Consider the following 44,838-nt stretch of genomic DNA (forward strand, 5'->3'; position numbering starts at 1 on the left):
CGCATGGCGCGCAGCAGCGCCGCCGCGCCCGCACGGTCGCCGGTCTGCACGGCCTGCTCGCCGCGTTCGCCCGCGAGCACCGGCCAGAGGTGCCCCGACCCGGTGTTCGGCCCCGGCCAGGGCGCTCCGGTCGGCGCGCAGTTCGTCGGGTCGGGCTCGTAGCAGTCGCCGTAGCCGTCTTCGCTGCCCGCCGCGGAAGTCCCGTAGCGGTACCAGCCCGGCCCGGCCGGCGTGTCCCGCTTGATGACCCGGTCCACGACGCCCAGCGACGCGGTGACGTCCGGGTCGTTCGCCGGCAGCACGCCGAGGCGCGTCAGCTCGAGGAACCCGGCGTCGACGACCGCGCGCTGGTCGGCGTCGACCGAGCCGTTGCCGAGGTTGTAGATCCACTCGGAGTTCGGATCGCCGTTCTTGGGCAGCCGCAGGAAGTACCGGCCGCCGTACGGGCCGGTGGACGTCACCGTCCAGCCCTTGATGCTGCGCTGGAAGTGGTCCGCGGTCGCCCGGTAGACGCGGGCGCGCGCCGGGTCGCCGTTGCGGTCGGCGATCACGCCGGCGGCGACGAGCCCGGCGATCTCGGCGGCGATCGTCGAGGGGGAGTAACCGCCTTGTTCCTCCCAGCGCTCGGAGCCGAACGCCGGGCCGTGCGCAACGACGAAGTCCGCGGCCGCGCGGATGTGTTCGGTGTAGAGCGTGCGGTCCCGGTCGAGCCCGGCCTGCAACGCCATCAGGATCGGGTACGCGCTCTCGTCGAGCTGGTCACCGCCGGAGTCGGGCGCCTTCTTCCCGTTGAGCATGGAGTTGCGCGGGAAGCGGCCGTCGGGCTGCTGCTGACGGCTGAACAACCACCGCACGCTGGCCCGCGCGGTCTCGCGGTCACCCGCGGCGAGCAGGCCCGAGAAGCTTTCGTAGAGGTCGCGGGCGAAGATCTCGCGGTAGGACCCGAAGTAGACGGGCTTGCCGCCGGGCGCGTCGCCCGCCGAGACCGCCTGCCCCCACGGGCTGCCGAGCGAGGCGACGACCGCGCCGGGGAACGTCTTGTCCTCACTGGCCTTCAGCACGTTGACCGACTGGTAGTAGGAGTCGGGGTCCTTGCCCCGCAGGGGGATCAGCCCGTTGTCGTAGTCGCGCCAGCCGCGCGCGTAGTCGCGGTAGCTCTGGTCAAACGGCGTGCGCAGGCTCGCGCCGGCGGTCTGGACGGCCGCGCGCGCGTCCGGGCCGAAACCCAGCGCCAGCACGGCCGGGCGGCGCGGCTGCAGGTCCAGCTGCGCGGTCTGCACGACGTTGCCGTTCACGGCCGACGACGCCGGGTCGGTGAGCCGGTGGTCGCGGTCGAGCTGGGCCAGCCCGTCGCCCGCGGTGCCGGCGAAGCCACTGGAGGTGCTGAGGAACCGGCGGTCGGCGCGCAGCGCGGCGGCCAGCGGGGTGCCGTAGTCGCGGGCCGGTGCGCTCGACACCGTGTTCGGGTCGGCGCTGACCAGCGCGCTCGTCGCCGCGTCGACGGTCGCGGTGTCGCCGCCGCCGTTCGCCGGGCCACCACCGCCGTTGCCGTTGATGCTCGCGTCGAACCGCACGTACACCTTGAGGTCGCGGCCGGATCCCTGAAGCGGGTCCAGGCGCGTCCGGATGAGCACGCCGGTCCGCGCCGGGTCGGCCAGGTAGTCGGTGACCAGCCGGTACCGGCCGTTGCGCGCGGTCGACGTCACCTCGCAGGCCATCCCGCCCGCGCTGGTGCGGACGGTGTAGGTCATGTCCCGCGCCTGCAGGTCGGTGAACGTGCGGCCGTCGGTGACGGCGAACTGCAGCGTCTCGACGTTCGTGTTGTCGATCACCGGCGCGTAGACGTCGGACAGCACCCCGCCCGCCACCGTGAACCACGCCTTGCTCGCCGTGTTCCGCGCGGTACCGAGGCAGTCCTTGCGGGCCAGGCCGAAGTGCGAGAGAGCACCCGGTCCCGGGGCCGGTGCGGCGACCGCCGCCGGCGCGGGAAGGAGGGCGGCGGCCAGCACCGCGCAGAGCACCACGGACGACGTCGACCGAGTCATCCGCACATCCGATCACGCCGGCCCGCGGCGCACCAGAGCCGAACGCAGCAGGGAAAGCCGTTACCCGTGATTGAGAAATCCGACCGGTGGGTAGCAAACCCACAGTCCCCCGAGGAGGTGAACGTGGAAGAGCACGGAGCGGACGGCTGGCGGTACCGCGGCACGATTTCGCCACGGACCCTGCCGAGCTTGCGGCGGCACCTCGTGTCGTGGCTGCGCAGACGCGCCGGTGACGAGGTCGGCCGGCAGGCCGACGACGTCGTCCTGGCCTGCTGGGAAGCGATGGCGAACGTGCTGGACCACGCCTACCGCGGCCGGCCAGGCCTGATCGACATCCGGGCGAGGATCGACGAGGAAGTGCTGATCGTCACCGTCGCCGACCAGGGCCGCTGGGCCACGATCGCGGAGCGGTCCGACGGCGGCCGCGGCCTGCGGCTGATCCAGGCCCTGGTCGACGGTCTGGACCTCCGGTCGACCGACGACGGCACGGTGATCACACTGACCTGGCCGTTCCCGGCCCGCCGCACGGCCTGAGCCTCAGCCGGCCGACAGGCTTTCGACGAACCGGGCCGCGATGTCCCGGAGCTTCACGTTGGTGTGCTGGGACTCCGCGACCAGGCGTTTCATGGCGTCGTCGGCGGTGATCCCGTGCACGGCCATGAGAATGCCCTTGGCCTGCTCGATCACCGCCCGCGAGCTCATCGCCGTCTCGAGGTCGGCGGCGCGCTGCCGGGCCCGGTGGTAGCGGCGGGTGGTGCGCAGCCCGAACGAGACGATCGTGGTGTACAGCCGCAGTATCCGCGAGTCGGTCTCGGCGAAGCCGTGGTCGCCGTAGCCGAAGAGGTTGAGCGCGCCGGAGAGGTTGTCGTCCACGCGCAGCGGCGCGGCGAGGTAGCTGCCCACACCGAGGCCGCGCGCGTGTTCGGTGAACTCGGGCCACAGCGTCCCGGCCGTGGCCAGCGGCAGCCGGACGATCTCGCCGGTCCGGGCCGCCCGCAGGCACGGCCCCTCGCCCGCCGCGTACTGGACGCGGTCGATCTCGACGGCGCGTTCGTCGGTGGAGGCGGCGGTTTCCGGCTCGCCGTCGCGGATCGCGGTGATGCTGGCCATGTCGGCCCCGGGCACGGCCCGGACGGCTTCGGCGCAGACGGCGTCGAGGATCTCCGCCTCGGAGGGTTCGGTCTCCAGGGCCCCCGTGAGGCCCGCCATCGCCGCGGTCAGCTCGTCGAGGTCGTCGGACGGGATCGGGTCACCGGTCACTTCGCTCACCTCCGTCCGGTTCCTGCGCGCACAGTACCCGCGGACCGCGTGGCGCCGGCGATCCAGGAGGGAGCGGTGGCACCGGCCCGTCGCTCGCTGCTGAACGTCGTGGGTTGGGCGCCGGGGCCACCTGGCGACGACCGGAGCACAACCCACCCGGCGACCGTCGCTGCGATGCGCTTACCCGGTGGCGGGACGGCCAACCCCTCAGCGGATCATCACTTTCGTGACCTGGGTGAGGCCGGAGACGCGCAGGACGCGGTCGAGCAGGCGGGGCGCGGTCAGGCGCAGGTCGTGGGACGAGGCTCGGTCGAACAGGACCGCGATACCCGCGCTGTCGACGTAGGTCACCCCGGTCAGGTCGACGGCCAGGGCGGTCGCGGCCGCCAGCTCGCGGTCCAGGGCCGAGCCGAACTCGCCCGCGTTGCTCATGTCGATCTCGCCGGTCACGGTCAGGATCCGGTCCCCGTCGTCACCCGCGGCGGCGACCAGCGTGAGTGCCGTCGTCACGAACCGATTCTCCATTCCAGCGTGACGGTGGTGCCGGCGGTGTCGTGCCGGACCGTGACCGCGTCGGACAGGGCCTCCATCATCGGCATCCCGCGGCCGCGCAGGACGTGGTTGTCCGGGGGTGGCCGCTTCCAGCGGCCGCGGTCGGTCACCGTGATGACCACGCGCGAACCCGCGAAGCGGGCCGAGAGGTGCGCGTCCCCCGAGTCCTCGGCGTAGGCGTGCTCGACGGCGTTCGCGCAGGCCTCGCCCGCGGCGACGAGCACGTCCTGCGCGAGGTCCTCCCCGAGCGAAGCGGTGCCCAGCCAGGCGCGCAGCCAGTGGCGCGTCGAGGCGAGGCTGTCCGGGTGCGCCGGGAAGTCCAGCTCCAGCGGCGGCACGGACCGGCGGTAGAGCAGCAGCGCGACGTCGTCCTCGTACCCGTCCGCCGGCCGGAGCCGGCCCATCAGCGTGGCCGCCACGTCCGCGAGGTCGGCTTCCCGCGCGCCGTGGGCGACCGAGGTGGCCCGGTCGATGCCGTCGTCCAGCGACTCGCGGCGGCGCTCGACGAGACCGTCGGTGTAGAGCATCAGCAGCGAGCCGATCGGGACGACCGCCGTCGCTTCCGGGCGCGCGTCCGGGATGCGGACCGCGAGCGGCACGCTGCTGCCCGCGTCGAGGAACTCCGACGAGCCGTCGTCGTGCACCAGCGTGGCCGGCGGGTGCCCGGCGCTGCTGTAGGTGAGCGCGCCGGTGGCGGGGTCGAGGATCCCGCAGAAGACGGTGGTGCACAGGGCACCCGGCAGCCGGTCGGCGAACCGGTCGAGCGTGGTCAGGGTGTGCGCCGGGCCGTTGGCTTCCAGCAGCAGCGCGCGGCAGGCACTGCGCAGCTGGCCCATCACCGCGGCCGCGGCGAGTCCCCGGCCGACGCAGTCGCCGACGACGATGCCGATCCGGTCGCCGGCCAGGGGGACGACGTCGTACCAGTCGCCGCCGACCTCCAGCGGCGGGTTGGCCGGCTCGTAGCGCACCGCGAAGCCGTCGGGCAGCAGGGCCGGGCCGAGGATCGAGCGCTGCAGGGCGATGGCGACCTCGCGCTGCCGGTCGTCGCGGTGGGCCCGGCGCAGCGCGTGTGCCAGCGTCCCGGCCAGCAGCGCCAGCAGCGTCCGGTCCTCGGTGCCGAGCGGGCGGCGCGGGTCCGGCTCCACCCAGAGCGTGAGGGGGCCGCCGGGGTGGTCGAGGGTCGCGCCGGCCCCGCCCTCGGCCGGCGTCGCGTGCAACGCCGGGAGCGCGCGTACCTCGTCGAGCTTGCTGCGCAGCGGCGCAGTGAGGTCCGTCCACCGCCGGTCGCCGGGGTCGGTGGACACGAGTTCGGGCTCGCCGTCGCGCGGCCAGGTCACCGCGAGCACGCGCTCGGCCTGCCACAGCTCGCGCAGCAGGTCCAGCGCGGTGCGGAGCACGTCCGGCACGCCGCTGACCCCGGCGAGGCGCTGGTTCATCGCGGCGAGCGCGTTTTCCCGCTGCACGCCGTAGCGCTCCGCGGTGACGTCGCGGACCGTGCCGACGAGCCGGCGGCGGCCCTCGTCGTCGTGCAGCTCGTTGTAGGCGATCGCGGCCCACACCCGGTGCCCGTCGCGGTGCCGCAGTGGCAGCACGAAGCTGCCCGCCGGCTCGGTCCGCGACCGCTCCAGCGCGTCGGCGACCTGCCGGAACGCGCTCGGATCTTCGTCCCGGCCCGGTGTCCAGGGGAACGGCGGCGCGTAGGGCAGGCCCTCGGCGCCGAAGCCGAGCAGGTCGGTGCACGCGGCGTTGAGCTCCACGACCCGCCCCTCGGCGTCGCAGACGAAGAAGCCCTCCTGCAGGGACTCGATCATCGCCGCGCGCCACCGCGAGTGCTGCGTCCGCAGCCGGGCCAGCCGGATGGACGCGCGGACGCGGGCGAGCAGCTCCTGCGCGGAGAACGGCTTCACGAGGTAGTCGTCGGCCCCGGCGGCCAGCCCGTCCACGGCGGCCTCGTGCCCGGCGCGGGCGGACAGCAGCACCACGGGCACGGCGGCGGTGCGCGGGTCGCGCCGCAGCTCGGCGAGCAGGCCGAGGCCGTCCAGCCGCGGCATCATCACGTCGCTGATGATCAGGTCGGGCGGATCGGCGGACGCGGCGTCGAACGCCTCCACGCCGTCGCGCACCGCGGTCACCGCGTAGTCCTCGCGCAGCAGCCGGGCGAGGTAGTCGCGCATGTCGGCGTTGTCGTCGGCGACCAGCACGCGGGCGCCGGTGACCGGGGAGGGCACGACGTCGGGGACGGGGTCGCCGTCCGGCAGCCAGCGCAGGGCCTCCTGCACGTACGGCTCGGCGATCCCGGCGGCGATCCCGTCCGCCGACGGCTCCGGGGCGAGGTGTTCGGCCGGCAGGTGCCCGGTGCCCAGCGGCAGCCGGACCCGGAACGTCGTGCCCTCGCCGGGCGTGCTCTCGGCGGTGACGGTGCCGCCGTGCATGCCGACGAGCTCGCGCACCAGGGCCAGGCCGATCCCGCTGCCCTCGTTCGAGCGCGCCCGCGCCGACGGGATCCGGTGGAACCGCTCGAACAGCCGGGGCAGCTCGGCGGCGTCGATGCCGATCCCGGTGTCGGCCACGGTGACCACGGCGTGCCCGCCGTCGACGGCGGTGGCCACCCGGATCGAGCCGTCGAAGGTGAACTTGACCGCGTTGGACAGCAGGTTGAGGACGACCTTCTCCCACATCCCGCGGTCGACGTGCAGCGGCTCGGCCAAGGGGACGCAGGCGACCTCGAACGCCAGCCCGGCCCGTTCGACGGCGGCGCGGAAGACGCTCGCCAGCTCCGCGGTGAACGCGGCGAGGTCCACCGGTTCGAACCGCGCCTGCATCCGGCCCGCCTCGATCCGGGAGAAGTCGAGCAGGTTGTTCACCAGCCGGCCCAGCCGCAGCGCGTTGCGGTGGATGACGGCGATCTCCTCGCGGACGCGCTCGTCCGCGTCGCCGAGCGTCCGGTCCAGCTCGGCGACGGGACCGAGGATCAGGGTGAGCGGGGTCCGGAACTCGTGGCTGATGTTGGCGAAGAACGTGGTCTTCGCCGCGTCCAGCGCGGTCAGGTCCTCGGCGCGCCGCTGCTGGGCCCGGTAGGCGAGCGCGCCGTTGACCAGCGCCGCGGTCTGCTGGGCGACCAGCCCGAGGAACGTCCGGTAGGACTCGTCGAGCGCGCGCCCGGCGCTGGCCGCGAGCACGATCACCCCGGCAGCCTCGGCGGGTCCGGGCAGCGGCAGGACGACCGCCTCGGCGGGCGGGGTGGACCAGGTGCCCGACGGCAGCTCGCCGAAGGCCGTCAGGTCGGACACGGTGCGCGGAACGCCCTCGGCGAGCACCTCGCCGAGCGGCCAGCCGTCCGCGTGCCCGGCCCCGCCGGGTGTGACGGCCGCGAGGGTGAGCTCGCCCTCGTCTTCGCGGACGTGGATCGCGGCGTAGGGGACGTCGGCGCCGGCCCGGCCGAGCACGTCGGCGACCAGCTCGCAGGCTTCGCCGACGGTGCGGGCGATGCCGGCCTGGGCGCCGAGCTCGCGCAGCGTGGCCAGCCGGCGTTCGCCGATCACGCGCTCGGTCGTGTCGGTGACCGCGGTGAACACGGCCCGCACGGTGCCTTCGTCGTCGTGGACCGGGCTGTAGGAGTAGGTCCAGTAGGTCTCTTCCCAGTAGCCGTGCCGGTTCATCGGCAGCAGCAGGTCCTCCGACCAGGTCGCCTCGCCGGTGGTCATCACGCTTTCCAGCATCGGGCCGATGATGTGCCAGATCTCGGCCCAGACGCGCGCGCCCGGCTTGTCCAGCGCCGGGTGCTTGGTGCCGAGCAGCGGCAGGTAGGCGTCGTTGTAGAGGAACCGCAGATCCGGTCCCCACCAGACGATCATGGGGAAGCGCGAGGTGAGGCAGATCCGCACGGCCGTCGTCAGGCTGACCGGCCAGTCCGCCGGTTCCCCCAGCGGGGACGACGCCCAGTCGAACTCCCGCATCCGGGCCGCCATCCGGCTGGTTCCCGGGAAGACGGCGCGCTGGCCGGATTCCTCGCCGACGCTCATCACACTCCCGGTTGACGCGGCCCCGGGTGAGCCTACCCGCGTGCGCGCGGCGCCGCCGCGCGTGCTCAGCCCCGGGAGAGCCAGGTCATCGTGACCGTCGTGCCGTCTTCGCGGTGCACCTGCGCGCTGTGGTCGGCGAGGCTGTCGATCAGCAGCAGGCCGCGGCCCCGCAGCCCGTTCGTCGCGGCCGGGGCGCGCCAGGCGCCGTAGTCGGTGACCGTGACCGTCAAACGCCCGTCCTGCGCTTCGGCCCGGACCTCCACCTGGCCTGCTTCGCCGTCGCGGTAGGCGTGTTCGGCGGAGTTGGCCATCGCTTCGTAGCCCGCGAGGACGACGTCCTCTTGGCGTTCTTCGCTCAGGCCGAGCGTGCCCAGCCAGTCCGCCAGCGCGCCGCGCAGCTCCGGCAGCCGGTCCGCATCGGCGACCGTGCGCCGGTGGAACGTCGCCGGGGGCGCGGGCGCGCCCGGGGGGAGGGGATCCGTCATGCTCCGTCCTCTCCGCGGTTGCGCACGTGGATCAGCGCGATGTCGTCGTCGTGCCGGCCGTGGGTCAGCTCGTCGACGAGCTTGTCCCACGCCGGGCCGAGGTCGGCCGAGGCCAGTAGCCCCGGGATGCCCGCCAGGAGCCATTCCACACCCAGGGTGAGGTCCCGGGTGCGGCTTTCGACCAGACCGTCGGTGTAGAGCACCAGATCCGCACCGGGCGGGAACGCGGTGCTGCGCTGGGGGAACTCGGCGCCGACGCCCAGCGGCTGCGCGAGCGCCTCGCCGATTTCCTCGGGCTCGGCGTCCGGGCGGACGAGGATCGCCGGCAGGTGGCCGGCGTTCGCGTAGGTCAGCGTCCCGTCGTCCGCGCGGTGGACCGCGTAGAAGCACGTGACGAAGCTTTCGCCGAACAACCCGCCGGTCAGCGCGGAGACGTTGCGCAGCACCTCCGACGGCGGCAGCTCGAGCAGCGCGTAGCAGCGGATGGCGGTGCGGACCTGGCCCATCACGGTCGCGGCCGTGACGCCGTGGCCGACGACGTCGCCGATGACGAACGCGGTCGCGCCGGACGGGAGCCGGATGACGTCGAACCAGTCGCCGCCCACCTTGCTCCCGGTCGCCGCGGGCAGGTACCGGGTGAGCACGTCGAGGCCGGGCGTCGCCGGCACGACCGGAAGCATGCTGCGCGACAGCTCGGAAGCGAGGTTGCGCTCGCGCTCGTACAGGCGGGCGTTGTCCAGCGCGATGGCCGAATAGGCGGCGATGCCCTCGGCGAGGTACTCGTGCCGCGCGGTGAACCGGTCCGGCTCCGGGTGGCCGAAGAAGAACCCGCCGAGCACCTCGCCGGTGGTCGGGCTGAGCACCGAGACGGCGAGGTAGCTGCACACGGGCAGGTGCCCCTCCGGCATCCCCTGGTACGGCGCGTTCTTGCCGAACCGCGGGTCCTGCGTGATGTCGGCGCTGCGGACGGTGCCGGCGCCGTCGAAGGTCGGCGCGAACACCTCGGTGTTGCGCGGCATGGGGAAGCGCTCGAACGCCTCGCGCGGCACGCCCGAAATCGTGTACAGCGTGTACGACTCGCCGAACTCGTCGACCAGGTTGTAGAAGAACGCCCCGAACCCGGCGCCGGTCGCCTGGGTGGCCGCGTCGGTCGCGTCCTGCACGATCCGGTCGATGTCGAGGTGCGCGGTCAGCTCGCGGCCGGTGGAGTGCAGGGCGTCGAGCACGGCGGCTTCGCTCCGCAGCCGCCGCACGGCGCCCGCCAGGTGGGCGGTCGCGGCGTCGACGGCCTCGGCGACGGCCGACGGTGTCCCGCCGACCCGCTCGGTGGTGTGGACGAGGGCGCCGCGCCCGTCACCGGCGACGGCGATCGCGGCGGTGATCTCGCGCCCCGGCACCAGGTCCGCCAGGAGCGCCCGGTCGGTCACCGCGACCGTGACGTGGTCGCCGAGCACGGCGCGCGCTTCGGCGGGTTCGAGGGGACGGACGCCGGTGGCGACGGGAGCTCCGGAGCCGTCGACGAACGCCCGGCGCACGGCGCCGAGCAGGTCGTCGAACCCCGGGGTCGTCATCCGGTGGCCAGCGCCTCGGACAGCGAGGGGTAGATCACGAGCTCGTCGGTCAGCCGGGTCAGTTGCAGCGGCCGCAGGGTGATCCGGCCGGTGGCCACCACCCGCAACGGCGCGGACGCCGTCCGCCCGCGGTGCGCCCGCACGAGCTCCGCCATGCCGGCCGAGGCCAGGAACGTGACCCCGGTCAAGTCGATGACGAGGACCGCGGGCTCCAGGCGCGCGGCGCGCTCGGCCAGCTGCCGCAGCTTCGGCGCCAGCGCGAGGTCGAGCGCACCGCCGACCCGGAGGACGGCGGTCCCGTTCCGGTTTTCCAGCGCCACCGTGCCCGCTGAGCTCGCGGCGTCACCGAGGGATTTCCCGGTCGCGTCCGTTTCGGCCATGACGACATCCTGCCTGTTCAGGGTCGGCTCGCAAAGCGGAAGGGGTGTTGACACGGCGGCGGCCGCCGGGGACGGGCATGATTGATCCCGGTTGAGCAGACAGCCTTCGTGATCACGCGTGCCCGCCGGATACCCCGGTGGCACTGCGAAGGCGAGGAGAAGAACACGATGACGGAGCACACCCACACTGAGGGCTCAGCCACCGCTGTGCCATTCGGCGAGTTCAGGATCGCCCGAACGGAGCAGGAGGGAGCGATCGTCGTCGAGGTCGCCGGCGACGTCGACACGACCACGGCGCCGGCTCTCGTGCAGGCCGCGGACGAGGCACTGGCCTCGGCACCGCCGCTGCTGGTGGTCGACCTGACCCGGGTGGAGTTCCTCGCCTCGCCCGGCCTGACGGCGTTGCTGACCATCCACCGCAACGCCGGGTCCGCCACCGTGGTGCGGATCGTGGCCTCCGGCCGGGCGACGTTGCGCCCGATCCAGCTGACCGGCCTCGAGGACAGCCTTTCCCTGTTCCCGACCCGGGAAGCGGCGCTGACCGCCTCCTGACCCCCGTGCGGTCCCGGCCGGCTCAGTCGCCGGCCGGGACGACCTGGCGCCGGATGGCCAGCAGGGCGACGTCGTCCTGGGCCGGCCGGTTGCCGATCATCGCGGCCATCACCTGGGCGCAGACCCGGTCGGGGTCACCGGCGCGCAGGGTCTGCGCGAGCTGCCGCATCCCGGCGTCCACCGGCCGGTCCCGGCGCTCGACCAGGCCGTCGGTGTAGAAGGCGAGGATGCCGCCCGGCGTCAGGCCGACCACCGTCGTGCGCCGCCGGGGCTGCCCGATGGTCAGCCCGATCGGGGGATCCGGCGGCACGTCCAGCAGCCGCCCCGCTTCCCCCGGTTCGGCCTGCACGGGCGGCAGGTGGCCGGCGAGGGACAGGGCCATGGTCTCGCGGCCCGGTTCGACGATCCCGTAGGCGACGGTGGCCATCGCGCCGTGCTCGAAGTGGTTGGCCTTGCGGTCGAGCTTGGCGAGGACGTCGGCCGGGCTCTCGCAGTCGAGGGCGTAGGCGCGCAGGGCACTGCGCAGCCGTCCCATGATCACGGCGGCCTCGAGGCCGTGGCCCGAGACGTCCCCCATCACGACGCCGACGCGGTCGCCGGGGAGGGAGAACAGGTCGTACCAGTCGCCGCCGAGGCCGGCCTCCGCGCCGGGCACGTACCGGGCGCCGAACGCGAGGCCGTCGATGTCGGGCAGGCGGTTCGGCAGCAGGCTGCGCTGCAGCGCCATGGTGGCGGTGCGGTTCTCTTCGAGCGTTTCGACCTGGATCGCCAGGGCCAGGCGGTCCGCCAGCAGCTGCATGGTGCCGATTTCGGCAGCGCTGAACCGCCGGCGCGCGACGGAGCCGATGTGCAGCACCCCGACGAGCTCGGTGCCGGCGACCATCGGCACCCCCAGCATGGAGTGCAGCCCACGTTCCCAGAGCAGGGAGTTCACGACGGTGGTTTCGTCGACGTGGTCGAGGACGACGGGCGTGCGCTCGAGCGCCACCCGGCCGGCGAAGCCGCTGCCGACCGGCACCCGCACGCCCTGGTGGACCTCCTCTTCGATGCCGGCCGCCGCGAACGCCACCAGCTGACGGCCACTGGGCTGGTACCGCAGCACGGTCGCGGTGTCGACACCCAGGACTTCGCACAGGCGCTGCAGGGTCTCGGCGAGCAAGCCGGCCAGACCGAGGTGCTCGGCGGGCGCGCCGATGATCGTCTCCAGCAGCTTGAGACGGTCCTCGGCGTCGAGACTTCGCGACATGGAACGACCCTAGCCGCAAGCCCTTGGCCCGCCTAACCATCCCGGGTTTCACCGGCGGGTCCGCGGGGGTAACCAGCCCGGCGTGAGCGTGGACTTGGAATGGGTGGCCGTGCTGCGCCACGGCCAGAGCGCGGGGAACGTGGCCCGGGAAGAGGCGGAGGCGGCCGAGGCGGACGTGATCGACATCGCCGAGCGTGACGCCGACGTCCCGCTGACCGAGCTGGGCCGGGAAGAGGCGAAGGCCGCGGGGGAGTTCCTCGCCGGCCACCCGCCGGACCTCGTGGTCACCTCGACCTACCGCCGGGCCTGGGACACCGCGCGCCTGGCCGCGCCCGCCGGCGTGCCGATCGTGCCGGACGAGCGGCTGCGCGACCGCGAGCTCGGCGTGCTGGACCTGCTGACCTCGCACGGGGTCCGCGAGCGGTGGCCCGACGAGCTGCGGCGCAAACGCCGGCTGGGCAAGTTCTACTACCGGCCGCCGGGCGGGGAGTCCTGGGCGGACGTCGTGCTGCGGCTGCGATCCCTGCTGCGCGAGCTCAGCTCGGACCACCCCGGCGCGCGGGTTCTGCTGTCCGCGCACGAGATGACCATCTTCGGCCTGCGCTATATCCTCGAAGGACTGCCGGAGCCCGACCTGATGCGCGCCGCCCACGCCACCGAGGTCCCGAACGGCTCGGTGACGACCTGGGAGCGCGACCGCGACGGCGCCTTCACCATGGTGCTGGCCCAGGAGGTCGGCCACCTGCACGCGACCGACACCTCGCCGACGGCGGACGACGATGCCGCCGAACAGCTCTCCTGACCCGGCGCTGAGCGGTCACCGCTGGGCGGTGGGCCGCACGACGACCTCGTTGACGTCGACGCCGTCCGGCTGCCCGATCGCGTAGGAGATCGCCCCGGCGATGGTGTCCGGCGGGAGCGTCACCGCGCGGTAGGTGCGCATCGCTTCCCGCGCACCGGGTTCGGTGATGGTGTCGGCCAGCTCGGACTCGACGACGCCGGGTGAAACGGTCGTGACGCGGAGGCCGGGGTCGGCCTCCAGGCGCAGGCCTTCGGTGATCGCGCGGGCGGCGAATTTCGTGGCGCAGTAGACCGCGGCCGTCGGCACGACTTCGTGCGCGCCGGTGGAGGCGATCGTCACGAAGTGCCCGCCGCCTTGACGCCGGAAGTGCGGCAGGGCGGCCGCGATCCCGTGCAGCAGGCCGCGGACGTTGACGTCGAGCATCCGGTCCCACTCGTCGACGAGCAGGGAGTCCAGGCGCGACAGCGGCATCACGCCGGCGTTGGCGACGAACACGTCGAGCCGGCCGTGGGCTTCGACGGCGGCGTCGGCGAACGCGGCGACGTCCGCGTGGTCGGTGACGTCGAGGCGGTGCACGTCGGCGGTGCCCCCGGCGTCGTGGATCTCCTTCGCCAGCGCGGTCAGCCGGTCTTCCCGCCGGGCGCCGAGCACGACGTGGTGGCCTTCGCGGGCCAGCCGCAGCGCGGTGGCGCGGCCGATGCCGCTGCTGGCACCGGTGATGAGGACGATCTTCATGAGGGTTCCTTTACGGGGAAGTCGGCGCCGAGGGTGGTCTCGCGCCAGGTGTCGAAAGTGGACCGCAGGGTGTCGAGCCGGGCCGTGGCGATGTCGTAGGCGGCCTTGCCGAGGAGCAGCCGCAGGGGCGGTTCGGGAGCGCCGACCGCGGCGAGGATCGCCTCGGCCGCGCGGACCGGGTCGCCGGGCTGGTGGCCGTGGGTCGCGGTGGTCGCGGTCCGGCGGGCGCCGGCCGTCTCGGCGTAGTCGTCGAGGTGGGTCGCCGACTGGCGCATCGAGGGACCGGACCAGTTCGTGCGGAACGCGGCGGGCTCGACGATCGTCACCTGGATCCCCAGCGGCGCCACTTCGGCGGCCAGGGACTCGGAAAGCCCTTCCACGGCGAACTTCGTCGCGTGGTAGTACCCGGTGGCCCCGAAGGCGGCGAGCCCGCCGAGGGACGACACGTTCACGACGTGCCCGCTCCGCCGGGCCCGCATGCCCGGCAGCACCGCCCGGGTGACGTCGGCGAGGCCGAACACGTTGGCGTCGAAGAGTTTCCGGACCTCGTCGTCCTCGCCTTCTTCGACCGCGGCGAGGTAGCCGTAGCCGGCGTTGTTGACCAGGACGTCGATCCGGCCGAACGCGGCTTCGGCCCGCTTCACCGCGTCGGTGACCTGCGCGTGGTCGGTGACGTCGAGCGGCAGGGCCAGCGCGCGGTCGCCGTGCCGCTCGACCAGGTCGGCGACCCGCGCCGGGTCGCGGGCCGTGACGACGGCCCGCTGCCCCCGTTCGAGCACCGCGGTGGCCAGGGCCCGGCCGAGGCCGGTGGAGCAGCCGGTGATGAACCAGTTTTCGGGCATGACGAAGTACTCCGTCCATTGCGGAATGAAAGGTTTTTCTAGCTCGCGGCGAGACTGCCGAGCAGGGCGAGCCCGGCTTCCGACGGGCTGCCGGGTTCGGCCTGGTAGACGACCAGCTGCTGGCCGGGCGCGCTGTTCACGGTCAGCGCCTCGTAGCTCAGGACGAGCTCGCCGACCTGCGCGTGGTGGAACCGCTTGGTCTCGTGCGTCTTCTGCCGGATGTCGTGCCGGGCCCACAGCCGGCGGAAGTCCGCGCTCTTGACCGACAGCTCGCCGACCGTCTCGATGAGCCGCGGGTCGTCCGGGTCGAGGCCCGCGGCCACGCGCAGGCCGCCGACGGTGTTGACCGCGACGCGCTCCCAGTCCGGGTAGAACTCGCGCGCGTCCGGGTCGAGGAACACCAGCCGGACCAGGTCACCGCTGTGGGTGTGGCCGCCGAACAACGCCTCGCCCAGCGCGTTGTGCGCGAGTACCTCGAGGCAGCGCCCGAGCACGAGCGCGGGCGTGTCCGGCCAGCCGTCCAGCAGCCGCAGGAGGTTCGGGCTGACCTGTTCCCGCCGCCGCGTGCGACGGCGTCCCGGTGCCGGCCGCGCCAGCCGGTGCAGGTGGGCGGTGGCGTCCTCGTCCAGGGCCAGCCCGTGGGCCAGCGCGTCGAGGACCTGCGCCGACGGGTGGCGCTCCCGGCCCTGCTCGAGCCGCACGTAGTAGTCGGTGCTGACACCGGCCAGCACGGCGACCTCCTCGCGGCGCAGCCCGGCGACCCGGCGCGTCCCGCCTGCGGGCAGACCGAGCTCCGCCGGTCCCACCTGTTCGCGGCGGGCCCGGAGGAACTCTCCGAGCGCGTTCTCCCTGGCCATGATCCGAGGCTAGCTCCGATCAGGTCGCCGAGGGTGGCCGCGCCGCACCCACCCTCCCGCTCAGGTGAGCGGGATCGGGTCCCCCTCGTGCTCGGGTTGCAGCAGGGTCGCGGTGGCCGTGCGGCCGTCGACGTCGAACGTCATCACGGCGTTCCCGAAGTGCGGTCCCGACACGCAGCCCCAGGTCAGCGGCGCGGGCGGTACGCCGGCCCGGCGCGCCAGCCCCTCGGTCAGCCGGGTCAGCCCCCGCGACCAGCCGGCGCGGAACAGGCGGTTCATGTACCAGGGCACGGTGTTGTGCACCGGCGAGCAGGTGAGCTGGTGGACCGGCGCTCCCGGGAGGTCGGCCCGCGCGACGTACGCGTGGTGGACGTCGCCCGAGAGCACACTCACCGACGCCGAGCCCCCCTCCGCGACCCGGCCGATCAGCCGCGTCAGCCGGTCGAACGACTCGCGGAAGGCCGGCCAGTGCTCGAGGTCGGCGAACTGCCGGAACCGCTCCGAAACCCGCCCGATGAACCCCGGCCGCGCGCAGAGGCGCTCGTTGACCGACTGGGCCGCCGACAGCGCGGTGGGCATCAGCCACGGCAGCGACGTGCCGATCAGCAGGTGGTCGAACTCGCCGGTGGCCTGCTCTTCGATCCAGCGGAACTCGTCCTCGCCGATCATCGACCGCTGCCCGCCCTCGAGGATCCGCCCGGCGCGCGAGTCGATGACCAGCAGCCGGACCGGGCCGAAGTCGCGCCGGTAGGACCACCGGGTGCCCTTGGCGCCGTCGGCTTCGCGGTCGGCCTGGTCGGCGAACTCGCGCAGCAGCTGCGCGTTGTCCGTCCCGGAGGTGCTCACCCGCTGGTAGAGGTGGTCTTCGGCCAGCTCGCGCGGCCCGAGGTTGCCCAGGTGCTGGTAGACCCAGTACGACACGAGCGCGCCGCGGATCCGCTCCGGCCACCACGACTCGCGGGTCATCTCCTCGCGCCAGGCCTGCGAGGTGTTCCAGTCGTCGCGGACGTCGTGGTCGTCGAAGATCATCGACGTCGGCACGGTGGACAGCAGCCAGCGCACCGCCGGGTCGCACCAGGCCTCGAAGTACAGGTGGCAGTACTCCTCGAAGTCGGCGACCTCGGTGCCGGGCGGCTCGCTCGTGTCGCGCCGGGAGGCGAGCCACTCCTGCGTCGCGTCGGTGGTTTCGTCGGCGTAGACCTGGTCGCCGAGCAGCAGCAGCGACTCGGGCCACTCGGTCTCGTCGAGCCGGGCCATCCGGTGGGCGTAGGCGGCGAGCGCGTCCGGGCCGAGCGCGTCCTGCTCCCGCGGCTTGCGACACGACCCGAACACCAGCCGGAACCGGGAGTCACCCGGGGTCAGCGTCCGGATCCGGCTGGGCGGCAGGTCGCCGTCCGGCTCGGGCCAGACGAGGTCGCCGTCGAGCCGGACCTCGTACGGCGTGCTCCGCCCGGGCTCCAGCCCGGTGAGCACGACCAGCGCGTAGTGGTGCCCGGAGACCTCGAACGTCCGCGCTTTCGCTTCCGCGACAAGGACTTCGCACGGGCCGTCGGTCTCGACCCAGATCGTCGCGGAGGTGGCGTCGACGTGCCGGAGCAGCGGTCCCAGCAGGAGCTCGGTCATCCGTGGATCCTTTCAGCAGTCCGGCCGGTCGGCAGTTCGAAAGGTCCCGAAACCTTGCGATAATCGTTGACCGGTTCCGGGGCCGCGACGAACCATCGTCGCAGTTCCTCTCCTGCCCCCGGAAAGGATTTCCTCGCGTGCGAAGACTCCTCACCGCCCTCCTCGCCGCCCTGCTGCCGATCGCCGCCGCCATCGTGCTGGTGGTCGCCGCGCAGCCCGCGTCGGCGGCCACGCTGAACCGGGTCACCGGCTTCGGCACCAACCCCAGCAACCTGAACATGTACGCCTACGTCCCGGACCGGGTCGCGGCCCGCCCGGCGCTGCTGGTCGCGATCCACTACTGCACCGGCTCGGCCTCGGCGGTGTTCAACGGCTACGCGCGCGACTACGTCACCGCGGCCGACCAGTACGGGTACGTCATCGTGTTCCCGGAGGCCACACGCAGCGGGCAGTGCTTCGACGTCTCTTCGCCGCAGGCCCTCACCCGCGGCGGCGGCAGCGACCCGGTCGGCATCCTGTCGATGGTCGACTACGCCAAGCAGCACTACAACGTCGATCCCGCCCGCGTGTTCGTCACCGGGTTCTCCTCCGGCGCGATGATGACGAACGTCCTCGCCGCCGAGTACCCGGACGTGTTCGCCGCCGGCTCGGCGTTCATGGGCGTGCCGGCCGGCTGCTTCGCCACCACCGACGGGTCGAGCTGGAACAGCCAGTGCTCGGGCGGCCAGCTCATCAAGACCGCGCAGCAGTGGGGCGACCAGGCCCGGCAGATGAGCGGCGGGCGCAGCGGCCCGTACCCGCGGATGCAGCTGTGGCACGGCACCGCCGACGACACCCTCCGCTACCCGAACTTCGGCGAGGAGATCAAGCAGTGGACCAACCTGCGCGGCGTGAGCCAGACGCCGTCGTCGAGTGACGCGCCCCAGTCCGGGTGGACGCGCACCCGCTACGGCGGCACCGGCACGCAGGCGCCGGTCGAGGGGGTCAGCGTCCAGGGCGCCGGGCACGCGCTGCCGCAGAACGGGATGGTGGCGTACGCGATCGCGTTCCTCGGCCTGACCGGCGGCGGTTCTACCACCACCACTCCCACCACAACCCCGACGACGACCACGACCCCTACCCCGACGACCACGACTCCGACGCCGGGCGGCTGCACCGCGGCCTACGCCAAGACGGCGGAGTGGAACGTCGGCTTCAACGGCCAGGTGACGGTGACCGGGGCGAACAACTGGGTGCTCACGGTGACCTTCCACGCGCCCCAGAAGGTCATCGGCAGCTGGAACTACACCGGAACCTGGGACAGCACGGGGTACGTGCTGACCGCGCGGTCCAACGGGAGCGGCAACGTCATCGGCTTCACCGTCCAGCACGGCGGGAACCTGACGGCACCGACCGTGACCTGCTCGGCGGGCTAGAACAGCCGGCCGACCTCGTCCGCGGGCGGTTCCTCCAGGCCGAGGAGGAACCGCTTGCGGGTGAGGCCGCCGGCGTACCCGGTCAGGCCGCCGCTGGTGCCGACCACGCGGTGGCAGGGCACGATGACGCTGATCGGGTTCCAGCCGTTGGCGTTCCCGACCGCCTGCGCGGCCCCGGGGTCGCCCAGTTCGGCGGCCAGCTGCCCGTACGTGCGGGTTTCGCCGTACGGGATCTTCGTCAGCAGTGCCCAGACCTGCTTCTCGAACGCCGAGCCACGCGGCGCGAGCTCGAGGTCGAACTCGCGCCGCGTGCCCGCGAAGTACTCGCCGAGCTGCTCCTTCGCCCTCTCGAAACCGTCGTCCGTGCGAGGCCCGAGAGCGGTGACGCGGGGCGTGCGCAGGTGGCCGTCGAAGTAGAGCCCGATGAGCGCGGTGCCGTCGCCGACCAGGGTCAGGGGGCCGACCGGGGACTCGACGACGGTGTGGCGGACGCTCATGGCGTCAGCCTACAAGTCAGCCCACGCTGGTCTTCACCGAGAGCGAGTCGACGCTCATCTCGGCGCCGGGCGTGATGTCCGCGCTCGGGGAGGTGCACCCGCAGACCTTGTTCGGGTAGGAGCCCCCGATCGCGACGTCGAAGATGACGAAGAACCCGTGGTCGACGGCGGCCTTCCAGGTCGCGTCGGACACCTGGTTCTGCTTGACCGAGAACGTCTGGTTGCCGTCCAGGTAGAAGCGGAGCTCCTCCGCGGCCGCGTCCCGGCGGTCGACGATGACCGAGTACGAGTGGTAGCCGTCCTGGCAGCCGGCGCAGTCCTGGAGGTCGCTGGTGATGCCGTCCGGGTCGTGGCACTCGCCCTGCCACTGTCCACAGTGGAAGGTGGTGGAGTGCTTGCTCAGGGCGTTGACGTCCTCCATGATGTCGAGCTCGCCGATGCTCGGCCAGTTCGTCGCGCCGACCGGGCGGGCGTCGGCGCCCATCGCCCAGAACGCCGGCCAGTAGCCGAGGCCGCTCGCGGGGGAGGGCTGTTTGAGTGTCGCGCTGATCTCGAGCTGGCCGCCTTCGGGGGCGGCGAAGTCGGTGCGCTGGGTTTCGATCCGGCCGGACGTCCAGTTGCCGGCGGCGTCGCGCAGCGGCTTGATCGCCAGGTGGCCCGCGCCGTCGTGGTAGACGTTGTCCGTCGAGTTCGTGGCCGTCTCGAGCTCGCCGGTGCCCCAGTTCGCCGCGCCGCCGGGGTAGCCGGTTCCCGTGTCGTAGAGCCAGTCCTGGGCGCCGAGGCCGGTGCCGGCGGCGCCGTCGAAGTCGTCCTGGAACACGGTGGTCCACTCGGCTTCGGCGTGCGCCGGGGCGGCGGTCAGCACGAGGGACAAGGAGGCCAGCACGACGGTGAGCCGCTTGACGGTGCGCATGGAGATCTCGCTTCCTGAGGGGAACGGGGTCGTCCACGACCTGCGAGGCCGTCCACTGTCACCGCCGGTCCGCGCCCGCGTCAAGGGATGTGCCCGGAAGTACTCCGCACCCGGTACCCGTGGGCAGTCCGGGAGGAGCCGGGTTTGGAATTCGTCCCGGCGGGGCAGCGCGCGGGCCGGCTGAAGCAGTGGTCTGGACCTTCTTTCGAAGGGTTGCCAGGTAACGAAAGTGGAGTCATAGTTTGTTGACGTCCACAACGAATACCTGCGAACCGTCCTCGGATGTCCTTTATGGACTCCGCAATCCGTCTCCTCAACGTGGAGGACACCATGATCTCCCGTCGCTCGTTCCTCAGCCTCACGGCGGCGACGCTCGCCACGGCCACCGCGCTGCCCCTCGCGCGGTCCGCCTACGCCGCGACGCCGGACACGTTCGGCCTCAAGCTGGTGAACAACTCGGGCTCCGGCACCGTGTACGCCTACGTCACCGGCACGACGCCGGACGGGCGCCTGGTGCTGCTGCGCGCCGACGGCACGCCGTACTACCCGGACTCGCCCTCGGCGCCGACGACTCCGCTACCGGAGGACTGCGCCATCCCGATCTCTTCGGGAGCGCAGGTTTCGGTGCCCAAGATGGGCGGCGCGCGCATCTACGTCGTCACGGACGCGAAGCTCGACTTCTTCCTCGACCCGGGGCCGAACCTGGTGCACCCGAGCTTCCTCAACTCCGGCGACGCGAACTACGGCAAGAACTGGTCGTTCAGCGAGTTCACGTTCAACGACACGCAGCTGTTCGCCAACATCAGCTACGTCGACTTCGTGGGCATCCCCATGGGACTTTCCCTGACCACGTCCGGCTCCGGTACGTCGACAGTCAACGGACTGCCGGCCGGTGCGCTCGACCAGATCGCGTCCGAGCTGTCGGGGCTGGGCGGCGAGTGGCCGGGCCTGGTGCAGACGGGCGGTGGCGGGAACCTGCGCGTGCTGTCGCCGCACCACCACGCGACCCAGTTCGGCGGGTACCTCGACGGCTATATCGACCAGGTGTGGCAGAAGTACGCGGGCACCGACCTGGTCGTCGACTCGCAGAATCCTGGCCTGGGAACGTTCACGGGCCGCGTCTCGGGCGACCAGCTGGTGTTCGGGGCCGAGTCGTTCGCCAAGCCGGCGACGGCGGACGTGTGGAGCTGCGACAGCGGCCCGTTCGCGCTGGCTGCCGGCGCGAGCGACGCGCGCAAGGCAATCGTTCCCCGCCTGGCCGCGGCCCTGAACCGGACCACGTTGCTGGACAACCCGAACCAGCCGACGGCGGAGGACCCGGCTCGCTTCTACGCGGGCGACGTGACCAACCACTACGCGCGGATCGTCCACTCGAAACTGCCGGACAACCGCGGGTACGCGTTCCCGTACGACGACGTGAGCCCAGGCCCGGACTTCAGCGGAGCGGTCTTCGCGGGCGACCCCGAAGTACTGACGATCACGATCAACGCGGCGCACGGCTGAGGCAGTGCGAAAACTGTCGGTGGTGGCGGCTAGCCTCATCACATGAACACCGACGACGCGACGGTCCCGGCGGACCAGCTGACCAAGGGCCAGTGGTTCTGGCACGAGCCGGCGCCGGGCCTGCCCGCGTGGCAGCTGCAGGTGACCTCGGCGGAGTTGCTGGAGGACTCCGTCGAGATCTTCACCACGGATCAGGAGAGGGAACTGGTTTCGTATCCGCGGAATCGGCTGGTGCGGCTGGCCGGGGCCGCTTGAGGGGACGTTTCGAGGGGGATTGTTTCGAGGGGGATTGTGAGGTAGGACACTTGAGGTGGGGGAATGGTGGGGCGAAATCGGCTGTTGTGCCCATGAGCTCCGCCATTTCGGCCCGTCCGATGCAAGCCGGCATGCAAAGCTCTTTGCGTGCAACGCTTACTGCGTAGCCAGCTCTCTGCCGGGCGGCGCTGCACACCCGTGATTCCAGGGGTTCGCCGGCACCAGCCGCGACTCAGCGCCACTCGACCTGGCGCCACTCGACCCCGCGCCACTCGGCACGGCGCCGCTCGACCCGGCGCCATTCGACCCGGCGCCGATCAACCTCGCGCCACTCAACGCAGCGTCATTCGACACGGCGCCACTCAAGCAGCACCACCCGATGCCACCCGGATCAGGCCGGGTTCTGATCCCTCAGAGCCGCCGGGCGCCAGGTCATGCGGACCGTCGTCCCCTCGCGACCGGTGTCGATGTCGGACTGGTCCGTCACCTTCTCGATCAGCACCAGGCCCCGGCCGCCCGAGGTGCGCAGGCCTGCCTGGCGCGGGCGCGTCGCCGGGATTCCGCAGCCGGTGTCGGTCACCGTGACCGTCACCGCGTCGCCGGTGCGGGTCGCCTGGAGGCGGGCCCAGCCGTGGCCGTCCGGATAGGCGTGGGCCGCCACGTTCGCCAGCGCCTCGTACGTGGCCAGCGTCATGTCGTGCGTGCTCTCCGGGTCGAGCGGGAGCTCGCCCAGCCAGCGAGTCAGCTTCCGGCGCAGGTCCGCCATCTCGTTCGGCAGCGCGGGCGCCAGTTCTTCGAACGCCGAGGTGACCACGCCACCGGCGCCGGTGCGCGCGGACGGCGTGGTCCCGGTTTGGTCGCCGTCGGTGTTCTCACCCATGTAGACGCCACTTTCCCGAGTATTTCGATACACGTTCCGCTCCCATCGTCAGTCGCGGTTCCCCAGTGCTTCGGGCTTCTCCGGAGGGCTACCCACCGCGATGGAGTCTTACCCGTTGTGCTTTCCGTGACGGCGCGCTAACGTGAAGGTGCTCCTCACGGATGTCGGCCCCTCGGCCGCCCGGAGGAAGCTTCCCGGATCCAGGCCGATCGGCCTTCTTCCTCATCTTCGGCCCCGCCATCCGCGTGGGCCGACCTCTCATCAGGAGAACACTCATGTCTTTTCACGGAATCCTTGACCTGTCAGGGAAAAACCCCTTCGTGCGCACCGGCTACCGGCCGGCGCCGGACGACATCGCACTTCCGCTTTCCGTCGTCCGCAAGCACAAGCTGCGTCCCGGCGACGAAATCACCGGCACCACCGGGGAAATCACCAGCGTCAACGGTGCCGACCCGGCGGAGCCACGCCCGCACTTCGCCGACCTGGTCCCGGTGCACCCGGACCGGCGCCTGCTGCTCGAAACCACGCCGGCGCTCCTGCTGCCGCGCGTCATCGACCTCGTCACCCCGCTCGGCAAGGGCCAGCGCGCGCTGGTCGTTTCCCCGCCGAAAGCCGGGAAAACCACGGTGCTGCGGGACATCGGCCACGGGATCTCGGTCAACCACCCGGAATGCCGGCTGATGATGCTGCTCGCCGACGAACGTCCGGAGGAGGTCACCGAGCTGAGCCGGACCGTGCGCGGGGAGGTGATCGCGTCCACTTTCGATCGGCCACCCGCGGAACACGTCGCGGTGGCGGAGCTCGCCGTCGAACGCGCGAAACGCCTGGTGGAGCGCGGCGAAGACGTCGTGCTGCTACTCGACTCGCTGACCCGCCTCGGCCGCGCGTACAACCTTTCGGCCCGCCCCTCCGGCCGCACGCTGTCCGGCGGCGTCGACGCGGCCGCGCTGCAGCCGATGAAGCGCATCCTTGGAGCGGCCCGCAACCTCGAAGGTGCCGGATCGCTCACGATCGTCGCGTCGGCGCTGGTGGAAACCGGTTCGCTGGCCGACACGGTGTTCTTCGAGGAGCTGAAGAGCACCGGCAACGCCGAGCTGAAACTCGACCGCAAGACGGCCGAGCGCCGCATCTTCCCGGCGGTCGACATCGCCGCGTCCGGCACCCGGCGCGAAGAGCTCCTGGTCACCCCGGGCGAACTGGCCGCGATGCGCGACGTCCGCCGCGCGTTGCCGGGCCCGCACGCGATCGAGCAGTTGCTCGACCAGCTCCGCAAGACGGGCTCCAACGCGGAGTTCCTGTTCCGCGTGACGGGCGCCGCACTGCCCGCCGCGGCCTGACTCAGCTTTCGCGGCGCTCCCGGAGTTCGCCGATCACCTTCTGCCCGACGCCGTGGGCTTCATCGGCGCTGTCCGGCGGGTCACCTTCCCCGGTCTCGTAAAGGTTGTCGTCCGCCCGGCCGGGGTCCGGAGTGCCGGGCCGCGCGATCTCGGGCTGCTCGTTCGGTCGGGACATTTCGAACGCCTTCCATCAGCCAACCCTTGTGCGGCAGGCAGCCGGCCGCAGGGCCGGCACAGCAGTCCCACGATCAGCGCACCCCGGCAACCCCGCGAACCCGTCAGCTACCCCGCCCGGTGGTTTGCTGCAGCTCATCGATCCGAGCCGACGCCTCAGCCTTGGTCAAGCCGTCCGGCACCTCTTCACCGGCCTCCTGGGCCAGCGTCTGCAGGTAGGACTTCTGCGGCCCGGTCATCGGCTCGTCGCCGGTCGTCCAGTCGCTCGGGTCCTTCTCCGGGTTCGGTTCCACCTGGTCGGTCATGACACCCTCCGTTCGAACATCTGTTCGCTTGACTTCGACCCTAGCGCAGGGGTCCGACAATCGCCGCTCACGACCCCGCCGGCGGGGTGCTCGGCGCTCCCGCCTCGTGGCCCGGGCGCCCGTGGGTCCGGCGGTCGTCCTTCATCCGCTGTTCGTGCAGGTGACGGCGCCCGCCGGTCAAGGACTCCAAGAGTGCGCGCTCGACGTCGCGGCACGCCTTGTAGTAGCCGTCGTCGTACTCCTCGACGATCTGGAACGTCCACCGATCGGGGAGCACGTTGAGCCCGATCAGCTCCTCGGAGATCCGCCGCGCCCAGTCCGCGTGGCCGGCCTTCTCCAAGGCGTCCACCGCCTCGCCCAGCGCCAGGTCCGCGCTGCCCGTCAGCTGGTGGAACGAGTAAAGGTGGCCCCGCGCGCGTTCGATGGTCTCGAGCGCTTCGGTGACCTTGCCGACCGCTGAGACCGTGGCGGCGTCGTGGTTGTCGACCATGCGCGAAAGATGCCCCGTCCCGGGATTTCTACACCTCCCGGAACGGGGCATCCCCGTGAAAACTCAAGCAGTCGGCCGCGTGGCTCCCGCGTACTCCTTCAGCAGCGGCGAGATCTTGACGACGTCGCCGCTCGTCGGCGCGTGCACCATCTTGCCGTCGCCGATGTACATCCCGATGTGGGACACGGGGGAGTAGTAGGCGACCAGGTCGCCCGGCTGCAGCTGGTCGCGCGGCACCGACGTGCCGGAGCCCGCCTGCGCCGACGACGTCCGGGGCAGGGTGATGCCCGCCTGCTTGTACGCCCACTGCATCAGGCCCGAGCAGTCGAACGTGCTCGGTCCCGTGGCGCCGTAGACGTAAGCGCTGCCGAGCTTGCTCAGCGCCGCGTCGACCGCCTTCTGCGCGGCCGCGGTGGCCGCCTTGACGACCGGGGCCTTGCCGCCGGTGTCCTTCTGGGCGGTCTTGTCGGCGGTGCTGAGCGTCTTGCTCTGGGCCTCGATCTGGTCGATCTGGGCCTGGAGGTTCTTCTTCTTGCCTTCGATGTCCGACGCCAGCTTCGCCGCCGCGTCCCGGGCGTCCGTCGCCCGCTTCGCCGCGTCTGTCGCCGCCTTCTCGGCCGCGGTGGCCTTCTCGGCCGCGCCGCTGAGGTTGTCCATCGCGGCGTTCTTGTCGGTCGCGATGACCTCGAGGGCCGCCGAGCGGTCCAGGAAGTCCTGCGTCGACGTGCCGGCCAGCAGCGCGGACAGCTTGTTCAGCTGGACGCCGCTGGTGAACGACGCGCCGGCGAACTTGTCCACCTGGCCCTGGTACTTCTGCTTCGACTCGATGGCCTGCGCACCGGCGTCCTTGGCGGCGGTGACGTCGGTGTTGGCCTTGTCGAGCTGGCCCTGCTTGGCGGTCAGGTCGTCCTGGGCCTTGAGCAGGTCTTCGTTGAGCTTCTCGGCCTGGGCCGAGAGGTCGCGGTACTTGGCCAGGGCGTCGGACCCGGTGGGCGGGGCCTGGAGGACGGGGATGGGGGCGGCGGTGGCCGGCGCCTGGGCCATGGTGATGACAGTGATCACCGAGGCAGCGGCGAGCGCACCTGACACCACGCGCTTGACGGGATGCGAACGCATTCTCGCGCGGGTCTCCTTTGCTGATCGGCCGCCGTCGGGTACCGGGGCGAGTCGGGGGCCTCGCCCGTGTCCGGCGCGTGCTCTACCGCAAGAGGAAGAGCCACGCGGTGGGTCCGGTACCCGGCAGGGGGGTATCGGCGGCGATCTCGCGTCGCCGTCTTCGGGACGACCGGGGGCCACGAGATCTCAAACAGGTTACGAAAGGAACACAGGGACGTCCAGGGCTGCCCCCTGCGAACTCTCCGTGACCACGAGAAACACGCTTGGACCAGTGGTAACCGGATCCACTGTGACCGGGATTACATGTCGTGATCGCTCTTGCTTACCCTACCCCCCTAGGGTATCCATGAGACATGGCAGACACGACCTACACCGTCACCGGCATGACGTGCGACCACTGCGCCCGCTCGGTCGAAGAGGAGATCCGCGGACTCGGGGGCGTCACCGGCGTCACCGTCGAGCTGGCCACCGGCGCGGTGACCGTCAGCAGCACCGAAGACCTTTCCGCCGCCGACGTGCGCGGTGCCGTCGCCGAAGCGGGGTACGAGCTGACATGAACACGGCAGCGAAGCTCTCCGCCTACGGTGCGGCGCTCGCCCTGGTCGCCGGTGGCGGCTGGGCGACCGGCACCGCCGTCGGTCCCTTCTCCGGCCAGGCCGAGGTGCACGGCGGCGAGGAAGCCGCGCACGGGGACGTCCACGGCGGCACCGTCGCGGAGGCCGCGAACCACCAGCCCGGCGGGCTGGCGTCGGCCGCGGACGGCTACACCCTCACGCCCGCCGATACGACGCTCACCCCCGGCGCCACGACGAAGTTCACCTTCGAGATCACCGGCCCGGACGGCGCCGCGGTGACCGCCTACGACGTCGAGCACGAGAAGCGGATGCACTTCATCGTCGTCCGCCGGGACACCGCCGGTTACCAGCACCTGCACCCGGAGCTCGGCGCAGACGGCACGTGGACCGTGCCGGTCACGGTCGCCGACGCGGGCAGCTACCGCGCCTTCGCCGACTTCACGCCGTCCGGCGGCGAGGGGCAGACGCTCGGCGTCGACCTCGTCGCGCCGGGCGTCTTCCAGCCCGTCGAGCACCGGGAGTCGCGCGTCGCCGACGTCGGCGGCTACCGCGTCCGGCTCGACGGCGATCTCGTCCCCGGCCGCTCGTCCCGCCTGACCGCGACGGTGGCCGAGGGCGGCCGGGACGTCACCGACCTGCAGCCCTACCTGGGCGCGTACGGCCACCTCGTCGCGTTGCGCGGCGGCGACCTGGGGTACCTGCACGTCCACCCGGACGGCGCGCCCGGCGACGGCCGCACGAGCGCCGGCCCGGCCGCGACGTTCTTTGCCGAAGTGCCGTCGGCCGGCACCTACCGGCTGTTCCTGGACTTCCGCCACGGCGACGTGGTCCGCACCGCCGAATTCACCGTGACCACCGGGGAAGGGGATCAGCCATGACGCTGCAGCTGGAGCGGAAGCCGGCCGAGATCGAGCTGGCCATCACCGGCATGACCTGCGCGTCCTGCGCCATGCGCGTCGAACGCAAGCTCAACAAGCTGGACGGCGTCACGGCGACCGTCAACTACGCGACGGAGAAAGCGAAGGTCGTTTACGGCGGCGAACTCGCCCCGGAGGACCTCGTGGCGCAGGTCGAAGCGGCCGGCTACGGCGCGGCGCTGCCCCAGGCGGAACCGGACGCGCCCCAGGACGACGACCCCAGTCGGACGCTGCGGCAGCGCCTGCTCGGATCCGCGGTGCTCTCGGTCCCGGTGATCGTCCTGGCGATGGTGCCCGCCTGGCAGTTCACCTACTGGCAGTGGATTTCGCTGACCCTGGCCGCGCCGGTGCTGGTGTGGGGTGCGTGGCCGTTCCACCGGGCCGCGTACGCCAACCTCCGCCACGGCGCCGCCACGATGGACACGCTCATCTCGATGGGCACCCTCGCCGCGTTCGGCTGGTCGGTGTACGCCCTGCTGTTCGGCAGCGCGGGCGTGCCGGGCATGAAGCACCCGTTCGAGCTCACCATCGAGCGCATGGCGGGTGACGGCGCCATCTACCTCGAAGTCGCCGCCGGCGTCACGACGTTCATCCTGGCCGGCCGCTACTTCGAGGCCCGTTCGAAGCGCCGCGCCGGTGCCGCGCTGCGGGCGTTGCTGGATCTGGGCGCGAAGGACGTCGCGGTCCTGCGCGACGGCGGCGAGCAGCGGATCCCCGCCGCCGACCTGGTCGTCGGCGACCGGTTCGTGGTGCGGCCGGGGGAGAAGGTCGCCACCGACGGCGTCGTCGAGGACGGCGGGTCCGCGATCGACGCGAGCCTGCTCACCGGCGAAAGCGTGCCGGTCGAGGTCCGGCCGGGCGACGCCGTCGCCGGCGCGACGGTCAACGTCGGTGGCCGGCTCGTCGTCCGCGCGACCCGCGTCGGCGCCGACACGCAGCTGGCGCAGACGGCCCGGCTGGTCGAGGAGGCGCAGACCGGCAAGGCCCGCGTCCAGCGGCTCGCCGACCGCGTTTCGGCGGTCTTCGTCCCGATCGTCATCGCGCTGGCCGTGGCGACGCTCGCCTTCTGGCTCGGCGCCGACGCGACGCCGTCGGCCGCGTTCACCGCCGCGGTCGCGGTGCTGATCATCGCCTGCCCGTGCGCGCTGGGCCTGGCGACACCGACGGCGCTGCTGGTCGGCACCGGCCGCGGTGCGCAGCTCGGCATCCTCATCAAGGGGCCGGAGGTGCTGGAGTCGACCCGGCGCGTCGACACGGTCGTGCTCGACAAGACCGGCACCGTGACCACCGGCCGGATGACGCTGGTCGAGGGCGACGGCGAGGTCCTGCGGCTCGCGGGCGCCGTCGAGGCCGCGTCCGAGCATCCCGTGGGCCGGGCGATCGCCGACGCCGCCCGGGAGCGCTTCGGGACGCTGCCGTCCGTCGAGGACTTCCACAGCACGCCGGGGCTGGGCGTCGAAGGTGTCGTCGAGGGACGCAAGGTCGCCGTGGGGCGGGCCGCCGCCGACCGCGCGATGACCACGGTCGCCGTGACCTGGGACGGCGAGGTCCGCGGCACGCTGGCCGTGGCCGACACCGTCAAGCCGACGTCCGCCGAGGCGGTCCGGCGGCTGCGCGGGCTCGGCCTGACGCCGATCCTGCTGACCGGGGACAACGCCGTGGTCGCGCGAGCGGTCGCGGCCGAGGTCGGGATCGACCGGGTGATCGCCGAGGTGCTGCCGAAGGACAAGGCCGACGTCGTGCGCGGGCTGCAGGAGGATGGCAAGGTCGTCGCGATGGTCGGCGACGGCGTCAACGACGCGGCGGCGCTCGCCCAGGCCGACCTGGGCCTGGCCATGGGAACGGGCACCGACGTCGCGATCGAGGCGGCCGACCTGACCCTCGTGCGCGGTGACCTGCGCGCGGCGGCCGACGCGATCCGCCTGTCCCGCCGGACGCTGCGCACGATCAAGGGCAACCTGTTCTGGGCGTTCGCGTACAACGTCGCGGCGCTGCCGCTGGCGGCCGCGGGCCTGCTGAACCCGATGCTCGCCGGCGCGACGATGGCGGTCAGCTCGATCTTCGTCGTCACGAACAGCCTGCGTCTGCGGAGCTTCTCGGCCGGGTGATTTGTACGGTCCTTGTACCGGGACGGGTGATGCTGGTCGAGTAAGGATTCCGACCAGTGGAGGACAGGGATGTTCACGAAGGCCGCCGTGCTGACGGCACTCACCGCAGCGGCGTTCGCCGTGGCCGCACCGGCTCAGGCCGAGCCCGCGGCCACGACGGCGCTGCCCACGGCGAACATGGAGGCCGTGCTGAAGGCGGCCCAGATCGACCCGCGCCGAGCCGACAGCACCCAGACCCCGGGCGCGCACGACAGCGTGCTGCTCGTCGAACAGGCGCTGCAGGCGAAGGGTCTGCTGGCCGCGACGTACGTCGACGGGTATTTCGGCACCACGACGATCACGGCGTACTCGCAGTACCAGAAGTCGTTGGGGTACACCGGGATCGACGCTTCGGGGCTGCCGGGCAAGACGTCGCTGGAGAAGCTGGGCGATGGCCGGTACACGGTGACCGCCGCGGTGTCCGCGGGCAGCCGGATCGCCTACCGCGGGGTCACGACGAACACCCGCACCAAGGCGATGCTGCTGGCCGCCGAAGGGATCGCGGGCATCACGGTAAGCCTCACCCAGGGCGGCTACAACCCGGGCGGCGTCGACGCATCAGCCGGCACCCACGACGGCGGCGGAGCGCTGGACATCTCGGTGTCCGGCATGTCGTCGACGACCCGCACGAAGCTGCTCACGGCGTTGCGCAAGGTCGGGTTCGCGGCCTGGTACCGCACGCCGGCGCAGGGTTTCGCGTACCACATCCACGCCATGGCGATCTCCGACCCGGATCTTTCTTCTGGGGCGCAGCATCAGACCGGGGACTACTACCTCGGTAAGAACGGGCTTGCCGGGCGTGGGGCTGATGATGGGCCTTCGGTGGCGAAGGTTACCTGGGAGGAGTATCAGCGGGGCTGAGTTTACTGATACGGCTTCGCCGGGGCGTGGGAAATCGGCGCTTTCTTGTTGTTGCTTGCTGCTCGGTGCGGGAGCGCCGATTACCCACGCAACGGTGCCCCTGCCGAACTCATAGTGGATCACCCTGTCGTGTGATGACCGTGCGTTCGACTGCCGGTAATCTTGGTGCGTGGACAGCGAAACGGTGTGGAAAGCAGATGCGGTGGCCTTGGCTGACCGTGTCTCTGCGCTGCTCACTGTTGTGCGGTCTGCCGAGGCTGAGATCGGTTCGCTGCTGGTGGAAATCGAGTCGCGCGGTGTGATGGAGTTGTTCGGATACCGGTCTGTAGCACGGCTTTTCGAACATCTCGCCGATGTTCCCAAGTCCGCCGCCGAGGCTGTGGTGAAGCGAGCCCGGGCCCTCACTCCTGCTTGCAACCTCGACGGTAGTCCCATCCCCGCAGTTGCTCCCGCCACCGGTGTCGCCGCCGCGGATGGTCGGTTGAGCACCCCGATGATCGACACGATCGTTGGTGTAGTGACTCAACTTTCGCCCGAGCATCGCGACGAGGCCGAGCAGCACCTGCTGGCCTTCGCCGAAGACGCTGGCCACAAGCAGGTCGCGGCGTTGGGTGCCCGGATCGTGGCCCACCTCGATCCCGACGGCGCCGAACCTGACGAGACTGAACCGGCCACCCCCAGCCGGGAACTGTCGTTGCGGCGCAAAAGATCCGGAGTCTGGGAGCTGAACGGCCGCTTCGACGACGAGACCGGCACCCGCACCAGCGCTCTGCTGGACTCCCTGGCGCAACGCCGCATCACCGACGAAGGCCCGGACCTCCGCTCGCCGCAGGAACGTTACGGCGACGCTTTCTCCGACGCGATCGACCTCGCCCTCAACACCCCAGACCTGCCGATGCAAGCCGGCGAACGAGCCCACGTGATGATCGCGGTTTCGTTGGCAGATCTGAAGTCCGGCATCGGCCAGGCAGCCCTCGGCGACACCGGCACCACGACCAACGCTGCCATCGGCCGAGTCGCCCTCGGCGCCAGACCCAAGGGTGGCACCGCCGAGCCCATCCCCGGCGATCTCGGTACCACCCCCAAGACTGGCACCGCTCTCGGCGACCTCGGCATTTTGCCCAAGACCAGCCTTGGTCGGGCCACCCTCGGCGACCTTGGCACCATGTCAGCCGCCGAAGCCCGGATCCACGCCTGCGACTGCATGCTCATCCCCGCGGTCCTGGGCACCAAGAGCGAACCCCTCGACCTCGGCCACCAGCGCCGCCTGATCTCAACCCCGCTCCGCCGGGCGCTGTACCTGCGCGACCGCGGCTGTGCGTTCCCCGGCTGCCACCGCCCACCCCGCCACTGCCAAGGTCACCACATCCGCCACTGGGCAAATGGCGGCCCGACCGAGCTGGGCAACCTGGTCCTGATGTGCGCCCATCACCACCGGCTACTGCACCGTTCCGGCTGGCAGGTCCGCATCGCGGCCGACGGTCTACCCGAGTTCTTACCGCCAGTCTTCCTGGACAGGCGCCGAAAACCCAGGCGCAACAACCTCCACCAACCATTGCCGTTCGCGGCGTGAACAACCGAACACGGGAAAGGCCCGCAGCCACCGGCTACGGGCCTACACCCACGTCCCGAACCCGCCACCGTGATCGGGGAACTCATGGCTCGTATCCGCGCCGACTCCGGCTCGGTCGATCGCGGGTAGACCCTGGCTCGTTCGCCGCGTTCGGGTGCTGCGCCGTCGTCGGGGCGCCTCGGGACCGACCGAAGTTCGCGCGAACCCGGCTTGCCCATCGCGGAGTACCCGCGGCGAGCAAAGCCGGTCGATCTGCCGCGTGCGGTCCAGCGCGCCATCGTGGCTCAGCCCAACCGGTCAAAGCGCCCGCCCACCCGGCCGCGGTGGCACGGCCGGGCTCCGCGGTGGTTTGATCGAAGTACCAATCAAACTTGGGGGTGCTCGATGGCCAAGATGGCTTTCCGGTTCGGCGTGGTCGCCGGTGCGACCGAAGGCGGAGCGAAATGGCTGCAGACCGCCCGTCGGGCTGAGGAGCTCGGTTACTCCACCCTGCTCTGCCCCGACAACCTCAACCTGCCGACCCCGACCGCCGCGCTCGCGGCGGCCGCTGCCGTCACCACCGAACTCAAAGTCGGCTCCTTCGTCCTCGCCAGCCCGCTGCGGACCGCGAGGGCCGCCGCCTGGGAGTCGCACAGTCTTTCCGTCGTGACCGGCAACCGGTTCGAGCTCGGGCTCGGGACCGGCCTGCCGAGCATGCGGCAGCAGGCCGAAGAGCTCGGCCTGCCCTATGGCTCGGGTCAGGAGCGGCTCGACTCGATCTCCGAGACCATCGACCACGTCCGCCGGCTCGATGGTGACGCGCACACGCCTGTCATGATCGCCGCCGGGGGGCCGAAAGTGCGGCGGCTTGCCGCGGCGAAAGCCGACATCGTCACCCTGGCCGGTGGGGTGCTGACCACCCGTGCGGAGATGGCCGGCTACGTCGACGAGATCAAAACCGCGGCCGGTGACCGGGAGATCGAGCTGGGGCTGAACATCTTCGTCGTCGGTGAGGAGGTGCCGCCGTGGATTCGGGGGTTCATCGGGGTTGATGCCGAAACGCTCATCGAGCACGACTCGCTGACCATGATCCGCGGCAGCGTCGACGACATGGCCGGCGAGCTCGAACGGCGGCGTGAGGAGCTCGGCGTCTCCTACGTCAGCGTCAACAGTGCCTTCATCGAGGAGTTCGCGCCGCTGGTGGAGCGGCTGGCGGGGAAGTGAGCGTCGCCGGGTCGGTGTTCGCGCCGCAGAGCAGGACCGCGACGCGTTCCCCGGGCGCCGGGCGGTAGGCGCCGGAGAACACCGCCGCGAACGCCGTTGCGCCGCCCGGCTCGACGGCCAGGCGGTAGCGGTCCCACAGCGCCGCGCGGGCTTCGACGATCGCCGCGTCGTCCACCAGCACCGAGCCGACCCCCGTGCGAGTCGCGACCGCGAACGCGATGTCGCCGAGCCGCGACGCGCCCAGGGAGTCCGCGGCGATGCCGGACACCTCGACCGGGACCGGCTCGCCCGCGGCCAGCGCGGCATGCAGCGTCGGGGCCGTGCGCGGTTCCACGCCGACCACGCGCGCCCGGCCTTCGACCGCGGCCGCGATGCCGGCCAGCAGCCCGCCGCCGCCGACCGCCACCAGGATCGTGTCCAGCCCGTCGACCTGCGCCAGTAGTTCCAGGCCGATCGTGCCCTGCCCGGCGCAGATCTCCGGCTGGTCGTAGGCGTGGCAGAAGAGCGCGCCGCGGTCCGCCGCGTCCTTCACCGCCGCGTCGTAGGCGTCCGCGTACTTCTCGCCGACCAGCTCGACGGCCGCCCCGAGCTGCCGCAGCTTCGCCACCTTGACCGCGGGCGCGTTCGCCGGCACGTAGACCCGCGCGGAAACCCCGAACTCCCGGGCGGCGTAGGCCACGGCCAGCCCGGCGTTGCCGCCCGACGCCGCCACCACCCCGGCCGCCGAGAGCTCGCCCGCCGCGATGATCCGGTTGAAGGCGCCGCGAGCCTTGAACGACCCGGTGTGCTGCAGCTGCTCGAGCTTGAACCACACGGCGTCGTCGGCGAACACCGGCGTCCGGCGGACCCGGCCTTCGATCCGCGCGGCCGCCTGCTCGACATCCGAAGTGCTGATCATGGCCCCAGCATGCGCGCGGGCCGACGTAAGCACCAGCGACGTCTCCTACGCTGGCCTTAGCAACGCTTACGGCTGGAGGCTCCCATGCTCGACGCCCACCGCCTGGCCCTGCTCGCCGAGGTCGCGCACGCCGGCTCCATCGCCGGGGCAGCTCAGAGACTCGCCTTCACCCCGTCAGCCGTCTCGCAGCAGCTGGCCAAGCTCGAACGCGACGTCGGCGCGCCCCTGCTGCACCGCAACCCGCGCGGGGTCACCCTCACGCCGGTGGGGGAGGCGCTGCTGAGCCACGCGGAGACCATCGTCGGGGAGCTGCGCACCGCCGAGCGGACGGTCCGCGCCCTGCTCGGCGAGGAACCGGCGCAGCTCACCGTCGGCACGTTCGCCAGCGCCGGCATGACGCTCGTGCCCGCCGCGCTCGCGGGGTTTCGCCGCGACCACCCCGCGGTCGCGCTGCGGCTGCTCGACCTCGAACCGCCCGACGGGTACGGGCTGGTCAGCTCGCGCGACCTCGACCTGCTGATCACCCACCGCTATCCCGGCGCGCCGCTGCCCGACCCGCGCGGGCTGACGCGGTCGCTGCTGCGCTCGGAGCGGTTCCGGCTGATCCTGCCCGAGGGACACCCGAAAGCTCGCGTCCGCCGGCTCACGCTGCGGGCCCTGGCCGGGGAGGACTGGATCTCCGGGAGCCCGGGCGTGCCCAACCGCGTCTGCCTCGACGAACTCGCCGACGCCGCCGGCGTGACCCTCACCGTGGCCTACGAAACCCGCGACTACCAGGTGATCCTGGCGCTGGTCGAGGCCGGGCTGGGGGTCGCGTTCGTGCCGGAGAGCGTGCTCGCGCGGGTGGGGCCGGCGCGGATCGAGGTCCGCGACGCCGCCGACGCCCGGCCGGCGCGGGACGTCTTCCTGGTGCACCACCGGCGGCCGGGCAAGCTGGTGACCGAGATGGTCGAGCGGCTCAGTCCCCGGTAGCCGGTTCGGCGGCCGGGAACTGGATCGGGCTCAGGAGGTACCGCACCCGGTCCGGGGCGGGCTCGTTGCCCATTCGGCGCACGATGACCTCCCGCAGCTCGCCGATCATGCCCGCCAGCTCGGGGCGGCTGAGCCACAGCGCGTGCTGCCGGTAGCCGACGAGGTCGGCGGCCGGATCGGCGTCCTCGCGGTCGAGGTAGGCGTTGAACTCCGCGATCAGCGTGGCCATCGCCGTGGCGAAGACGTGCCGATGGTCCTCTTTGGACACCGACGCGGCGGTGGCGGCGTCGACCATCGCGCGGTCGCGCCGCAGGCGGTAGCGGCGCTCGACGGCGCCGTGCACCCGCTGCTCGCCCTCGACCTCGAGGATCCCGCCCTCGGCGAGGACGCCGACGTGCCGGTACACGGTCGCCTTCGAGACGTCGGGCAGGCGCTCGCACAGCTCGGTCGTGGTGCGGGTCCGCCCGCCCGCCATCGCGTGCACGATCCGCAGCCGCACGGGGTGCACCAGCAGGTGCAGGGAATCCATGGCCGCGATGTTCTCATACGTGCTACCGTTCGCAAAGTTGAGAATGGAAGGAGCTGCCATGCCCGTCACCGCATCGCCGCCGCGCGGCCGGACCCACCACGTCGGTGGCCGCGCGCTGGTCCTGGACCAGGCGGGCAGCGGCGGCCCGGCCGTCGTGGTCGTGCCCGGCGCCGGCCTCGTCGGCCTGGACTACCTGAACGTGCACACCGCCGCCGCGGAGTTCACGACGAGCGTGCTCTACGACCGCGCCGGTACGGGCTGGAGCGACCCGGTCGCGCTGCCCCGCACCGCCGCCGAGGTCGCGACCGAGCTGCGGGACCTGCTGCGCGCCGCCGGCGTCGCCGGGCCCTACGTGCTGGCCGGGCACTCCTTGGGGGCGTCCTACGTCCGGCGGTTCGCGCAGCTGTTCCCGGCCGACGTCGCCGGGTTGCTCCTGCTGGACCCGGGGCACGAAGACCTCTTCGCCCACCTGCCGGCGGAGGCCGTCGAGCTCAACGACCGGATGAAGCAGGCCGCGGCCGACATGCCGGACCTCACCGAGGACCAGCTCGCGACCGCGCGCGGGCAGTACGCCGAACTGTTCGCGGAGTGGCCGCCGGACGTCCGCGACCCGCTGGTCGAGCACCACCTGACGACGTGGCGGACGGTCCTCGGCGAGACGGCGAACGAGGACGACGTCTACGCGGAGCTGCGGGCCGGCGGGGAGCTCCCGGACGTCCCGCTGATCGTGCTCACCGCGATGGGCCGCAACCCGTACTGGTCGCAGTTCGGCTCCGAAGAGCTCATCCAGGCGGCCCAACGCGGCATCCGCGACCTGCACGCGTCGATCGCCGCCGCGTCATCGCGCGGTGAGCACCGGGTTCTCGACGACGCGGCGCACCAGTTCCTGCACATCCAGCGCAAGGATGCGGTGCTGCAGGCCCTCCGGGACCTGACCCGCTGACGCCTCAGCCGGCGGGCCGCCCCGTGCTCTCGAACCGCGCGGAGGCGGCCCTGAGCGCGTCCAGGCACGCGCGCACCGCGCCGCGGTCCTCTTCGCCCGCCCGGCAGATCGCGTAGATGGTCCGGGTCAGCGCCGGGCGCGTCGCCAGGATGCGGACGCCCTCGGGCTGGGGCTCCCGGGCCAGGCGCGGTACCAGCGCCGCGCCGGCGTTGCCCGCCACGAGCGCCAGCTGGGTCGGGTAACCGCCGACCGTGCAGCTGATCCGTGGCTCCAGCCGTTGCTTGCGCAGCACCTGCACCAGCCACTCGTAACAGCCGGTCCCCAGGCTCCAGCCGATCCACGGCAGGTCGTCCACTTCGGACAGATCGACCGTCTTGCGGTGCGCGAGGCGGTGCCCGGCGGGCAGCGCGAGGTCCGCGACGTCGGAGAACAACGCGATCTGCGTGGTCGCCGGCGGGAGCACCGTCGGCCGGTCCTCCCAGCTCTCCAGCACCGCGACGTCGAGGTCGCCGGCCAGGACGCGGGGCATCGTCTGCTCGGCCTCGCCCTCGTGCAGCGTCACGGCCAGCCGGGGGTGCTGAGCGGCGAGCGTGGCCAGCGCGGGCGGCAGCAGCGCGTGGACCGTCGTCGGGATCGCGCCGACCCGCAGCGGCCCGATGACGTCCTCGCGCAGCAGCTCCAGGTCCGCTTTCGCCTCGGCGACCTGCGCCAGGATCCGCTCGGCGTGCCCGGCCAGCACCTGGCCCGCCTTCGTCAGCCGGACACCCCGGCCGCGCGGCTCCAGCAGCCGCTGCCCGGCTTCCCGCTCCAGCTTCGCCAGCTGCTGCGACACTCCCGACGGCGTGACGTGCAGGGACGCGGCCGCCGCGGCGACCGAACCCTGGGTGGCGACGGCGTGCAGCGCGCGCATCCGCTCGATTCCGAACACGGTAGAGATCCTACCGAATTCCGCGCAGAAACATTCGCTTGTCCTTGACAGTTGCGACCCGCACGCTGGAGGCGTGACCACGACCGCGCCCCGGCCCGCGACCATCCCCACGCCGTTCACCGAGCGCTTCGACCCGCGCCTGCTCGCCGCGCTCGGCAGCTTCTGCATCTCGCTGTCGTCGGTCTTCATCAAGGTCTCGCACACCAGCGGCAGCACGAGCGCGTTCTGGCGCTGCCTGTTCGCCCTGCCGGTGCTGCTCGCGCTCGCCGTGCGGGAACGGCGGAAGTCGGGGCCCGCGCGCCGCGTGCTCCTCCCGCTGCTGGCCGGTACCGGGCTCGGCCTGGACTTCGTGCTGTGGGGCGAGGCGATCCCGCGGATCGGCGCCGGCATCGCGACGGTGCTGCTCGCCGTCCAGGTGGTCATCGTGCCGCTGCTGGCGTTCGCGTTCCTGCGGGAACGCCCGGCGAAGCGGTTCGTCCTCGCCGTGCCCGTGCTGCTGAGCGGCCTCGTGCTGGCCGGCGGGCTCGCCGGCAGCGGCTCGTTCGGCCCGGACCCGGTCACCGGCGCCGTGTTCGCGATGCTCGCCGGCGCGGGGTACGCGGTGTACCTCTTCCTGATCCGGCTCAGCGGCGGCGGGGGCGCGCGGGCGCAGTCCCTGGTGCTGGCGACGGTCTCCGCCGGTGTCGTCGCCGTCGTGCTCGGCGTCCCGAGCGGCACGCTCGACCTGTCACCCAGTCCGGCGACGTTCGGCTGGCTGGTCGCGCTCGCCGTGGTGGGTCAGCTGATCGGCTGGATCCTCATCTCCGCCGCGCTGCCCCGGATGTCGGCCACCACCGGCGCGACGCTGATGCTGCTGCAGCCGATCGGCGCGGTGCTCCTGGGCATCGGCCTGCTGGGGGAGACGCCGAGCCTGCTGCAGCTCGCCGGCTGTGCGGGCGTGGTCGCCGCGGTCTGCTTCGCCGGGAACGGACGTTCTGCGGACCGGCGGAGCCCCGGCTAACGTCGCGACCATGAGAGTGCTGGTGGCCGGGGCTTCGGGGTTCGTCGGCAGCCGGTTGTGCCCGGCGCTGGAAGAAGCGGGGCACGATGTCCTGGCGATGACCCGCCACCCCGAGAAGTACGACGGCGCCGGGACGCCCGTCCGCGGCGACGTCGCCGACGTCGGTTCCCTGCGGGACGCGCTCAAGGGCGCCGAAGCCGCCTACTACCTCGTGCATTCACTCGATAGCGCGGACTTCAAGCGCCGGGACGCCGACGCGGCCCGCGCGTTCGCCCGGGCGGCCTCCGACGCGGACGTGCGCCGGATCGTCTACCTCGGCGGCCTCGGGGACGACGACGACACGCTCTCGGAGCACCTGCGCAGCCGGCGCGAGGTCGAGCGGCTGCTGGGGGAGACCGGCGTGCCGGTCACCGTGCTGCGCGCCGGGATCGTCATCGGGCACGGCGGGACGTCGTGGGAGCTGACCCGCCAGCTGGTGGAGCACCTGCCGGCGATGGTGACCCCGCGCTGGGTCGGCACGCGCACCCAGCCGATCGCGATCGGCGACGTCGTCCGCTACCTGGTCGGCGTGCTCGACCACCCGGAGGCCGAAGGCCGCGCGTTCGACATCGGCGGTCCCGAGGTGCTGGCCTACCGGGACATGCTGCAGCGCGTGGCGGCGATCGAGGGCCGGCCGCTGCTGATCGTGCCGGTGCCGTTGCTGTCGCCGAAGCTGTCCTCGTACTGGCTTTCGCTGGTGACCGACATCGACGTGACGACCGGGCGGGCGCTGATCGACTCGATGACGAACGAGGTCGTCGTCCGCGACGACGCGATCCGCCGGATCGTCGAGTTCGAGCCGATGGACTACGACGAAGCCGTGCTGCAGGCCCTGGGCGAGCGGGCGAAGAGCCGGCGGCCCGAGTGAAGAAGGGCTTGCTCGCCGGGGTGACGGCCGCCGGGTCCGGGTTGCTCGGCGCGTCCCTGGCCAGCCGGCCGGGTTCCCGCCGGTTCCACGTCCTCACGGCGTCGGTCGCGGCGACCTGGTTCGCCGGCGCCGGACCGGTGCCCCGGGGCCGCCGGGACGTCGTGCAGCCCGTTCTGGCGGGGGCGGGCGCGTTCGGCGTGTTCTACGGCGGCGCGCTGGTGGCCCGCCGCATCCCCTTGCTGCGGCGCGCGATCGCGGGCGTGCTCGGCCACGCCCACCACGGTTCGACGCCTTCGGTGGCGGTGACGACGCTCGTGACGGGCGCGGCTGAGGAATTCTTCTTCCGCGGCGCGCTTTACGACGCTTTCGGCCCGCGGCGGTCGACGGCGCTGTACGTCCTTTCGACGACAGCGACCCGAAACCCGGCCCTCGTCCTGGCCTCGACGCTGATGGGCTCGCTTTTCGCCGTCCAGCGCGGCCGGTCGGGCGGGGTGCAGGCGCCGGTGCTGACCCACGTGGTGTGGTCGGCGTTGATGCTCGCCTTCATGCCCCGCCTCTTCCCGCCGGATCAGAACGCTTCGTAGGCGGCCATCACCACGCCGAAGCCGCGGGCGTACCCGTCGTTCCAGAGCGTCTGGTTCATCACGTACGCCACGGCCAGGTGCTGGTCCGCGTCGACGAAGACGATCGAACCTCCCCACCCGCCCCACGAGCACGTGTGGCCCTCCAGCCGGAAGCCCATGCCGTAGCGCATCGGCGCGCCGAGGACGCGGTCTTCGCCGTGGAACTGCTCCTCGAAGACCCGCTCGGCGCCGGCCGGCGACAACAGCCGCACGCCGCCGGCGACTCCCTGGCAAGCGAGGACCGACTGCACGGCCGCGACCGAGCGGGCGTTGCCGTATCCGTTGATGGCCGGCAGTTCCGCGCGGCGCCAGGCCTCGGGGTACGAATCCGAGACCCCGACCAGGAAACCCGGCGGCTTGTCGCCCAGCGGGTCGGGGATCAGCGGGGCGACGCGGTGGTCGTGCTCCGCACCCAGGCCGATGTGGAAGTCCGCGCCCAGCGGGCTGGCGATCTCCTCGGCGAAGAACGTGCCGATGCTGCGCCCGGTGACGCGGCGGACGACTTCGCCCACGAGGAACCCGAAAGTGACGGAGTGGTAGCCACCCGCGGTGCCGGGCTCCCACGCCGGAGCCTGCGCGGCCAGCCGCGCCGTCACGGCCGGCCAGTCGAAGAGGTCTTCGACCGCGATCGGCCCGGCGAAGTCCGGCAGGCCCGCGGTGTGCCCGAGCAGGTGCCGGACCCGCGCGGACTCCTTGCCCGCGGCGGCGAACTCGGGCCAGTACTCGGCGACCGGCGCGTCCAGGTCGAGGTCTCCGCGGTCGGCCAGGACCAGCGCGCAGAGCGCGGTCATCGTCTTGGTGGTGGACCAGACGTTGGTGATGGAGTCGCGTTCCCACGCGACGGTGCGCGCCGGATCGACGTACCCGCCCCAAAGGTCGACCACCGGCTCGCCGTCCACGAACACGGCGACCGAGGCGCCCACGTCGTCGGCGTCCAGCGACGCCGCCAAGACGTCGCGCACTTTGCTGAACCGGTCCTCGCAGCTACCCCAGATTTCGGTCACGGGCGCCAGCCAACCCCGTCCGGCGAGGCCGCACCACTCATTTTTCCCAGCACAGTCCGGGTGGAGAACCTTTGTCCGGAACGAGCCAGAACCGGGCGAAATCCTTCCATAACCGCGGCCGAAGTTCCTATCCTGGAGCGAACCCCGGTGCGTGGAGAGGGATGTCGATGCGGACATTGCTCGTGCTGCTGCTCGTCCTCGGTTCCTTCACTCCGATGTCCCTCCGGCCCGCTGAGGCGGCCACGGCGGTGTGCGTGACGTCGTGCGACACGCTCGACCCGGCGCGGGCCGCGCGGGAGAGCTTTCCCTTGCCCGACAAGGTGATCAACGGCCGCGTGGTGCGGCTGCACGCCTCCGATCCCGACGGGATGGCGTGGGCGAGCATCGACAACGGCGTCGCCGGCGACGCCGTCTGGCTCGACCGCTCCTGGGACGGCGGTGCCACCTGGGAAGGCTTGCTGGGCAAGGCGAGCATCCCGAGTGCGTGGACCGGCACCCGCACGCTCATGTACAACCTCACCGATCCGGCGCACCACCGCCGCGGGCTGGTCCGGGCGTGCGGGGACGCGCAGGGCGTCGCGTGCACCGCGTGGATCTACCCGGACGTCTGTGACGCCGCCTGCGACCGCACCGCTCCGGGCGCGGGGGACAGCCAGCCGGTCGCGCCGACGACGCTGTTCGGCCGCACGATCCGGCTCCACTTCGACGGCCGGGGCCTGGCGTGGGCCGGGATCGAAGCCGGCGGCGCCGGGGACGAGATCTGGCTCGACCGCTCCTGGGACGCCGGCGCGAGCTGGCCGGACGGCTCCTCGCTGGGCCGGACGAGCGTCGCCGCGGGTGCGACCACCACCCACACCACGGCGTTCGCGACGCGCGATCCCCGCGGCCGGCTCTCCGGCGGCGCGGTGCGGGCGTGCGGCCGCGAAGCCGCGCACACGCAGGGAAGCTGCACGGCCTGGGCGCGCCCGGCGACCACCCGGGCCGCCGGGGCGCTCGACGCGCTGATGTGGTCCTACGACCCGTACACCGCCTGGTGGCCGTCGAGCTGGTGGAACTCGGCGGTCGCGGTGACGGCGGCGGCCGACGCGGGCGGGACCGACGCCGCTTTGGCCCGCACCTTCGACGTCAACCGCGCCGCTTTCCCGGCCGGGGCACGCAGTTCCGACGCGATCGAAGGCCACTTCGTCAGCCGCGCCATCGACGACAGCGCGTGGTGGGGCCTGGCTTGGGTCGCCGTCTACGACCGCACCCACGACCCGCGTTACCTGACCGAGGCGACGACGATCGCCAACTACGTCCACGGGTTCTGGGACACCGGCAGCTGCGGCGGCGGGGTCTGGTGGAACCGCGAGCGGACGTACAAGAACGCCGTCACGGCCGGGTTGTACCTGCGGCTGACCGCGTCCCTGCACAACCGGGTCGCCGGCGACACGGTGTGGGGCCAGCGGGCGCGGACCGCGGGCGACTGGTTTCTGAACAGCGGCCTGATCAACTCCTCGGGCCTGGTGAACGACGGCTTGACGTCTTCCTGCGCCAACAACGGCCAGACCGTCTGGACGTACAACCAGGGTCTCGGCATCGGCGGCCTGCTCGAGCTGTGGCGCGCGACCGGCGTCCAGTCCTATTTGGACGCGGCGAGGCGGCTCGCGGACGCGGCGATGGCGCGGCTCACCTCCGGCGGGGTCCTCGTCGAATCCTGCGACACCGGCACGGGGTCCTGCGACGACAACCAGAAGCAGTTCAAGGGCATCTTCATGCGCTACTTCGGCGACCTGGCCACGGCGACGGGCTCGGCCACCTACCGCGCGTTCGCGCAGAAGCAGGCCGACGCGCTGTGGGCCGGCGACCGCGACGCGCTCAACCGGATCGGCCAGCGCTGGACCGGCACCACGCCGAACGTGACGGACTGGCGCACCCAGGCGTCCGGACTCGAAGCGGTGCTGGCGGCCGGGTAGGTCCACCCACCAGAATGGGCGCCGTGCGGATCCTTCTCCTCGCGGCCGTCGCCGTGCTCGTCACCGGGTGCCAGACCGAGGTCGCGGGTCAGGCGGCGCCCACCGGCTTCATCGTCAAGGACGGCACCCAGCTGCGGTTCCGGCCGGTACTGGCCGAGCTGCCGCCGGGGCCGGCGACCGGCTCGGCTGCCGAGCGGCAGAGCACCGACCCGGCCACGCAGCAGGCCGCCGCGCAGGCGTTCGACTGCGCTCAGGGGCAGCCGGACCCGCTCGACGGCCGCGACGACCCGGCGCTGCCGCTGGTCAGCTGCGACCGCGCGCAGGGCACGAAGTACGTCCTCGCGCCCGGCTTCCTCAGCGGCGCCGACGTGAGCCGGGTGGACGCCACCGTCGATCCGCAGACCGGGAGCCCGGTCATCACCATGAGCTTCACCTCCGCCGGGCGGAAGACCTGGGCGGAGTGGACCGGGCAGAACATCGGCAAGCAGGTCGCGATGGTGCTGAAGAGCCGGGTGCTGACCGCGCCGGCCGTGCAGTCCGCCATCACCGGCGGGGAGACGCAGATCACCGGGAAGTTCACGCTGCCCGAAGCGCGGCAGCTCGCGCGCGACATCGCCGGCGGCTGACGCTCAGCAGAGCGGCCGCGTCACGGCTTCCGTGCAGGCTTCCGTCTCCGTCTTGCTCGACGCCTGGTGGAGCAGCTCGTAGAGCGTCTCCCGCTGCTCGTCGGTGAGCGCGCACAGCACCTCGTTCTCGACCGCGGCCAGCGCGAACTCGGCCCGCACGAGCAGCTTCACACCGACGTCGGTGAGCTCGACGACGTGGCGCCGCCGGTCGACGGGGGAGCGGCGGCGCTCGATCAGGTTCTCGGTCTCGAGGTCGTTCAGCAGCCCGACGACGTTCGTGCCGTCCATTTCCAGGACCTTCGCCAGGTCCTGCTGTGAGCTGCCGCCCCGGTCGCGCAGGACCGTGAGGGCGATCAGGTGGCGCGGCCGCAGGCCGAGCGGGGCCAGCACGGACTCGCTGCGCAGCCGCATCCGGCGCGAGACGTGGTCGAGCAGCGCTCCGCACCGGTGGGGCGGCTGGTTGACGACCGGCAGCGAGGTCATCAGCCCAGTATATGGGCGAGTCGATGGTCGATGTGCTATTAATGGTTTGTCTAACACCAACGATCTATGGATGGCTAACGACATGGCGCATCTCCTCCACATCGACTCGAGCATCCAGGGCGAGCGCTCGGTGAGCCGCGGGCTCAGCGCGCGGGCCGCGGCGGCGTGGCGCGCCGCGCACCCGGACGGCACCGTCACCTACCGCGACCTGGGCGCGCATCCGCTCCCGCACCTCGACGCCGAGAACGGGACCGCCCGCGCGGTCCCGCCCGAGCAGCACACGCCGGCCCAGGCCGCGTCGTGGGCGCTGACCGAGGAGCTGGTCGGCGAGATCAAGGCGGCCGACACGGTCCTGCTGGGCCTGCCGGTCTACAACTACGGCGCGCCGAGCAGCGTCAAGGCGTGGGTGGACCACCTCATCGCGCCCGGGCTCTCGGTGGACCACGCGACGATGACCGGCCTGCTCGGGGGCCGCGAGTTCATCGTGTTGGCCTCGCGCGGCGGCGGGTACGGCGAAGGCGCGCCCCGCGAGGGCTGGGACCACGCCGAGCAGTGGCTCCCGCACGGCGTCTCGCTGACGGGCCTGGAGCCGCGGTTCATCACGGCCGAGCTGACGCTGGCGCACGTGAACCCGGCGATGGCGGAGCTCATCCCGCTGGCCGACGCGAGCCTCGCGACGGCGGAGAAGACCATCGACGACCTGTGGGTCCCGGCGCGGGTCTGACCGGCCCCGAGCGCCCCAATGTGGCCTTGGTTGCGTCCAACGCACCCAAGGGGCCCTTCGGTGCGGACGTTTCGTTCGGCTCGACCGCCGCGCTCGACACGGCGAACCGGGTC

45 protein-coding genes (1 of these 45 only partly in view) are annotated in these 44,838 nt (G+C 72.2%); 21 read left to right on the forward strand and 24 right to left on the reverse strand.

The features are described from left to right. On the reverse strand, positions 1-2,045 hold the 5' portion of the coding sequence (locus tag AB0C38_RS33560) for a glucodextranase DOMON-like domain-containing protein (protein WP_360681306.1). 1,225 nt of this gene lie to the left of the window's left edge; 2,045 of the gene's 3,270 nt are visible here — the first part of the coding sequence; the start codon lies at positions 2,043-2,045; its stop codon lies beyond the left edge, outside the window. A gap of 123 nt (positions 2,046-2,168) precedes the next feature. On the opposite strand from AB0C38_RS33560, the gene AB0C38_RS33565 reads away from it, so the two are divergent. After that, on the forward strand, positions 2,169-2,579 hold the full coding sequence (locus AB0C38_RS33565; protein WP_360681308.1) for an ATP-binding protein: 411 nt from the start codon (positions 2,169-2,171) through the stop codon (positions 2,577-2,579). Positions 2,580-2,582: 3 nt separating this feature from the next. Here the strand turns inward: AB0C38_RS33565 and AB0C38_RS33570 are convergent, their stop codons facing one another. The 6 genes from AB0C38_RS33570 to AB0C38_RS33595 form a co-directional block, all read right to left on the reverse strand. Continuing rightward, complete coding sequence (locus AB0C38_RS33570) at positions 2,583-3,305, reverse strand: GAF and ANTAR domain-containing protein (RefSeq protein WP_360681310.1); 723 nt, start codon at positions 3,303-3,305, stop codon at positions 2,583-2,585. 207 nt (positions 3,306-3,512) lie between these two features. Next, the gene (locus AB0C38_RS33575; RefSeq protein ID WP_360681312.1) at positions 3,513-3,815 is read right to left on the reverse strand and encodes an STAS domain-containing protein; all 303 of its coding nucleotides are present in this window, start codon (positions 3,813-3,815) and stop codon (positions 3,513-3,515) included. Further along, positions 3,812-7,879: a SpoIIE family protein phosphatase gene (locus AB0C38_RS33580; RefSeq protein WP_360681314.1), complete on the reverse strand. Its 4,068-nt coding sequence runs from the start codon at positions 7,877-7,879 to the stop codon at positions 3,812-3,814. The genes AB0C38_RS33575 and AB0C38_RS33580 overlap by 4 nt, the downstream gene beginning before the upstream one ends. Before the next feature lie 65 nt (positions 7,880-7,944). After that, entirely contained in the window at positions 7,945-8,364 is a 420-nt protein-coding gene (locus AB0C38_RS33585) for an ATP-binding protein (RefSeq protein ID WP_360681316.1), read from the reverse strand. After that, entirely contained in the window at positions 8,361-9,935 is a 1,575-nt protein-coding gene (locus tag AB0C38_RS33590; RefSeq protein WP_360681318.1) for a GAF domain-containing SpoIIE family protein phosphatase, read from the reverse strand. Before AB0C38_RS33590 ends, AB0C38_RS33585 begins: the two co-directional genes overlap by 4 nt. Then, a complete protein-coding gene (locus AB0C38_RS33595) occupies positions 9,932-10,315 on the reverse strand; it encodes an STAS domain-containing protein (RefSeq protein WP_360681320.1) in 384 nt (127 codons plus the stop codon). Before AB0C38_RS33595 ends, AB0C38_RS33590 begins: the two co-directional genes overlap by 4 nt. 168 nt (positions 10,316-10,483) lie before the next feature. Between AB0C38_RS33595 and AB0C38_RS33600 the strand changes: the two genes are divergently transcribed. After that, entirely contained in the window at positions 10,484-10,867 is a 384-nt protein-coding gene (locus AB0C38_RS33600) for an STAS domain-containing protein (protein WP_360681322.1), read from the forward strand. A gap of 22 nt (positions 10,868-10,889) precedes the next feature. Here the strand turns inward: AB0C38_RS33600 and AB0C38_RS33605 are convergent, their stop codons facing one another. After that, positions 10,890-12,113: a GAF domain-containing SpoIIE family protein phosphatase gene (locus AB0C38_RS33605; protein ID WP_360681324.1), complete on the reverse strand. Its 1,224-nt coding sequence runs from the start codon at positions 12,111-12,113 to the stop codon at positions 10,890-10,892. Between the two features lie 82 nt (positions 12,114-12,195). Between AB0C38_RS33605 and AB0C38_RS33610 the strand changes: the two genes are divergently transcribed. Continuing rightward, positions 12,196-12,915: a histidine phosphatase family protein gene (locus AB0C38_RS33610; protein ID WP_360681326.1), complete on the forward strand. Its 720-nt coding sequence runs from the start codon at positions 12,196-12,198 to the stop codon at positions 12,913-12,915. Positions 12,916-12,930: 15 nt separating this feature from the next. On the opposite strand, the gene AB0C38_RS33615 is transcribed toward AB0C38_RS33610, so the two are convergent. From AB0C38_RS33615 to AB0C38_RS33630, 4 genes are read right to left on the reverse strand one after another with little or no spacing between them, the layout of a single operon-like run. Next, the gene (locus AB0C38_RS33615; RefSeq protein WP_360681328.1) at positions 12,931-13,650 is read right to left on the reverse strand and encodes an SDR family oxidoreductase; all 720 of its coding nucleotides are present in this window, start codon (positions 13,648-13,650) and stop codon (positions 12,931-12,933) included. After that, positions 13,647-14,492, reverse strand: coding sequence for an oxidoreductase (locus tag AB0C38_RS33620; protein WP_360681330.1), 846 nt, complete (start codon positions 14,490-14,492; stop codon positions 13,647-13,649). The genes AB0C38_RS33615 and AB0C38_RS33620 overlap by 4 nt, the downstream gene beginning before the upstream one ends. A 38-nt stretch (positions 14,493-14,530) precedes the next feature. Next, complete coding sequence (locus AB0C38_RS33625; RefSeq protein ID WP_360681332.1) at positions 14,531-15,349, reverse strand: helix-turn-helix transcriptional regulator; 819 nt, start codon at positions 15,347-15,349, stop codon at positions 14,531-14,533. Positions 15,350-15,409: 60 nt separating this feature from the next. Next, on the reverse strand, positions 15,410-16,972 hold the full coding sequence (locus tag AB0C38_RS33630; RefSeq protein WP_360681334.1) for an alkaline phosphatase D family protein: 1,563 nt from the start codon (positions 16,970-16,972) through the stop codon (positions 15,410-15,412). Positions 16,973-17,109: 137 nt separating this feature from the next. On the opposite strand from AB0C38_RS33630, the gene AB0C38_RS33635 reads away from it, so the two are divergent. Continuing rightward, positions 17,110-18,387, forward strand: a complete 1,278-nt coding sequence (locus AB0C38_RS33635; protein ID WP_360681336.1) for a PHB depolymerase family esterase — start codon at positions 17,110-17,112, stop codon at positions 18,385-18,387. Here the strand turns inward: AB0C38_RS33635 and AB0C38_RS33640 are convergent. Continuing rightward, entirely contained in the window at positions 18,384-18,884 is a 501-nt protein-coding gene (locus tag AB0C38_RS33640) for a methylated-DNA--[protein]-cysteine S-methyltransferase (RefSeq protein WP_360681338.1), read from the reverse strand. The two genes, AB0C38_RS33635 and AB0C38_RS33640, sit on opposite strands and share 4 nt — an antisense overlap. Before the next feature lie 16 nt (positions 18,885-18,900). After that, entirely contained in the window at positions 18,901-19,797 is an 897-nt protein-coding gene (locus tag AB0C38_RS33645; protein WP_360681340.1) for a glycoside hydrolase family 16 protein, read from the reverse strand. Positions 19,798-20,127: 330 nt separating this feature from the next. Here AB0C38_RS33645 and AB0C38_RS33650 point away from each other — a divergent pair, with 330 nt between their 5' ends. Together AB0C38_RS33650 and AB0C38_RS33655 are read left to right on the forward strand one after the other, a co-directional pair. Continuing rightward, positions 20,128-21,300: a glycoside hydrolase family 64 protein gene (locus tag AB0C38_RS33650; protein ID WP_360681342.1), complete on the forward strand. Its 1,173-nt coding sequence runs from the start codon at positions 20,128-20,130 to the stop codon at positions 21,298-21,300. A 42-nt stretch (positions 21,301-21,342) separates the two neighbouring features. Then, positions 21,343-21,555: a hypothetical protein gene (locus AB0C38_RS33655; protein WP_360681344.1), complete on the forward strand. Its 213-nt coding sequence runs from the start codon at positions 21,343-21,345 to the stop codon at positions 21,553-21,555. A 391-nt stretch (positions 21,556-21,946) separates the two neighbouring features. Here the strand turns inward: AB0C38_RS33655 and AB0C38_RS33660 are convergent, their stop codons facing one another. Beyond that, entirely contained in the window at positions 21,947-22,435 is a 489-nt protein-coding gene (locus AB0C38_RS33660; RefSeq protein ID WP_360681345.1) for an ATP-binding protein, read from the reverse strand. Positions 22,436-22,710: 275 nt separating this feature from the next. On the opposite strand from AB0C38_RS33660, the gene rho reads away from it, so the two are divergent. Next, positions 22,711-23,772 carry a transcription termination factor Rho gene (rho, locus tag AB0C38_RS33665; RefSeq protein ID WP_360681346.1) on the forward strand — a complete coding sequence of 354 codons (1,062 nt, stop codon included), beginning with the start codon at positions 22,711-22,713 and terminating at the stop codon, positions 23,770-23,772. A 1-nt stretch (position 23,773) separates the two neighbouring features. Here the strand turns inward: rho and AB0C38_RS33670 are convergent, their stop codons facing one another. The 4 genes from AB0C38_RS33670 to AB0C38_RS33685 form a co-directional block, all read right to left on the reverse strand. Further along, positions 23,774-23,947, reverse strand: a complete 174-nt coding sequence (locus AB0C38_RS33670) for a hypothetical protein (protein WP_360681347.1) — start codon at positions 23,945-23,947, stop codon at positions 23,774-23,776. A 103-nt stretch (positions 23,948-24,050) separates the two neighbouring features. Beyond that, complete coding sequence (locus AB0C38_RS33675; RefSeq protein WP_360681349.1) at positions 24,051-24,251, reverse strand: DUF3072 domain-containing protein; 201 nt, start codon at positions 24,249-24,251, stop codon at positions 24,051-24,053. 67 nt (positions 24,252-24,318) lie between these two features. Then, entirely contained in the window at positions 24,319-24,741 is a 423-nt protein-coding gene (locus tag AB0C38_RS33680) for a hypothetical protein (RefSeq protein ID WP_360681351.1), read from the reverse strand. A gap of 63 nt (positions 24,742-24,804) precedes the next feature. Beyond that, positions 24,805-25,857, reverse strand: coding sequence for an NlpC/P60 family protein (locus AB0C38_RS33685; protein WP_360681352.1), 1,053 nt, complete (start codon positions 25,855-25,857; stop codon positions 24,805-24,807). 353 nt (positions 25,858-26,210) lie between these two features. On the opposite strand from AB0C38_RS33685, the gene AB0C38_RS33690 reads away from it, so the two are divergent. From AB0C38_RS33690 to AB0C38_RS33715, 6 genes are all read left to right on the forward strand, one after another. Further along, positions 26,211-26,414 carry a heavy-metal-associated domain-containing protein gene (locus AB0C38_RS33690; RefSeq protein ID WP_360681354.1) on the forward strand — a complete coding sequence of 68 codons (204 nt, stop codon included), beginning with the start codon at positions 26,211-26,213 and terminating at the stop codon, positions 26,412-26,414. After that, positions 26,411-27,310 carry a hypothetical protein gene (locus AB0C38_RS33695; RefSeq protein ID WP_360681356.1) on the forward strand — a complete coding sequence of 300 codons (900 nt, stop codon included), beginning with the start codon at positions 26,411-26,413 and terminating at the stop codon, positions 27,308-27,310. The genes AB0C38_RS33690 and AB0C38_RS33695 overlap by 4 nt, the downstream gene beginning before the upstream one ends. Continuing rightward, positions 27,307-29,457: a heavy metal translocating P-type ATPase gene (locus tag AB0C38_RS33700; protein ID WP_360681357.1), complete on the forward strand. Its 2,151-nt coding sequence runs from the start codon at positions 27,307-27,309 to the stop codon at positions 29,455-29,457. The genes AB0C38_RS33695 and AB0C38_RS33700 overlap by 4 nt, the downstream gene beginning before the upstream one ends. Positions 29,458-29,526: 69 nt before the next feature. Continuing rightward, positions 29,527-30,357 carry a peptidoglycan-binding protein gene (locus AB0C38_RS33705; protein ID WP_360681359.1) on the forward strand — a complete coding sequence of 277 codons (831 nt, stop codon included), beginning with the start codon at positions 29,527-29,529 and terminating at the stop codon, positions 30,355-30,357. A gap of 169 nt (positions 30,358-30,526) precedes the next feature. Further along, the gene (locus AB0C38_RS33710) at positions 30,527-31,930 is read left to right on the forward strand and encodes a DUF222 domain-containing protein (RefSeq protein ID WP_360681361.1); all 1,404 of its coding nucleotides are present in this window, start codon (positions 30,527-30,529) and stop codon (positions 31,928-31,930) included. 384 nt (positions 31,931-32,314) lie between these two features. After that, the gene (locus AB0C38_RS33715; RefSeq protein ID WP_360681363.1) at positions 32,315-33,133 is read left to right on the forward strand and encodes an LLM class flavin-dependent oxidoreductase; all 819 of its coding nucleotides are present in this window, start codon (positions 32,315-32,317) and stop codon (positions 33,131-33,133) included. Here AB0C38_RS33715 and AB0C38_RS33720 read toward each other — a convergent pair. Then, positions 33,087-34,031, reverse strand: a complete 945-nt coding sequence (locus AB0C38_RS33720) for a threonine/serine dehydratase (RefSeq protein ID WP_360681365.1) — start codon at positions 34,029-34,031, stop codon at positions 33,087-33,089. The genes AB0C38_RS33715 and AB0C38_RS33720 overlap by 47 nt on opposite strands. A gap of 84 nt (positions 34,032-34,115) precedes the next feature. Here AB0C38_RS33720 and AB0C38_RS33725 point away from each other — a divergent pair, with 84 nt between their 5' ends. Next, on the forward strand, positions 34,116-35,003 hold the full coding sequence (locus AB0C38_RS33725) for a LysR family transcriptional regulator (RefSeq protein ID WP_360681367.1): 888 nt from the start codon (positions 34,116-34,118) through the stop codon (positions 35,001-35,003). On the opposite strand, the gene AB0C38_RS33730 is transcribed toward AB0C38_RS33725, so the two are convergent. After that, positions 34,990-35,532: a helix-turn-helix domain-containing protein gene (locus tag AB0C38_RS33730; RefSeq protein ID WP_360681369.1), complete on the reverse strand. Its 543-nt coding sequence runs from the start codon at positions 35,530-35,532 to the stop codon at positions 34,990-34,992. The genes AB0C38_RS33725 and AB0C38_RS33730 overlap by 14 nt on opposite strands. Positions 35,533-35,590: 58 nt before the next feature. On the opposite strand from AB0C38_RS33730, the gene AB0C38_RS33735 reads away from it, so the two are divergent. Further along, positions 35,591-36,475 (forward strand): alpha/beta hydrolase, encoded by an 885-nt coding sequence (locus AB0C38_RS33735; RefSeq protein ID WP_360681371.1) that lies wholly within the window; start codon positions 35,591-35,593, stop codon positions 36,473-36,475. A gap of 4 nt (positions 36,476-36,479) precedes the next feature. Here AB0C38_RS33735 and AB0C38_RS33740 read toward each other — a convergent pair whose 3' ends face one another. Further along, positions 36,480-37,403 carry a LysR family transcriptional regulator gene (locus AB0C38_RS33740; RefSeq protein WP_360681372.1) on the reverse strand — a complete coding sequence of 308 codons (924 nt, stop codon included), beginning with the start codon at positions 37,401-37,403 and terminating at the stop codon, positions 36,480-36,482. Positions 37,404-37,476: 73 nt separating this feature from the next. Here AB0C38_RS33740 and AB0C38_RS33745 point away from each other — a divergent pair, with 73 nt between their 5' ends. The 3 genes from AB0C38_RS33745 to AB0C38_RS33755 are packed head-to-tail and all read left to right on the forward strand — an operon-like array spanning position 37,477 to position 39,894. Then, entirely contained in the window at positions 37,477-38,403 is a 927-nt protein-coding gene (locus AB0C38_RS33745; RefSeq protein WP_360681374.1) for a DMT family transporter, read from the forward strand. Positions 38,404-38,413: 10 nt separating this feature from the next. After that, positions 38,414-39,310 (forward strand): NAD(P)H-binding protein, encoded by an 897-nt coding sequence (locus AB0C38_RS33750; RefSeq protein ID WP_360681375.1) that lies wholly within the window; start codon positions 38,414-38,416, stop codon positions 39,308-39,310. Continuing rightward, a complete protein-coding gene (locus AB0C38_RS33755; protein ID WP_360681377.1) occupies positions 39,307-39,894 on the forward strand; it encodes a CPBP family intramembrane glutamic endopeptidase in 588 nt (195 codons plus the stop codon). Before AB0C38_RS33750 ends, AB0C38_RS33755 begins: the two co-directional genes overlap by 4 nt. Here the strand turns inward: AB0C38_RS33755 and AB0C38_RS33760 are convergent. After that, complete coding sequence (locus AB0C38_RS33760; protein ID WP_360681378.1) at positions 39,879-40,937, reverse strand: serine hydrolase domain-containing protein; 1,059 nt, start codon at positions 40,935-40,937, stop codon at positions 39,879-39,881. The two genes, AB0C38_RS33755 and AB0C38_RS33760, sit on opposite strands and share 16 nt — an antisense overlap. Positions 40,938-41,104: 167 nt before the next feature. Here AB0C38_RS33760 and AB0C38_RS33765 point away from each other — a divergent pair, with 167 nt between their 5' ends. Together AB0C38_RS33765 and AB0C38_RS33770 are read left to right on the forward strand one after the other, a co-directional pair. Next, positions 41,105-42,892 (forward strand): glycoside hydrolase family 76 protein, encoded by a 1,788-nt coding sequence (locus tag AB0C38_RS33765; protein ID WP_360681380.1) that lies wholly within the window; start codon positions 41,105-41,107, stop codon positions 42,890-42,892. 14 nt (positions 42,893-42,906) lie between these two features. Next, positions 42,907-43,518 carry a precorrin-3B C(17)-methyltransferase gene (locus tag AB0C38_RS33770; protein WP_360681381.1) on the forward strand — a complete coding sequence of 204 codons (612 nt, stop codon included), beginning with the start codon at positions 42,907-42,909 and terminating at the stop codon, positions 43,516-43,518. 3 nt (positions 43,519-43,521) lie between these two features. Here AB0C38_RS33770 and AB0C38_RS33775 read toward each other — a convergent pair whose 3' ends face one another. Further along, on the reverse strand, positions 43,522-44,001 hold the full coding sequence (locus AB0C38_RS33775) for a MarR family winged helix-turn-helix transcriptional regulator (protein WP_360681383.1): 480 nt from the start codon (positions 43,999-44,001) through the stop codon (positions 43,522-43,524). Between the two features lie 82 nt (positions 44,002-44,083). Between AB0C38_RS33775 and AB0C38_RS33780 the strand changes: the two genes are divergently transcribed. Further along, positions 44,084-44,725, forward strand: a complete 642-nt coding sequence (locus AB0C38_RS33780) for an NAD(P)H-dependent oxidoreductase (RefSeq protein ID WP_360681387.1) — start codon at positions 44,084-44,086, stop codon at positions 44,723-44,725. The last annotated feature ends 113 nt before the right edge of the window (positions 44,726-44,838 follow it).

This window comes from Amycolatopsis sp. NPDC048633, assembly GCF_040650695.1.
GTDB lineage: Bacteria > Actinomycetota > Actinomycetes > Mycobacteriales > Pseudonocardiaceae > Amycolatopsis.

Coding starts and splice junctions, on each gene's coding strand:
- AB0C38_RS33580 (WP_360681314.1), bottom strand. CDS start 7,879: ATGAGCGTCGGCGAGGAATCCGGCCAGCGCGCCGTCTTCCCGGGAACC.
- AB0C38_RS33585 (WP_360681316.1), bottom strand. CDS start 8,364: ATGACGGATCCCCTCCCCCCGGGCGCGCCCGCGCCCCCGGCGACGTTC.
- AB0C38_RS33590 (WP_360681318.1), bottom strand. CDS start 9,935: ATGACGACCCCGGGGTTCGACGACCTGCTCGGCGCCGTGCGCCGGGCG.
- AB0C38_RS33595 (WP_360681320.1), bottom strand. CDS start 10,315: ATGGCCGAAACGGACGCGACCGGGAAATCCCTCGGTGACGCCGCGAGC.
- AB0C38_RS33600 (WP_360681322.1), top strand. CDS start 10,484: ATGACGGAGCACACCCACACTGAGGGCTCAGCCACCGCTGTGCCATTC.
- AB0C38_RS33605 (WP_360681324.1), bottom strand. CDS start 12,113: ATGTCGCGAAGTCTCGACGCCGAGGACCGTCTCAAGCTGCTGGAGACG.
- AB0C38_RS33615 (WP_360681328.1), bottom strand. CDS start 13,650: ATGAAGATCGTCCTCATCACCGGTGCCAGCAGCGGCATCGGCCGCGCC.
- AB0C38_RS33620 (WP_360681330.1), bottom strand. CDS start 14,492: ATGCCCGAAAACTGGTTCATCACCGGCTGCTCCACCGGCCTCGGCCGG.
- AB0C38_RS33625 (WP_360681332.1), bottom strand. CDS start 15,349: ATGGCCAGGGAGAACGCGCTCGGAGAGTTCCTCCGGGCCCGCCGCGAA.
- AB0C38_RS33630 (WP_360681334.1), bottom strand. CDS start 16,972: ATGACCGAGCTCCTGCTGGGACCGCTGCTCCGGCACGTCGACGCCACC.
- AB0C38_RS33640 (WP_360681338.1), bottom strand. CDS start 18,884: ATGAGCGTCCGCCACACCGTCGTCGAGTCCCCGGTCGGCCCCCTGACC.
- AB0C38_RS33645 (WP_360681340.1), bottom strand. CDS start 19,797: ATGCGCACCGTCAAGCGGCTCACCGTCGTGCTGGCCTCCTTGTCCCTC.
- AB0C38_RS33650 (WP_360681342.1), top strand. CDS start 20,128: ATGATCTCCCGTCGCTCGTTCCTCAGCCTCACGGCGGCGACGCTCGCC.
- AB0C38_RS33655 (WP_360681344.1), top strand. CDS start 21,343: ATGAACACCGACGACGCGACGGTCCCGGCGGACCAGCTGACCAAGGGC.
- AB0C38_RS33660 (WP_360681345.1), bottom strand. CDS start 22,435: ATGGGTGAGAACACCGACGGCGACCAAACCGGGACCACGCCGTCCGCG.
- rho (WP_360681346.1), top strand. CDS start 22,711: ATGTCTTTTCACGGAATCCTTGACCTGTCAGGGAAAAACCCCTTCGTG.
- AB0C38_RS33670 (WP_360681347.1), bottom strand. CDS start 23,947: ATGTCCCGACCGAACGAGCAGCCCGAGATCGCGCGGCCCGGCACTCCG.
- AB0C38_RS33675 (WP_360681349.1), bottom strand. CDS start 24,251: ATGACCGACCAGGTGGAACCGAACCCGGAGAAGGACCCGAGCGACTGG.
- AB0C38_RS33680 (WP_360681351.1), bottom strand. CDS start 24,741: ATGGTCGACAACCACGACGCCGCCACGGTCTCAGCGGTCGGCAAGGTC.
- AB0C38_RS33685 (WP_360681352.1), bottom strand. CDS start 25,857: ATGCGTTCGCATCCCGTCAAGCGCGTGGTGTCAGGTGCGCTCGCCGCT.
- AB0C38_RS33690 (WP_360681354.1), top strand. CDS start 26,211: ATGGCAGACACGACCTACACCGTCACCGGCATGACGTGCGACCACTGC.
- AB0C38_RS33695 (WP_360681356.1), top strand. CDS start 26,411: ATGAACACGGCAGCGAAGCTCTCCGCCTACGGTGCGGCGCTCGCCCTG.
- AB0C38_RS33700 (WP_360681357.1), top strand. CDS start 27,307: ATGACGCTGCAGCTGGAGCGGAAGCCGGCCGAGATCGAGCTGGCCATC.
- AB0C38_RS33705 (WP_360681359.1), top strand. CDS start 29,527: ATGTTCACGAAGGCCGCCGTGCTGACGGCACTCACCGCAGCGGCGTTC.
- AB0C38_RS33715 (WP_360681363.1), top strand. CDS start 32,315: ATGGCCAAGATGGCTTTCCGGTTCGGCGTGGTCGCCGGTGCGACCGAA.
- AB0C38_RS33720 (WP_360681365.1), bottom strand. CDS start 34,031: ATGATCAGCACTTCGGATGTCGAGCAGGCGGCCGCGCGGATCGAAGGC.
- AB0C38_RS33725 (WP_360681367.1), top strand. CDS start 34,116: ATGCTCGACGCCCACCGCCTGGCCCTGCTCGCCGAGGTCGCGCACGCC.
- AB0C38_RS33730 (WP_360681369.1), bottom strand. CDS start 35,532: ATGGATTCCCTGCACCTGCTGGTGCACCCCGTGCGGCTGCGGATCGTG.
- AB0C38_RS33735 (WP_360681371.1), top strand. CDS start 35,591: ATGCCCGTCACCGCATCGCCGCCGCGCGGCCGGACCCACCACGTCGGT.
- AB0C38_RS33750 (WP_360681375.1), top strand. CDS start 38,414: ATGAGAGTGCTGGTGGCCGGGGCTTCGGGGTTCGTCGGCAGCCGGTTG.
- AB0C38_RS33765 (WP_360681380.1), top strand. CDS start 41,105: ATGCGGACATTGCTCGTGCTGCTGCTCGTCCTCGGTTCCTTCACTCCG.
- AB0C38_RS33770 (WP_360681381.1), top strand. CDS start 42,907: ATGGGCGCCGTGCGGATCCTTCTCCTCGCGGCCGTCGCCGTGCTCGTC.
- AB0C38_RS33775 (WP_360681383.1), bottom strand. CDS start 44,001: ATGACCTCGCTGCCGGTCGTCAACCAGCCGCCCCACCGGTGCGGAGCG.
- AB0C38_RS33780 (WP_360681387.1), top strand. CDS start 44,084: ATGGCGCATCTCCTCCACATCGACTCGAGCATCCAGGGCGAGCGCTCG.